This window comes from Saccharothrix isguenensis, from assembly GCF_052936305.1.
Map to the genome: position 1 here is coordinate 6,691,434 of NZ_CP193626.1, position 56,398 is coordinate 6,747,831.

Annotated in this window: 57 protein-coding genes and 2 tRNA genes (1 of these 59 running past the window's edge); 20 read left to right on the forward strand and 39 right to left on the reverse strand. The window is 71.3% G+C overall.

Translation table 11 applies throughout. The features are described 5' to 3' along the window. The first annotated feature begins 1 nt into the window (after window position 1). Both ACRAKI_RS29985 and ACRAKI_RS29990 read left to right on the forward strand, forming a co-directional pair. A complete protein-coding gene (locus ACRAKI_RS29985) occupies window positions 2–1,042 on the forward strand; it encodes a sensor histidine kinase (protein ID WP_447003842.1) in 1,041 nt (346 codons plus the stop codon). Beyond that, a complete protein-coding gene (locus ACRAKI_RS29990) occupies window positions 1,039–1,686 on the forward strand; it encodes a response regulator (RefSeq protein WP_447003843.1) in 648 nt (215 codons plus the stop codon). Before ACRAKI_RS29985 ends, ACRAKI_RS29990 begins: the two co-directional genes overlap by 4 nt. Here ACRAKI_RS29990 and smc read toward each other — a convergent pair. The 4 genes from smc to ACRAKI_RS30010 are packed head-to-tail and all read right to left on the reverse strand — an operon-like array spanning window position 1,683 to window position 6,971. Next, a complete protein-coding gene (gene smc / locus ACRAKI_RS29995; protein ID WP_447003844.1) occupies window positions 1,683–5,435 on the reverse strand; it encodes a chromosome segregation protein SMC in 3,753 nt (1,250 codons plus the stop codon). The genes ACRAKI_RS29990 and smc overlap by 4 nt on opposite strands. A gap of 58 nt (window positions 5,436–5,493) precedes the next feature. Further along, window positions 5,494–6,138 carry an anti-sigma factor family protein gene (locus ACRAKI_RS30000; protein WP_447003845.1) on the reverse strand — a complete coding sequence of 215 codons (645 nt, stop codon included), beginning with the start codon at window positions 6,136–6,138 and terminating at the stop codon, window positions 5,494–5,496. Further along, entirely contained in the window at window positions 6,135–6,641 is a 507-nt protein-coding gene (locus ACRAKI_RS30005) for a sigma-70 family RNA polymerase sigma factor (RefSeq protein WP_447003846.1), read from the reverse strand. The genes ACRAKI_RS30000 and ACRAKI_RS30005 overlap by 4 nt, the downstream gene beginning before the upstream one ends. Window positions 6,642–6,674: 33 nt before the next feature. Beyond that, on the reverse strand, window positions 6,675–6,971 hold the full coding sequence (locus ACRAKI_RS30010) for an acylphosphatase (protein WP_447003847.1): 297 nt from the start codon (window positions 6,969–6,971) through the stop codon (window positions 6,675–6,677). 37 nt (window positions 6,972–7,008) lie between these two features. On the opposite strand from ACRAKI_RS30010, the gene ACRAKI_RS30015 reads away from it, so the two are divergent. From ACRAKI_RS30015 to ACRAKI_RS30025, 3 genes are all read left to right on the forward strand, one after another. Beyond that, complete coding sequence (locus ACRAKI_RS30015; RefSeq protein WP_447003848.1) at window positions 7,009–7,740, forward strand: CAP domain-containing protein; 732 nt, start codon at window positions 7,009–7,011, stop codon at window positions 7,738–7,740. 25 nt (window positions 7,741–7,765) lie between these two features. Further along, complete coding sequence (locus tag ACRAKI_RS30020) at window positions 7,766–8,284, forward strand: hypothetical protein (protein WP_447003849.1); 519 nt, start codon at window positions 7,766–7,768, stop codon at window positions 8,282–8,284. A gap of 135 nt (window positions 8,285–8,419) precedes the next feature. After that, complete coding sequence (locus ACRAKI_RS30025; protein ID WP_447003850.1) at window positions 8,420–8,917, forward strand: hypothetical protein; 498 nt, start codon at window positions 8,420–8,422, stop codon at window positions 8,915–8,917. 11 nt (window positions 8,918–8,928) lie between these two features. Here ACRAKI_RS30025 and ACRAKI_RS30030 read toward each other — a convergent pair whose 3' ends face one another. Next, window positions 8,929–9,444 (reverse strand): GNAT family N-acetyltransferase, encoded by a 516-nt coding sequence (locus ACRAKI_RS30030; RefSeq protein ID WP_447008560.1) that lies wholly within the window; start codon window positions 9,442–9,444, stop codon window positions 8,929–8,931. 86 nt (window positions 9,445–9,530) lie between these two features. Between ACRAKI_RS30030 and ACRAKI_RS30035 the strand changes: the two genes are divergently transcribed. Continuing rightward, entirely contained in the window at window positions 9,531–10,634 is a 1,104-nt protein-coding gene (locus ACRAKI_RS30035) for an NAD(P)/FAD-dependent oxidoreductase (RefSeq protein ID WP_447003851.1), read from the forward strand. A 7-nt stretch (window positions 10,635–10,641) separates the two neighbouring features. On the opposite strand, the gene ACRAKI_RS30040 is transcribed toward ACRAKI_RS30035, so the two are convergent. Then, window positions 10,642–11,319 (reverse strand): response regulator, encoded by a 678-nt coding sequence (locus tag ACRAKI_RS30040; protein ID WP_447003852.1) that lies wholly within the window; start codon window positions 11,317–11,319, stop codon window positions 10,642–10,644. A 253-nt stretch (window positions 11,320–11,572) separates the two neighbouring features. Here ACRAKI_RS30040 and ACRAKI_RS30045 point away from each other — a divergent pair, with 253 nt between their 5' ends. Further along, a complete protein-coding gene (locus ACRAKI_RS30045; protein ID WP_447003853.1) occupies window positions 11,573–12,010 on the forward strand; it encodes a MarR family winged helix-turn-helix transcriptional regulator in 438 nt (145 codons plus the stop codon). Between the two features lie 17 nt (window positions 12,011–12,027). Here ACRAKI_RS30045 and mutM read toward each other — a convergent pair whose 3' ends face one another. The 11 genes from mutM to ACRAKI_RS30100 form a co-directional block, all read right to left on the reverse strand. Further along, window positions 12,028–12,915 (reverse strand): bifunctional DNA-formamidopyrimidine glycosylase/DNA-(apurinic or apyrimidinic site) lyase, encoded by an 888-nt coding sequence (gene mutM / locus ACRAKI_RS30050; protein WP_447003854.1) that lies wholly within the window; start codon window positions 12,913–12,915, stop codon window positions 12,028–12,030. 10 nt (window positions 12,916–12,925) lie between these two features. Next, window positions 12,926–13,156 carry a hypothetical protein gene (locus tag ACRAKI_RS30055; RefSeq protein WP_447003855.1) on the reverse strand — a complete coding sequence of 77 codons (231 nt, stop codon included), beginning with the start codon at window positions 13,154–13,156 and terminating at the stop codon, window positions 12,926–12,928. Window positions 13,157–13,163: 7 nt separating this feature from the next. Then, window positions 13,164–13,991: a ribonuclease III gene (rnc, locus tag ACRAKI_RS30060; RefSeq protein WP_447003856.1), complete on the reverse strand. Its 828-nt coding sequence runs from the start codon at window positions 13,989–13,991 to the stop codon at window positions 13,164–13,166. 30 nt (window positions 13,992–14,021) lie between these two features. Continuing rightward, a complete protein-coding gene (rpmF, locus tag ACRAKI_RS30065) occupies window positions 14,022–14,204 on the reverse strand; it encodes a 50S ribosomal protein L32 (RefSeq protein ID WP_053720453.1) in 183 nt (60 codons plus the stop codon). A 2-nt stretch (window positions 14,205–14,206) separates the two neighbouring features. Continuing rightward, window positions 14,207–14,794: a YceD family protein gene (locus ACRAKI_RS30070; protein ID WP_447003857.1), complete on the reverse strand. Its 588-nt coding sequence runs from the start codon at window positions 14,792–14,794 to the stop codon at window positions 14,207–14,209. Between the two features lie 115 nt (window positions 14,795–14,909). Continuing rightward, complete coding sequence (locus tag ACRAKI_RS30075) at window positions 14,910–15,626, reverse strand: DivIVA domain-containing protein (RefSeq protein ID WP_447003858.1); 717 nt, start codon at window positions 15,624–15,626, stop codon at window positions 14,910–14,912. Between the two features lie 87 nt (window positions 15,627–15,713). After that, on the reverse strand, window positions 15,714–16,133 hold the full coding sequence (locus ACRAKI_RS30080) for a ribonuclease domain-containing protein (RefSeq protein ID WP_447003859.1): 420 nt from the start codon (window positions 16,131–16,133) through the stop codon (window positions 15,714–15,716). 65 nt (window positions 16,134–16,198) lie between these two features. Further along, window positions 16,199–16,681, reverse strand: a complete 483-nt coding sequence (gene coaD / locus ACRAKI_RS30085) for a pantetheine-phosphate adenylyltransferase (protein ID WP_447003860.1) — start codon at window positions 16,679–16,681, stop codon at window positions 16,199–16,201. A gap of 54 nt (window positions 16,682–16,735) precedes the next feature. Then, window positions 16,736–17,302: a 16S rRNA (guanine(966)-N(2))-methyltransferase RsmD gene (rsmD, locus tag ACRAKI_RS30090; protein ID WP_447003861.1), complete on the reverse strand. Its 567-nt coding sequence runs from the start codon at window positions 17,300–17,302 to the stop codon at window positions 16,736–16,738. A 31-nt stretch (window positions 17,303–17,333) separates the two neighbouring features. Then, a complete protein-coding gene (locus ACRAKI_RS30095; RefSeq protein WP_447003862.1) occupies window positions 17,334–18,413 on the reverse strand; it encodes an MBL fold metallo-hydrolase in 1,080 nt (359 codons plus the stop codon). 280 nt (window positions 18,414–18,693) lie between these two features. After that, complete coding sequence (locus tag ACRAKI_RS30100; protein ID WP_447003863.1) at window positions 18,694–22,071, reverse strand: pyruvate carboxylase; 3,378 nt, start codon at window positions 22,069–22,071, stop codon at window positions 18,694–18,696. A gap of 461 nt (window positions 22,072–22,532) precedes the next feature. On the opposite strand from ACRAKI_RS30100, the gene ACRAKI_RS30105 reads away from it, so the two are divergent. Then, the gene (locus tag ACRAKI_RS30105; RefSeq protein WP_447003864.1) at window positions 22,533–23,831 is read left to right on the forward strand and encodes a hypothetical protein; all 1,299 of its coding nucleotides are present in this window, start codon (window positions 22,533–22,535) and stop codon (window positions 23,829–23,831) included. Window positions 23,832–23,886: 55 nt separating this feature from the next. Here the strand turns inward: ACRAKI_RS30105 and ACRAKI_RS30110 are convergent, their stop codons facing one another. The 3 genes from ACRAKI_RS30110 to ACRAKI_RS30120 are packed head-to-tail and all read right to left on the reverse strand — an operon-like array spanning window position 23,887 to window position 28,539. Continuing rightward, on the reverse strand, window positions 23,887–24,687 hold the full coding sequence (locus tag ACRAKI_RS30110; RefSeq protein WP_447003865.1) for a hypothetical protein: 801 nt from the start codon (window positions 24,685–24,687) through the stop codon (window positions 23,887–23,889). A 22-nt stretch (window positions 24,688–24,709) separates the two neighbouring features. After that, a complete protein-coding gene (recG, locus tag ACRAKI_RS30115; protein WP_447003866.1) occupies window positions 24,710–26,905 on the reverse strand; it encodes an ATP-dependent DNA helicase RecG in 2,196 nt (731 codons plus the stop codon). A 14-nt stretch (window positions 26,906–26,919) separates the two neighbouring features. Beyond that, the gene (locus tag ACRAKI_RS30120) at window positions 26,920–28,539 is read right to left on the reverse strand and encodes a DAK2 domain-containing protein (RefSeq protein WP_447003867.1); all 1,620 of its coding nucleotides are present in this window, start codon (window positions 28,537–28,539) and stop codon (window positions 26,920–26,922) included. A 145-nt stretch (window positions 28,540–28,684) separates the two neighbouring features. Here ACRAKI_RS30120 and rpmB point away from each other — a divergent pair, with 145 nt between their 5' ends. Continuing rightward, on the forward strand, window positions 28,685–28,876 hold the full coding sequence (gene rpmB, locus ACRAKI_RS30125) for a 50S ribosomal protein L28 (RefSeq protein WP_033437952.1): 192 nt from the start codon (window positions 28,685–28,687) through the stop codon (window positions 28,874–28,876). A gap of 139 nt (window positions 28,877–29,015) precedes the next feature. On the opposite strand, the gene ACRAKI_RS30130 is transcribed toward rpmB, so the two are convergent. From ACRAKI_RS30130 to ACRAKI_RS30145, 4 genes are read right to left on the reverse strand one after another with little or no spacing between them, the layout of a single operon-like run. Next, window positions 29,016–29,690: a uracil-DNA glycosylase gene (locus tag ACRAKI_RS30130; RefSeq protein WP_447003868.1), complete on the reverse strand. Its 675-nt coding sequence runs from the start codon at window positions 29,688–29,690 to the stop codon at window positions 29,016–29,018. Between the two features lie 14 nt (window positions 29,691–29,704). Further along, the gene (locus tag ACRAKI_RS30135; protein WP_447003869.1) at window positions 29,705–30,226 is read right to left on the reverse strand and encodes a gamma carbonic anhydrase family protein; all 522 of its coding nucleotides are present in this window, start codon (window positions 30,224–30,226) and stop codon (window positions 29,705–29,707) included. An 18-nt stretch (window positions 30,227–30,244) separates the two neighbouring features. Beyond that, window positions 30,245–30,676 carry a GNAT family N-acetyltransferase gene (locus ACRAKI_RS30140; RefSeq protein WP_447003870.1) on the reverse strand — a complete coding sequence of 144 codons (432 nt, stop codon included), beginning with the start codon at window positions 30,674–30,676 and terminating at the stop codon, window positions 30,245–30,247. A 53-nt stretch (window positions 30,677–30,729) separates the two neighbouring features. Then, a complete protein-coding gene (locus ACRAKI_RS30145) occupies window positions 30,730–31,695 on the reverse strand; it encodes a thiamine-phosphate kinase (RefSeq protein ID WP_447003871.1) in 966 nt (321 codons plus the stop codon). Between the two features lie 97 nt (window positions 31,696–31,792). Between ACRAKI_RS30145 and ACRAKI_RS30150 the strand changes: the two genes are divergently transcribed. Further along, the gene (locus ACRAKI_RS30150; protein WP_015104517.1) at window positions 31,793–32,026 is read left to right on the forward strand and encodes an Lrp/AsnC family transcriptional regulator; all 234 of its coding nucleotides are present in this window, start codon (window positions 31,793–31,795) and stop codon (window positions 32,024–32,026) included. Window positions 32,027–32,046: 20 nt separating this feature from the next. Continuing rightward, entirely contained in the window at window positions 32,047–32,625 is a 579-nt protein-coding gene (locus tag ACRAKI_RS30155; RefSeq protein WP_447003872.1) for a DUF3515 domain-containing protein, read from the forward strand. On the opposite strand, the gene ACRAKI_RS30160 is transcribed toward ACRAKI_RS30155, so the two are convergent. Both ACRAKI_RS30160 and pdxR read right to left on the reverse strand, forming a co-directional pair. Further along, complete coding sequence (locus tag ACRAKI_RS30160) at window positions 32,626–33,693, reverse strand: D-alanine--D-alanine ligase family protein (RefSeq protein ID WP_447003873.1); 1,068 nt, start codon at window positions 33,691–33,693, stop codon at window positions 32,626–32,628. Window positions 33,694–33,871: 178 nt separating this feature from the next. Further along, a complete protein-coding gene (pdxR, locus tag ACRAKI_RS30165; protein ID WP_447003874.1) occupies window positions 33,872–35,266 on the reverse strand; it encodes a MocR-like pyridoxine biosynthesis transcription factor PdxR in 1,395 nt (464 codons plus the stop codon). Between the two features lie 67 nt (window positions 35,267–35,333). Between pdxR and ACRAKI_RS30170 the strand changes: the two genes are divergently transcribed. After that, entirely contained in the window at window positions 35,334–35,981 is a 648-nt protein-coding gene (locus tag ACRAKI_RS30170; RefSeq protein WP_447003875.1) for a pyridoxamine 5'-phosphate oxidase family protein, read from the forward strand. On the opposite strand, the gene ACRAKI_RS30175 is transcribed toward ACRAKI_RS30170, so the two are convergent. The 4 genes from ACRAKI_RS30175 to ACRAKI_RS30190 form a co-directional block, all read right to left on the reverse strand. Further along, the gene (locus ACRAKI_RS30175) at window positions 35,965–36,432 is read right to left on the reverse strand and encodes a cysteine dioxygenase (protein WP_447003876.1); all 468 of its coding nucleotides are present in this window, start codon (window positions 36,430–36,432) and stop codon (window positions 35,965–35,967) included. The genes ACRAKI_RS30170 and ACRAKI_RS30175 overlap by 17 nt on opposite strands. A 239-nt stretch (window positions 36,433–36,671) precedes the next feature. Continuing rightward, window positions 36,672–37,733, reverse strand: coding sequence for a cystathionine gamma-lyase (locus ACRAKI_RS30180; RefSeq protein ID WP_447003877.1), 1,062 nt, complete (start codon window positions 37,731–37,733; stop codon window positions 36,672–36,674). Then, the gene (locus ACRAKI_RS30185) at window positions 37,730–38,740 is read right to left on the reverse strand and encodes an NAD(P)H-dependent glycerol-3-phosphate dehydrogenase (RefSeq protein ID WP_447003878.1); all 1,011 of its coding nucleotides are present in this window, start codon (window positions 38,738–38,740) and stop codon (window positions 37,730–37,732) included. The genes ACRAKI_RS30180 and ACRAKI_RS30185 overlap by 4 nt, the downstream gene beginning before the upstream one ends. Further along, window positions 38,737–39,438 carry a lysophospholipid acyltransferase family protein gene (locus ACRAKI_RS30190; RefSeq protein WP_447003879.1) on the reverse strand — a complete coding sequence of 234 codons (702 nt, stop codon included), beginning with the start codon at window positions 39,436–39,438 and terminating at the stop codon, window positions 38,737–38,739. Before ACRAKI_RS30190 ends, ACRAKI_RS30185 begins: the two co-directional genes overlap by 4 nt. 83 nt (window positions 39,439–39,521) lie before the next feature. On the opposite strand from ACRAKI_RS30190, the gene cofC reads away from it, so the two are divergent. From cofC to ACRAKI_RS30215, 5 genes are all read left to right on the forward strand, one after another. Beyond that, window positions 39,522–40,130 (forward strand): 2-phospho-L-lactate guanylyltransferase, encoded by a 609-nt coding sequence (gene cofC, locus ACRAKI_RS30195; protein WP_447003880.1) that lies wholly within the window; start codon window positions 39,522–39,524, stop codon window positions 40,128–40,130. Window positions 40,131–40,238: 108 nt separating this feature from the next. After that, the gene (locus ACRAKI_RS30200) at window positions 40,239–42,260 is read left to right on the forward strand and encodes a cellulose binding domain-containing protein (RefSeq protein ID WP_447003881.1); all 2,022 of its coding nucleotides are present in this window, start codon (window positions 40,239–40,241) and stop codon (window positions 42,258–42,260) included. A gap of 146 nt (window positions 42,261–42,406) precedes the next feature. Beyond that, the gene (locus ACRAKI_RS30205; RefSeq protein WP_447003882.1) at window positions 42,407–42,613 is read left to right on the forward strand and encodes a hypothetical protein; all 207 of its coding nucleotides are present in this window, start codon (window positions 42,407–42,409) and stop codon (window positions 42,611–42,613) included. A 59-nt stretch (window positions 42,614–42,672) separates the two neighbouring features. Beyond that, on the forward strand, window positions 42,673–44,955 hold the full coding sequence (locus ACRAKI_RS30210; RefSeq protein WP_447003883.1) for an RNA degradosome polyphosphate kinase: 2,283 nt from the start codon (window positions 42,673–42,675) through the stop codon (window positions 44,953–44,955). A gap of 46 nt (window positions 44,956–45,001) precedes the next feature. Further along, window positions 45,002–45,874 carry an NUDIX hydrolase gene (locus ACRAKI_RS30215; RefSeq protein ID WP_447003884.1) on the forward strand — a complete coding sequence of 291 codons (873 nt, stop codon included), beginning with the start codon at window positions 45,002–45,004 and terminating at the stop codon, window positions 45,872–45,874. A gap of 788 nt (window positions 45,875–46,662) precedes the next feature. On the opposite strand, the gene ACRAKI_RS30220 is transcribed toward ACRAKI_RS30215, so the two are convergent. The 3 genes from ACRAKI_RS30220 to leuC all read right to left on the reverse strand — a co-directional run bounded on the left by ACRAKI_RS30220 (window position 46,663) and on the right by leuC (window position 49,577). Continuing rightward, entirely contained in the window at window positions 46,663–47,346 is a 684-nt protein-coding gene (locus tag ACRAKI_RS30220; protein WP_447003885.1) for an HU family DNA-binding protein, read from the reverse strand. Between the two features lie 209 nt (window positions 47,347–47,555). Continuing rightward, entirely contained in the window at window positions 47,556–48,158 is a 603-nt protein-coding gene (gene leuD, locus ACRAKI_RS30225) for a 3-isopropylmalate dehydratase small subunit (RefSeq protein WP_447003886.1), read from the reverse strand. Between the two features lie 15 nt (window positions 48,159–48,173). Then, window positions 48,174–49,577 carry a 3-isopropylmalate dehydratase large subunit gene (leuC, locus tag ACRAKI_RS30230; protein ID WP_447003887.1) on the reverse strand — a complete coding sequence of 468 codons (1,404 nt, stop codon included), beginning with the start codon at window positions 49,575–49,577 and terminating at the stop codon, window positions 48,174–48,176. A gap of 71 nt (window positions 49,578–49,648) precedes the next feature. On the opposite strand from leuC, the gene ACRAKI_RS30235 reads away from it, so the two are divergent. Beyond that, window positions 49,649–50,350, forward strand: a complete 702-nt coding sequence (locus ACRAKI_RS30235) for an IclR family transcriptional regulator (protein ID WP_051772024.1) — start codon at window positions 49,649–49,651, stop codon at window positions 50,348–50,350. A 109-nt stretch (window positions 50,351–50,459) separates the two neighbouring features. Here ACRAKI_RS30235 and ACRAKI_RS30240 read toward each other — a convergent pair. The 4 genes from ACRAKI_RS30240 to gltX form a co-directional block, all read right to left on the reverse strand. Then, a tRNA-Glu gene (locus ACRAKI_RS30240) sits at window positions 50,460–50,532 on the reverse strand. 81 nt (window positions 50,533–50,613) lie between these two features. After that, window positions 50,614–50,685 (reverse strand) — tRNA-Gln (locus ACRAKI_RS30245). A gap of 113 nt (window positions 50,686–50,798) precedes the next feature. Next, window positions 50,799–51,536: an HAD family hydrolase gene (locus ACRAKI_RS30250; protein WP_447003888.1), complete on the reverse strand. Its 738-nt coding sequence runs from the start codon at window positions 51,534–51,536 to the stop codon at window positions 50,799–50,801. A gap of 104 nt (window positions 51,537–51,640) precedes the next feature. Next, on the reverse strand, window positions 51,641–53,131 hold the full coding sequence (gene gltX, locus ACRAKI_RS30255) for a glutamate--tRNA ligase (protein WP_447003889.1): 1,491 nt from the start codon (window positions 53,129–53,131) through the stop codon (window positions 51,641–51,643). Between the two features lie 87 nt (window positions 53,132–53,218). Between gltX and ACRAKI_RS30260 the strand changes: the two genes are divergently transcribed. Beyond that, entirely contained in the window at window positions 53,219–54,469 is a 1,251-nt protein-coding gene (locus tag ACRAKI_RS30260; RefSeq protein WP_447008561.1) for an FAD-dependent oxidoreductase, read from the forward strand. Between the two features lie 4 nt (window positions 54,470–54,473). Here ACRAKI_RS30260 and ACRAKI_RS30265 read toward each other — a convergent pair whose 3' ends face one another. Then, complete coding sequence (locus ACRAKI_RS30265; protein WP_447003890.1) at window positions 54,474–55,244, reverse strand: fumarylacetoacetate hydrolase family protein; 771 nt, start codon at window positions 55,242–55,244, stop codon at window positions 54,474–54,476. 57 nt (window positions 55,245–55,301) lie between these two features. Between ACRAKI_RS30265 and ACRAKI_RS30270 the strand changes: the two genes are divergently transcribed. After that, a complete protein-coding gene (locus ACRAKI_RS30270; protein WP_447003891.1) occupies window positions 55,302–55,919 on the forward strand; it encodes a S1 family peptidase in 618 nt (205 codons plus the stop codon). Here the strand turns inward: ACRAKI_RS30270 and cimA are convergent. Continuing rightward, window positions 55,900–56,398, reverse strand: partial view of a citramalate synthase gene (gene cimA / locus ACRAKI_RS30275; protein WP_447003892.1) — the final stretch only. Its footprint extends 1,097 nt past the window's final position; the window shows 499 of its 1,596 coding nt (coding positions 1,098–1,596); its start codon lies off the right edge, out of view — the gene reads right to left on this strand; its stop codon occupies window positions 55,900–55,902. The two genes, ACRAKI_RS30270 and cimA, sit on opposite strands and share 20 nt — an antisense overlap.

Consider the following 56,398-nt stretch of genomic DNA (forward strand, 5'->3'; position numbering starts at 1 on the left):
CGTGCCCCACCGCACCGATGTCTGGTTGGCCGCCGCGCTCGTGGTCGCGTCGGTGGTGGCGGCCGTGCTGGTGGGTGCGAACCCGCCGCACCGGCCGCTCGACGCACCGGGACTGGCGTTCACCGTGGTGTCCGCGCTGTGCCTGCTGTGGCGGCAGGCCGCGCCGATGCCGGTGCTGGTGGCCACCGGCGCGCTGGTCGTCGGCAACGCGGTGGCCGGTTACCCGCCGACCATCGTGCAGTGGCCCGCGTGGATCGCCACGTTCACCGTGTTCGCCACCTACGGCTGGGTGCGGCGTGCCGTCGGTGCGGCGGTGACGGCCCTGTCGGTCGCCGGTTACCTGGCCTTCGACTTCGGCTCCGTGGACGCGGCCGAGGTCTTCGGCCTGGGCATGATCTTCGTGATCGCCGCGGTCGCGGGTGACGCCGCCCGCAGCCGCCGGTCGTCCGCCCGGTCCGAGCAGGCCCGGCTGCTGGCCGAGGAGCGGACCCGCCTGTCCCGCGAGCTGCACGACGCCTTGGGGCACGCGGTGAACGTGATGGTGATGCAGGCCGGTGTCGGCCGGCGGGTGTTCGCGGACAACCCGGCGTTCGCGCGCGAAGCGTTGGGGCACATCGAGAACGTGGGCCGGGACGCGCTCGGCGAGTTGGACCGGCTGCTGAGGGTCGTGCACTCCGACGACCCGCCGCCGGACCTGTCCGAGCTGGCCGACCGGGTGCGCGCGGCCGGCCGGGAGCTGCGGCTGACCGGTGACGTCGAGCTGGCCCGGGGCACCGGTCGGACCGTGCGGCGGATCGTGCAGGAGGCGGTGACCAACGCGTTGCGGCACACGTCGTCCGGGCGGATCGACGTCGACCTGGCCGTGGCCGGTGGCTCGGTGGTGGTGGAGGTCGTCAACGAGGCGCACGGGCTGGCCGTGCCGACGCCGGGACGGGGGCTGGTGAACATGCGCGAGCGGGCGCGGCTGGAGGGGGGCTCGTTCGAGGCGGGACCGTTCGAAGGCGGCTTCCGGGTGCGGGCGACGTTGCCGGTGCGGCCGTGATCCGGGTGCTCCTGGTCGACGACGACGCGCTGGTGCGGGGCGGGCTGAAGGCGCTGCTCCAGGCCGAGGCCGACATCCTGGTCGTCGGTGAGGCGGCGGACGGCGCGTCGGCGGTGCGGTCCGCGGTGGCGGTGCGGCCGGACGTGGTGGTGATGGACGTCCGGATGCCGATCCGCGACGGGGTGTCCGCGACGCGCGAGCTGATGGGTCTCGCCGGGAGGCCGCGGGTCCTGGTGCTGACCACGTTCGACCTGGACGAGGTGGTGGACGACGCGATCGCGGCCGGAGCGGACGGGTTCCTGCTGAAACGGGCGTCACCGGAGGAGCTGGTGGCGGGCATCCGCGCGGTGGCGGCGGGTGACGCGGTGGTGTCGCCCTCCGTGACGCGACGGCTGTTCGAGGGGTACGCCGCCCGCACCGCTCCCGACCGCGCACGGGCCGCGCGGCTGACCGGGCGGGAGGCGGACGTGCTGCGGGCGTTGGCGCGCGGGTGGTCGAACCCGGAGATCGCGCGGGCGCTGCACCTCTCGGTCGAGACCGTGAAGACGCACGTCAAGCACGTGCTGGCCAAGCTGGACGCTCGCGACCGGACGCAGGCCGTGGTGTGGGCGTACCGGACCGGGTTCGCGCACCGGGACGACTAGGCAGGGTCGGCGGGCGGTGCCGCTTCTGCCTCCGGAGCGGGCACGGGTCCGGCGGGCGGGGCCATGTCGGCTCCTGGAGCGGACGCGGGCTCAGCGGCGGGCTCAGCAGCGGCTTCGGCGGCCGGAACGACCTTGCCCTCCGCGACGGCGGCAGCCATCCTGGCGCGTTTCGGCTTGTCCTCGCCGCGCAACCGCTGCGAGATCACCTGGCTGATGCCGTCACCGCGCATCGACACCCCGTACAGCGCGTCCGCGATCTCCATCGTCGGCTTCTGGTGCGTGATGATCAGCAGCTGCGAGTGCTCCCGAAGCTGCTCGAACAGCCCGATCAACCGGTGCAGGTTGGTGTCGTCCAGCGCCGCCTCGACCTCGTCCATCACGTAGAACGGCGACGGCCGCGCGCGGAAGATCGCCACCAGCATCGCCACCGCCGCCAGCGACTTCTCCCCACCGGACAGCAACGACAGCCGCTTGACCTTCTTCCCCGGCGGCCGGGCTTCGAGCTCGATGCCGGTGGTCAGCATGTCGCCCGGCTCGGTCAGCACCAGCCGGCCCTCGCCACCCGGGAACAGCACCTTGAACACGATCTCGAACTCGCGCGCGACGTCCTCGTAGGCCGACGAGAAGACCTCCAGGATCTTGTCGTCGACGTCCTTCACCACGGTCAGCAGGTCGCGCCGGGTCGCCTTGATGTCCTCCAGCTGGTTGGACAGGAACTTGTAGCGCTCCTCCAGCGCCGCGAACTCCTCCAGCGCCAGCGGGTTCACCTTGCCCAGCAGCGACAGGTCCCGCTCGGCCCGCTTCGCCCGCCGCACCTGGGTGTCCCGGTCGAACGGGATCGGCTGCGGCGGCGTCACGGCCTCACCGCGCTCCTTCGCCGCCTCGTACTCGGCGACTTCCTGCTGCGACGGCGGGATGAACACGTCCGGCCCGTACTCGGCGACCAGGTCGTCCAGCCCGATGCCGAACTCCTCGGCGACCTTGGTCTCCAGCTGCTCGATCCGCATCCGCTGCTCGGCCCGCAGCACCTCGTCCCGGTGCACGGCGTCGGTCAGCTTCTCCAGCTCACCGGACATCTCGCGGACCAGGTTGCGGATCTGGGCGAGGTACGTCTCGCGCTGCGTCCGGCGTTCCTGCGCGGCGTCGCGCTCGCGGGCGGCACGGGCCAGTGAGGCGGCGATCTTCTCCAGCGCGATCTCGCCGCCGCGCACCACGGCCTTCGCCACCACCGCACCGCGCGCCCGAGCGGCGTGCGCCCGCTGGGCGCGTTCCCGCGCCTCACGTTCCGCACGCGCCGCCCGCCGCAGCCCTTCCGCCTTGCCCTGCAACGCACGGGCGCGCTCCTCGGCGGTCCGCAGCGCCAACCGGGCGTCGACCTCGCCCTGACGCGCGGCGGCCAGTTCGGCGGCCATCTCGTCGCGGTGCGCGGTGTCCGGCTCGTCGTCCAGCGGCTGCTCCTGCGCCACCAGCAGCCGTTCCTCCAGCTCGGCGAGCTTGAGCAGGTTCTCCTCGCGGGCGGCCTCGACCTTCTCCCGCTGCACCCGCACGCGCTCCACCTCGGCCTCGGCCGACCGCACCGCCGACGCCAGCCGGTTCAGCCGCTCGGACGACCGGGCGCGCCGCACCTTGGCCTCGTTGAGCTGGTCCTTCACCGCGGTGACCTCGGCGCGGCGCGACTGCTGCTCGGCCCGCGCGCCCTCAAGAGCGGCAGCGGACCGCTCCAGCGCGCGCTCCGCCAGCGCCAGCTTCTCCGACGCCTCGTCCACCGCGGCCTGCACCTCGATGACGCTCTGGCTGCGCCCGGACCCGCCGACGGCCCAGTCCGCGCCCAGCACGTCACCGTCCCGCGTCACCGCCCGGACCGACGGGTGCGCGTCCACCAACGCCCGCGCGGCGGCCAGCGAGTCCACCACGGCGACCTTGTCCAGCGCCCGGTGCAACGCGGGCCGCAGCGGCTCGGGCGCCTGCACCTGCTCGACCGCCCACCGCGCCCCCTCGGGCAGCGCGGGCCGGTCCGACCGGTCGACGCTCACCGCCGCACCGCCCACCAGCACCCCGGCGCGACCGGTGTCCTGCTCCTTCAACAGCTCCAGCGCCGCCACCGCGTCCGCACCGGACGCCACCGCGACCGCGTCCGCGATCGGCCCGAGCGCCGCCGCCAACGCGACCTCCGCGCCCGGCTCCACGGTCAGCAGCGCCGCGACCGACCCCAGCAACCCCGGCAGCCGGGACGCCAGCAGCGCGCCCGCGCCGTCCTTGCGGGTCAGGCCCAGCGACAGCGCGTCCACCCGCGCCTTCCACGACGCGATGTCCCGCTCGGCCGTCCGCTCGGCCTTGACCAGCTCCTCGACCCGGCGCCGCGCCGCGTCGTCCGCCTCCACGGCCAGCCGGTGCCGCTCGTCCAGCCCGACGTCGTCCTCGTCCTCGGTCCCGGTCATCTCCCGGGCCTCGGCCAGCTCCAGCTGCACGACCTCGGACCGCTCGACCGCCTCGGCCAGGGCGGTCGACATACGCTCGATCTCCTCGGCGGTCGCGCTCGTCTTCGACCGCAGCGCCTCCACCTGCCCGGACAACCGGGCCAGGCCCTCGCGCCGGTCCGCGATCGCCCGCACGGCGGCCAGGTGCGCCTTCTCCGCCGCGGACACCATCCGCTCCAGCTCGGCCCGCGTCTCCACGGCCTCGGCCAGCCCGATCCGAGCCTCCGTCACACCGTCCTGGAGCTCCTGCTCCAGCACGGCGGTCTGCTCGGCCTCGGCCTCCAACTCGTCCGGGTCACGCCCGCCGCGCGGCGCGTCCACGGCCGCCGACAGGTGCCGTTCCCGCTCCACCGCCAACCGGACCGTGCCGCGCAGCCGCTCTTCCAGCGCCGACAGCCGGTACCAGGTGTCCTGGGCCTGCTGGAGCTTCGGCGCGTCCGCCGCGACCTGGTCCTCCAGCTCGTTCTGCTGCACCTGCGCCAGCTGGAGCGACTTCTCCACCTCGGCGCGGCGGGCGCGGGCGGCGGCCTCGTCCTGCTCCTCGCGGGCCAGCGCCTCGCGCTGCGTCACCAGGTCGTCGGCCAGCAGCCGCATCCGCGAGTCGCGCAGCTCGGACTGCACGGTCTGGGCGCGGCGGGCGATCTCGGCCTGCTTGCCCAGCGGCTTGAGCTGACGGCGCAGCTCGGCGGTGAGGTCGGTGAGGCGGGTCAGGTTCGCCTGCATCGCCTCCAGCTTCCGCAGCGCCTTCTCCTTGCGCTTGCGGTGCTTGAGGACGCCCGCGGCCTCCTCGACGAACGCCCGCCGCTCCTCGGGCTTGGACTCCAGGATCGCGGCGAGCTGGCCCTGGCCGACGATCACGTGCATCTCGCGGCCGATGCCGGAGTCGCTCAGCAGCTCCTGGATGTCCATCAGCCGGCACGAGTTGCCGTTGATCTCGTACTCGGTCGCGCCCTCGCGGAACATCCGGCGGGTGATCGACACCTCGACGTAGTCGATCGGCAGCGCGCCGTCGGAGTTGTCGATGGTCAGCGTCACCTCGGCGCGGCCGAGCGGCGCGCGACCGGACGTGCCGGCGAAGATGACGTCCTCCATCTTGCCGCCGCGCAGGTCCTTCGCGCCCTGCGTGCCCATCACCCAGCGCAGCGCGTCGAGGACGTTCGACTTGCCGGACCCGTTCGGTCCGACGACGCACGTGATGCCGGGCTCGAAGCGCAGCGTGGTAGCCGAGGCGAAGGACTTGAAGCCCTTCAGCGTCAGGCTCTTGAGGTGCACGCGGGGCAGAGTACCCGTGCGGGCGTCGGACCGGTCGTAGGCACGCTGACCAGCGGGATCACGGTCGAACCGAGACCAGCACCCGCGTGTCGACGACCAGGTCGAGCCGTTCTATCCGGTCCACCGGGAACGAGGTCGACCCCGGGATGCGCTCGTCCGGCGCGTGGTCGGTGCCCCACCAGCCGGCGATCTCGGTGCGCCCGGCGCGGTCGTGCACGATCAGCTTGCAGCGGGCCCCCTCGGGCATGTTCTCGATCTTCATCCACAGCTCGGTGCCCCAGGACTTGCCGACGAGGTCCGCGCTGGCCACCACGCCGGACGCGCCGTCGGTCGCGTGCCACGTCACGGTGGCGGGGTCGTCCCCCGTCAGCCGCGGCACCAGGACCCCGGCCAGCGCGACGAGCACGACCAACACCCCCGCGCCGACCAGCACCGGCCACCGACGCCGGCGCGGCGCGGGCGGCTCCGGTTCGGCCTCCGCGGGCAGCGGCCACAGGTCCGGCTCGGGCGCCGGCTCGTCGAACGGCAGCTCCAGGTCCGCCGGGTGGACCTGGCCGAGCAAGCCGGGCAGCGGCGCGAGCCGCACCATCTCCCGGCGGCAGGTGGAGCAGCCGCGGACGTGCCGTTCGAACGACGATCGCTCCACCGGGTCGAGGGAGCCGAGCAGGTACGCGCCGAGCGCGACGGTTTGGGCACAGGTCATGACTCTGTGACCCCCCGCTCCTCCAGTGCGTCGCGCAACGCGCGCAGGGCGTAGAAGCAACGCGACTTGACCGTGCCGGGCGGGATGCCGAGCACCACTGCCGCCTCGGCGACCGAACGCCGCCGGTAGTACAGCTCGACGACCACGTTGCGGTGGTCGGCGCTCAGCGCCCGCAGCGCCTCGGCGACCTGCCAGCTCTGCAGGACGTGGTCCACCTCGTCCGCGACCGGGGGCAGGTCACCGGGCTCGATCGGCACTTCGGAGTTCCGCCCGCCGCGCTTGCGGAAGCCGGAGATGACCAGGTTCCTGGCCACCGTGTAGAGCCACGGCCCCGCGTCGGCGGGTGTCAGCTCGTCGGCGTGCTTCCAGGCCCTCAGCAACGTCTCCTGCACCACGTCCTCGGCGTACTGGTGGTCACCGCCGACCAGACGCAGGACGTAGCCGTGCAGCGGGCCGCGCCAACGGCCGTACAGCTGCCTGACGACATCTTCGCCACGGTCCACATCGAAGTAGTACGCCACCGGGCCCTTGGACGTTCACCGTTCCACGAAACCGGTGAGCCCACCGCGGGCCTCGGACCAGCGTTCCACGACCGAGTGCACCCGACCGGGGGTATCGCCGGAACGGAGCGCGACCAGCAATTCCCGGCACGCGGACTCGGGACCTTCCGCGTTCACCTCGACGCGGCCGTCACGGAGATTGGACGCCGAACCGACAAGTCCCAGCTCAAGCGCTCTCGCGCGGGTCCACCACCGAAATCCGACGCCCTGCACCTGACCTCGCACCCACGCGGTGAGGCGCAGGGTCCGCTCTGCTTCAGCCACAACAACCATCCTGTCATTTCACCCATTAGTGGTACGGTGCGCGACCGTGACAGCACGGCGCGGTAACCGATCGGTGATCGGCGGACTCGTCGGCCTCCTGCTCGGCGCGGCCGGTGCGACCGGCGTCGCCTTCGCCAACCCGGACCAGCTCGCCCCGTTCGTCGGGGAGAGCGCAGCACGAAGCCGGGAGTCGGACAACACCGCCGTCGGCGGTGTGGGGGGTGCCGGCCGGCCCGTTCCGAGCCCTGCGCCGGAGGTCCGGCCGACCACGCAGGCGCCGCCGCCTCCCGCGCCGACCACCACCACGACCACCACCGAGTCCACCAGCACGACCACGGCGGCCGAGACGACGACCACCACGCCACCGGAGCCGACCACCACGACGACCACCACGACCCCGCCCGCCGACGTGCCGCAGGTCCAGCAGGTCATTGCCCTGGTGAACGAGGCACGCGACCTGGCCGGGTGCAAGCCGGTGAAGGTGGACGACCGGGTCACGGAGGCCGCGCAGGGCCACAGCGCCGACATGGCCGCGCGCGACTACTTCTCGCACACCACCCCCGAGGGCGTGGACTTCGCCGAGCGGATGCGCGCGGCGGGCTACCCGAGCCCCGGCGGGGAGAACATCGCCAAGGGACAGCGCTCCGCCGAGCAGGTCATGAACTCCTGGATGAACTCGGACGGGCACCGGCGCAACATCCTGAACTGCGGGTTCAGCACAATCGGCGTGGGTCTGGACACCCGCGGCTGGTACTGGACCCAGAACTTCGGCTGGTAGAGACGCCACGACGTTGGGAGAACCGTTGTACGAGACCCCGGAGCCCGAGCGCACCCGACCGCGCGTGTCACCACACGTGCTGCTGGCCGCGTCCGGTGTCGCCGTGTCGACGATCTTCGCCACCGTCGCCTCCTTCGCGGGCGCGACCACGGACGCGTCACCGGGCAACCAGGTGCCGCGGGAGGACGTCGTCTCGCGCAGCAGCCTCACCACGAGCCCGCCCTCGTCGTCGCCGTCGTCGCTCCTCCCGACCACGACGACCGAGACCACGACCACGACCGTGGCCGAGACGACCACCACGACCCCGTCGCGCCGCACCCGCGTGACCACCGTGACCAGGCCGGACGGCACCACCACGACCACCACCGTGGACGACCCCCAGCCGAACCCGGTCCCGACGACCACCACGAAGGCGACGCAGACGACGACCGCGCCGCCCGCGACCACCACGACCGCGGTCCCGCCGGTGACCACCACCCCGCCACCGGTCACGACGACCACGACGGTGCCGCCGGTGGACCCGCCGGCGGGCGAGACGCAGTAACGAGGCCGTCCGGAGCAGGTGACGATCCTCCACACCATCGGGTGGAGGACCGTCCGAACGGTTGAGAAGTCCGGCCCAACGGGCCGATAACCCGAACACGTGACCATCCATCCGGGTTTCCCACAGGGAGATGGTGTGTTCGAGAACGACCCTCAGCCTGCGCCGAAGACGAAGCTCCCGTCGCTGGTGCTGCTCGCCGCGGCCGGTGCCGCCGTCGCCACGGTGATCGCCACCCTCGCGTCGGTGCTCGCCACGGGCGGGCCGGCCGCCGGTACACCGGAGAACCAGGCAGAGGTGAAGACGGACGCGTCGGTGAGCCCCGGGCCGAACGGCCGGACCGCGACGGTGGTCGTCACGGTGTCCACCCGGGTGTCCGCCAAGCAGCGCCCGCAACCCGGCTCGCTGCCCGAGGAGCAGGCACAGCAGGCGAAGCCGGAACCTGGCGGGCAGCCGGTGGGGCAGCCCGACGAGCCGACGTCGGAGTCGACCATGACGACGACGGCCGGACCGAAGCCCACGACCCAGCCGCCCACGACCCAGCCACCGAGCAACCCACCGACCTCCTTCGAGCCGCCGGTGCCCACGTCGTCCTCGGCCACCACCACGACGACGACCACGGCGGACGCGCCCTAGTCACGGGACGACTACCAGACGTCCCCGTCCCGCCAGTCGCAGGTGAGGTCGCCGGTCAGGTCGACCGGCGTCACCGGCAGGACGAAGATTCCGTCGTCCTCCTCCTCGGTGCGCTCGACCCCGGCGGGCGTCATCACGAAGGTCCTGCCCCGCCACCGCTGCCACCCCCGCGCCGCGTAGAACTCCAGGCCGTCCTCCGACGCGCCGAGCGCGCCGAGCGAGTACGCGCCGCGCACGACGTCCTCCAGGGCCGCCATCACCAGCCCGCCGACCCCCTGGCGCCGCCGGTCCGCCCGCACCGCGACGCCTTCCACGTAACCTGCCCGCAGCGCCCGACCCGCGTGCAGCAACCGGCGCTGCACCACCGCGCCGTGGCCGACCAGCTCGTCGCCTTCCCAGACGAGGGCGTGCACACCGCCGAGGCTGTGCTCCCAGTCCTCATCGCCGAAATCGCCGTCGAACGCCTCGTCGAGGAGCTTCCGGACTGCGGTCGTCGCCGCCCCGGTCAGCTGCCACGTGTGGATCATCGATACTTGTGACACGGTTCACACCCTAATGTCGTCACCACCACGGTCTCCGCCCCGCTCCCCCTGTGGACGAAAGGACGGGAACGATGACAGAGCACGTCGTGGTGGTCGGAGCGGGGTACGCGGGCTTGGCCGCGGCCAAGCTGGCGGCGAAGTGGACCGGTTCTCGCGTCACCCTGGTCAACGCACGGGACCGGTTCGTGGAACGGGTCAGGCTCCACCAGCTCGCGACCGGGCAGTCGTTGCGCGACCTCCCGCTCGCCGACCTCGTGAAAGGCGCCGGGGTCGACCTGGTGGTGGACCGGGTGACCGGTATCGACCCCGACACCCGCAAGCTCCAGCTCACCGGCGGAACGCTGGCCTACGACCGGCTGGTCTACGCCGTGGGCAGCTACGCCGACCTGGACGGTGTTCCCGGCGCCGCCGAGCACGCGCACGCGGTGTCCACTCTGGAGGACACCCAAAAGCTGGCCGCAGCCCTGGAGAAGGCGCGCACGGTCGCCGTCACGGGCGGTGGGCTGACCGGGATCGAGACCGCCGCCGAGCTGGCCGAGGCGCGCCCGGACCTGGACGTCCTGCTGGTCACCCACGGCAGCTTCGGCCAGGCCCTCTCGGAGAAGGGCAGGCGGTACCTGCGCACGGTGTTCGACCGGCTGGGCGTCCGGGTGCGCGACCACGCGAAGGTCACCGAGGTCCGCGCCGACGGCCTGGTGCTCGACACCGGTGAACGGATCGCCGCAGACACGGTCGTGTGGACGGCCGGCTTCCGCGTACCCGACCTGGCCGCCCGAGCCGGGTTCGCGGTCGACGACCACGGCCGGGTGGTCGTGGACCGGACCCTGACCTCGGTCTCGCACCCGGACGTCGTGGCCCTCGGCGACGCCGCCGCGATGAAGCGGCCGGACGGCCAGGAACTCCGGATGGCCTGCGCGACCGGTCTGCCCACGACGCAGCAGGCCGTGCGCGGCCTGGCGAAGCGGCTCAAGGGCGAGGAGCCCGCTCCGATCGGCTTCCGGTACATCCAGCAGTGCATCAGCCTGGGCCGCCGGGACGGGCTGATCCAGTTCGTGCACGCCGACGACAGCCCGAAGGAGCGCGTGGTCACCGGGAGGGCGGCGGCGTTCTACAAGGAACTCGTGTGCCGCGGCACGATCGTGTTCGAGCGCCACCCCACCATCCCGGCGGGCTGAACCCCCGTCACGACTCGAAGCGGTAGCCCATCCCCGGCTCGGTCACCAGGTGCCGGGGATGCGCGGGTTCCGGCTCCAGCTTGCGCCGCAACTGGGCCAGGTACACCCGCAGGTAGTGGGTCTCCTTCTCGTACGCCGGACCCCACACCTCCTGGAGCAGCCGCTTCTGCGCCACCAGCCGGCCGCGGTTGCGGGCCAGGATCTCCAGCAGGCCCCACTCGGTGGGCGTCAGGTGCACCTCGGCGCCGTCCCGCCGCACCTTCTTCGCCGCCAGGTCCACCGTGAACGACGCCGTCTCCACGACCGCGTGCTCGCCCTCCACGACCGCCGAGCGGCGCACCGCGGCACGCAGCCGGGCCAGCAGCTCGTCCATCCCGAAAGGCTTGGTCACGTAGTCGTCGGCGCCCGCGTCCAGCGCCTGCACCTTGTCCGCCGAGTCGACCCGCGCGGACAGCACGATGATCGGCACCGTGGTCCAGCCGCGCAGGCCCGTGATCACGGCGGTGCCGTCCACGTCCGGCAGCCCCAGGTCCAGCACCACCACGTCCGGCTTGCCCTCGGCCGCCGCCTTGAGCGCGGTCGTGCCGTCGTGGGCGGTCAGGACCGAGTAGCCGCGGGCCGACAGGTTGATCCGCAACGCCCGCACGATCTGCGGCTCGTCGTCGACCACCAGCACCTTCGTCACGCTGAGACACTACGCCCGGAACCGGCGGCGACGCCCTGCCCGACTACGTTCGGCGAACTTCCTGACGCGCCCTTGATGCGGGGCCCGAGACTTTTATGCCGATCTGCCGGACTCGTGTCCGCATTCGTGCGGGAAGCGTGAGTACATCCGGGTGCGAATGAATCCGTTCACTGGACAGCTGTACTGCGATAGTGCGAATGTCCTGTCCGAATTCGGACACTTGCTCACTCACAGTGAGCCACCAGGAGGTCTGATGACCACCAGCCTGACTAATCAGGACGCGTTACAACTCGTGGTCGCCGTGCACCGGTTGATCCGGAGCCTGCGCCAGTCCTCGTCCGTTCGGCGGCTGCAGCCCACGCAGCTGCTGGTGCTCGCGGAACTCGCGTCGCAGGGGCCGATGCGGATCGGCGAGATCGCGGTGCGGGCGCTGTGCTCCCAACCCACGGCGACCACGGTCGTGACAGGCCTGGAATCCGGCGGGCTGGTGCGCCGCGAATCCGATCCCGCCGACGGGCGGGCCACCATCGTCGAGCTGACCGGCCTCGGCCGGGACACCATCCTGTCCCTGGCGCACGGCGAAGCGGAGTTGTTGTCGGACAGGCTTTCCCGGATGTCGGCGGAGGAGCGGGAAGCGCTCAGATGCGCGACCCCGTTGTTACGCAGACTGGCCGACCCGACAACGCGGTGACCCGTTCCCGCGGCTGATCAGCCGCGCACGACCACCCGTGCTCCACCATTGCGGCGGGGACGCGGCTGGCAGCGCGGGCACGAGTACGACGAGCGGTTCATGAACGGCTCGCGCCTGATCGGCGTCCCGCACCGCCGGCACGGCTCGTCCTCCTGGCCGTACACGGCCAGTGACCGGTCGAAGTAGCCCGACTGGCCATTCACGTTGACGTAGAGCGCGTCGAACGACGTGCCGCCCTCACCCAGCGCCTCGTGCATCACCTGCGTGGCGTGCGCCAGCACCTCGGCGGCCTTCGACCTGGTCAGCAGGTCCGCCGGGCGCAGGCCGTGCAGCCTGGCCCGCCACAGCGCCTCGTCCGCGTAGATGTTCCCGATGCCGGACACCAGCGTCTGGTCGAGCAGGGCACGCTTCACCTCGGTGCGCCGCCGCCGCAAGGCCGCCACGGCCGCGTCCGGGTCGAACGCCGGGTCCATCGGATCGCGCGCGATGTGCGCCACCGGCTGCGGCAGCCAGACGCCGTCGACCTCCACGAGGTCGGCCAACGCCAGGCCGCCGAACGTGCGCTGGTCCACGAACCGCAGCTCGGGGCCGCCGTCGTCGAACCGGATCCGCACCCGCAGGTGCTTCTCGTCCGGGGCGTCGGCGGGCTGGACCAGCATCTGGCCGCTCATGCCCAGGTGCGCGAGCATGGCGTCGCCACCCGACAGGTCGACCCACAGGTACTTGCCGCGCCGGCGTGCGGCGTCCAGTCGTTGACCGGTCAAGCGCATGGCGAAATCCGCCGCACCGGGTAGGTGGCGGCGGATCGCGCGTGCGTGCAGGACGTCGACCGAAGCGACCGTCCTCCCGGCGACGTGCTCGTGCAGACCTCGGCGGACTACTTCTACCTCGGGCAACTCGGGCACGGGCGGGAGATCAGTCCTCGGTCTCGTGCTCGGCGGCCTCGGCCTCGGCACGCTCCAGCTCTTCGAGCATCTCGTAAGCGGCGGCCTGGGGCTTGGTCGGCTTGAGCATCCAGCCGCCCGCCTGGGCGGTGTCGCGCACGAGGACCAGACCCTGGATGCCGCCGTTGCGGCTGGCGTTCAGCGGGCGGATCGAACGCGCGTGGTGCGCGCGCCGGTTCGTCCGGACGTTCGTGGCATACATTTCGGCGTCAGTCTTCCTGAGTAGGTGAAGCCTGAGGTAAAGCCTGGGGTGAAGTCTGGTTGCCCGCCGAGCCTGGTGCGTGGCCGTTCCCGGATGCGCCGGCCTCTTGCTCGCCGCGGACCCGTTCGTGCAACACGCGGTAGGCGGCCTCGGCCGCCTTCTGCTCGGCTTCCTTCTTCGTCTTCCCATCGCCGCTGCCGTAGGCCTGACCACCGACGTGCACCGTTGCGGTGAACTCCTTGCGGTGGTCGGGGCCCTGGTCGTCCACCCGGTACTCGGGCACGCCCAGGCCAGCGGAGGCGGTCAGCTCTTGCAGACTGGTCTTCCAGTCCAGCCCGGCGCCGCGCAGTGGCGCTTCCGCCAACAGCGGGTCGAACAGGTGGTGGACCAGTTGACGCGCGGTCTCTATGCCGAATTGCAGGTACACCGCGCCGATGACGGCTTCGAGGCCGTCCGCGAGGATGCTCGCCTTGTCCCTGCCGCCGGTCAGCTCCTCGCCGCGACCGAGCAGGAGATGCCCGCCCAACCCGTCCTCGCCCAAGCCCCGGGCCACACCTGCCAGGGCGTGCATGTTGACCACGCTCGCGCGGAGCTTGGCCAACTGCCCCTCGGGCAGGTCCGGGTGGGTCTGGTACAGGTGGTCGGTGACGACGAGGCCGAGCACCGCGTCGCCGAGGAATTCCAGTCGCTCGTTCGGCGGCAGACCGCCGTTCTCGTACGCGTACGACCGGTGTGTGAGCGCGAGCGTCAGCAGCTCGGCGTCCAACGGGACGCCGAGCGCTTCGATCAACGGGGCGCGGTCGGCGGACCGACCGCGCGACGACCTACCCCCCACGATTCGCCGCTACCTTCGCCAGAGGGGTGATCAGGCCGGCTGGACGACCTGGCGGCCGTCGTACTGGCCACAGGCCGGGCAGGCGATGTGCTGCGGCTTCGGCTGGCGGCAGGCCCGGTTCTGGCAAGCCACCAGGTGCACAGCACTGGTCTTCCACTGAGCGCGGCGCGAGCGCGTGTTCGAGCGCGACATCTTCCGCTTCGGGACGGCCACGACTAGTTCTCCTCTGGATTGTCACGATTCCCGCCGAACCGCTCTTGGAGGGCGGCCCATCGGGGGTCAATCGTCTCATGCCCGTGGTCAGGGCCGAGATCAGCCAGCTTGCCGCCGCAGTCGACGCACAGCCCGAGGCAGTCCGGCGAGCAGAGCGGCACCTGTGGCAGCGCGAGCACGAGGGCGTCGCGCACCACGGGTTCGAGGTCGAGCAGGTCGTCGTGCAGACGGCTGACCTCGTCCTCTTCGGTGGTCTCGTCGGTGGCGCTGTCCGGGTACGCGTACAACTCGGTCAGCTCCACCTGGACCTGAGCGGACAGCGGTTCCAGGCAGCGCGAGCACTCCCCTTCGACCTCCGTCGTGGCCGTGCCCGTCACGAGCACGCCTTCGACCACCGACTCCAGCAGGAGGTCGAGTTCGACGTTGCCCCCCGCCGGCACCGCGATCACGCCCGCGAGGCCGAGGCCTTCGGCGGGCACCGTCCTGCGCAAACCTCGGCTGGAGCCCGCACGACGCCCGAGGTCCCTGGTGTCGATGACCCAGGGCCCGGTCGCTGTGGGACGCGCGGAGGCGTGACGATGCTCAGACATGATGTTTGGTGTGCGATCGGGGACTTACCACGACCAGCCGGTCAAGGGTACGGGACAACCGGCGTCGGCGTGAAATCGGCAGGTCGGACGTAGTTCGGTCGGGTGTCACTTGGTCCTAATCGCGGTAGTCGAACGGTGCGGCCGCGCTCGCGACGGCCGGGCCTCGCAGGTGCGAACGGCCCTTCCCGACGCTGCGCAGGGTGTGGGCGAGCAGGTCCTCGAAGTCGGCCAGCTTGCCGTCCACGTACGCGTCGCACTCGCCGCGCAGCCGGATGGCCTCCGTCTGGGCGGCCTCCAGCACGCGGGCGGACTCGGCGTGCGCGGCCTGCACGACCTCGGTCTGGTCGACCAGGCGCATCTGCTCCGCCCGGCCTTCCTCGATGGCGCGCTCGTAGTTGGCCCGGCCGGCCTGGACCATGCGGTCCGCCTCGGTGTGCGCGCGGCCCACCAGGTCCTCGTACTCCTGCCGGCCCGCGGAGACCGTGCGCTGCGCCTGGTCCTCGGCCTCGGCCACCATCCGCTCGGCGCGCGCACGCGCCTCGGACAGCATCCGCTCGGCCTCGTGCTGCGCCTCGGAGACCATCCGCTCGGCGTCGGAACGGGCCTTGCTCAGGGTTTGGTCCGCGTCGTGCTGGGCCTTGCCGACCAGCTCGTCGCGGTGGTCCAGCACGTCCTGGGCGTCGTCCAGCTCCGCCGGGATGGCGTCGCGCACGTCGTCCAGGAGTTCGAGCACGTCACCGCGCGGCACGACGCACCCGGAGGTCATCGGCACGCCACGCGCTTCCTCGACGATCGTGACCAGCTCGTCGAGGGCCTCGAACACCCGGTACACGTCTCACTCCTCGCGCCCACAGCAGTACCGGTCCCAGTGTGCCCTGCCGATCTCGTCGCCGCCGGGAGATCGGCAGGGCGTGTCCGACTACCGGGTGATGTCCACCAGGACGAAACTCGCGTAGTGGTCCGGCGTGTAGAAGTACAGCTTCGGGGTCGCGTTGCCGGTGACGATCCGCCGCGCGCCGCGCGTGGAGCTGCTCGGGGTCTTGACCGTGTACTCCTTGTAGTAGCCGGTGTAGCAGGCCGGGAGGATGCCCTCGCGGTTGTAGAAGGTCTGGTTGTCCTGCGGATACGGGTACGGCCCGCCGCGCTGGACGAGGCGGACGGTGTCGGTGGCCTGGGTGGGCAGGCTCGACAGGGCGACTCGGCGGAAGCCTGACGTGTCGCCGCAGGACGCCTGCGCCACCCCGGTCGCGAACGCCGCACCGGACGTCGCGGAAGCGCCCGCGAGGACCAGCAGCAGGGAGAGCAGCACCCTGACGGTGCGCGATGTGATCTCGCTCATGATCGTGAACGGTAACCACACCGGGTGACAGCAGGGCGGGATCGAAGTTAACCGAGCGTGACCGGTCAGCGACTCTCGGCGAGCCGCGCGGTGAGCCGGTCCTTGATGGTGGGCGGCAGCAGGCTGGTGACGTCGCCGCCGTACGTGGCCACGTCCTTGACCAGGGAGCTGGCCAGGAAGCTGTAGATGGGGTTGGTCGGCATGAACAGCGTCTCGACGCCGGTGAGCTGGTGGTTCATCTGCGCCATCTGCAGCTCGTAGTCGTAGTCGCTGACCGCGCGCAGGCCCTTCACGATGGCCTTGATGTCGTTTTCGAGGCAGTAGTCGACCAGCAGTCCGTGCCAGGCGTCGACGCGGACGTTGGGCCACTGGGCCGTGACCTCGCGCAGCATTTCGGTGCGCTCCTCGACCGAGAACAAAGTCTTCTTGTTCTTGTTGATGAGCACAGCGACGACGACTTCGTCGAAGAGCTTCGCGGCTCTGCCGATGATGTCCAGGTGTCCGTTGGTGGCCGGGTCGTAGGAGCCGGGGCACACGGCACGCGTCATGGTTTCGGACGGTAGCACCCGATCGGACGCATCCACTCAGGTGCGTGGTCCGCATCACCCGGAGGCGTCACCGTGTTCCGCCCAATGCAGCGCCGTGTCGCCATATCGCTTGCTGCGCAAGGATTCCACCGGACTTGGCCACTTCGGTTCGGGACTCCGCGCACCGCGTTCCACGATGATCAGCGAGCCCGGTTTCGTCCAACCGTTGGTGACCAGCGCTTCGAGGACCCGGTCGAGCTGCTCGTCGGTCACCGCGTAGGGCGGATCGGCGAACACCACGTCGCACGGCGCCTCCGCCACCACCGCCACCACGGCCTCCGCCGTGCGGTTGACGACCGTCGCGCCGGGCAACGCGACCGCCCGGACGTTGGCCTTCAAGACTTCGGAAGCCCGCTTGTCCGATTCCACGAACGTGGCCCGAGCCGCGCCGCGGGAGAGTGCTTCGAACCCCAGCGCCCCCGAGCCCGCGTACAGGTCCAGGACGGTCACGCCGTCCAGGTCGACCAGCGCTTCGAGCGAGCTGAACAACGCCTCCCGAACGCGGTCGGAAGTGGGACGGGTGCCCCGCGGCGGCACCTGCAGTCTCCGGCCACCCGCGGCGCCCGCGACGATCCTGGTCACCCGGTCATCGTCTCACCCACGACACCCCGCACTACCCGAGCGCCTGCCACCACCCGTCGACCGCCGGGGGCTGGTCGACGTCGATCCGCTCACCCGGCCGAGGGACGGCGAGCGGGACCTCGTTCGCCTTGGCCTCCCGCCACACCCGGTCCACCGGCTCGGACCAGTCGTGGAAGGCCAGGTTGAAGGTCGCCCAGTGCACCGGGATCAGCAGACCGCCTCGAACGTCCCGGTGCGCGGCCACGCCCTCCTCGGGCGTCATGTGGATGTCCGGCCACCCGGGCCCGTAAGCGCCGATCTGGATCAGGGAGGCGTCGAACGGCCCGTGCTCCTCACCGATCCGCTTGTAGCCGTCGAAGTATCCCGTGTCACCGCTGTAGTACACGCGGTGCCGAGGCCCCTTGACGACCCACGACGCCCACAGGGTGTCGTCCCGCCTGAAGCCGCGTCCCGAGAAGTGCTGCGCCGCCGTCGCGACCAGCGTGACCCCCGCCACCTCGTGCGACTCGTCCCAGTCCAACTCCACGATCCGGTGCTCCGGCACCTTCCACCGCCGCAAGTGCGCCCCGATGCCCAGCGGAACCACGAAGACCGCGTCCTGGTCCCGGGTCAACGCCCGCACGGTCGGCAGGTCCAGGTGGTCGTAGTGGTCATGCGAGATGAGGACCGCGTCCACCTGCCCCACCTCGTCCAGCTGGTGCGGCACGGGGTGCAACCGACGCGGACCGACCACTGGGGACGGTGAGCACCGATCGCTCCACACCGGATCGACGAGGATCCGCGCACCGTCGATCTCGATCAGCGCGGAGGCGTGCCCGTACCAGGTGATGTGCAGCCCGTCCGGTGTCCCCGCGACCGGCGGCACCAACGGCACCGCCCCCACCGGATGCCGCTGCTGACCCCCGAACAACAACTCCCGCAACGTCCCGGCCGCGCCATCCGGCATCGTCCGCACCTCGGCGGCGTTGTGGAACTTCCCGTCCCGGTACCGGGGCGACCGCAGAACCCGATCGCCGCCCGGCTTCCCACCCATCGCCGAGGGCACGTCCCGCGCCGCCCAGGCGACGGCCCCGGCCGTCAGGGCAAGCAGTGCAGCGGTCACCTTGTTCATGAAGCGTCCAACGACCGGCAGAACACCCCTGTTCCCACCCACCCGGAGGCAGCCGCCACACCGCACCGCACCACACCGGCAGTGGCCGGCGAGGCTCGATGTGACATGGGTTCGGGTGCCACGGGCTGATCGAAGCCGGGCAGGCTCGGCGGACGCACTTCCCGCCATGCCTGCCCGGCTCGGGCCTGCTTGGGGTGCCCGTAAAGGGCCCCTGTCACATCGAGCCGGAGCTGATCACCTCAGGCCGATCGACCCGGCCCGGACCACCTCTGGCCGAACCTCACTCCAGCACCACCAGCAGGTCCCCACCCTCGACCTGCGCCACACCCCGCACAGCCAGTCGCTTGACCCGCCCGGCCCGAGGCGCGGTGATGGCGGCCTCCATCTTCATGGCCTCGATGGTCGCGATCGTCTGACCGACCTCCACCACGTCGTCCTCGGCCACGCTGGGCGTGACCACCCCGGCGAACGGCGCCGCGACGTGACCCGGGTTGGTCCGGTCCGCCTTCTCCGCCACCGGCACCTCGGCCGCGATCGACCGGTCCCGCACCTGGATGGGCCGCAGCTGACCGTTCAACGTGGCCATCACCGTCCGGATGCCACGCTCGTCCGCCTCGCCGATCGCCTCCAGCCCGATCAGCAGCCGAACGCCGGGCTCCAGGTCGACCTGGTACTCCTCCCCGGGCTTCAACCCGTAGAAGAAGTCCTTGCTGCCGAGCACGCTCGTGTCCCCGTACGCATCCCGATGCGCCAGGAACTCCTTCGTCGGCGCCGGGAACAACAGCCGGTTCAACGTGCCCCGCCTGTCCTCCTCCAACCCCTTCACGTCCTCATCGGTCAACTCCGCGACGCCCTTGGGCGCGGCACGCCCCTGCAACGCCTTGCTCCGGAACGGCTCCGGCCACCCACCGGGCGGGTCGCCCAGCTCGCCGTGCAGGAACCCGATCACCGAAGCCGGGATGTCGAACCGCCCGGGGTCGGCCTCGAACTCGACCGGCGAGACCCCCGCACCCACCAGGTGCAGCGCCAGGTCCCCGACCACCTTGGACGAGGGCGTCACCTTCACCAGCCGCCCGAGCATCCGGTCGGCCGCCGCGTACATCGCCTCGATCTCCTCGAACTTCTGCCCGAGGCCCAGCGCGACCGCCTGGGTGCGCAGGTTCGACAGCTGCCCACCGGGGATCTCGTGCGAGTACACCCGCCCGGTCGGACCGGGGATCCCGGACTCGAACGGCGCGTACACCTTCCGCACCGACTCCCAGTACGGCTCCAGGTCGCACACCGCCCGCAGGTCCAGCCCGGTGGCCCGCTCGGTGTAGTCGGTGGCCGCCACGATCGCCGACAACGGCGGCTGCGACGTGGTGCCCGCCATCGACGCCACCGCGCCGTCCACCGCGTCCACACCGGCCTGGATCGCCGCCAGGTACGTCGCGAGCTGCCCACCCGCCGTGTCGTGCGTGTGCAGGTGCACGGGCAGGTCGAACTCCTTGCGCAACGCGGTCACCAACCGCGCCGCCGCCGGAGGCCGGAGCAGGCCGGCCATGTCCTTCACCGCGAGCACGTGCGCGCCGGCGCCCACGATCTGCTCGGCCAGCTTCAGGTAGTAGTCGAGCGTGTAGAGCCGCTCATCCGGGTTGGACAGGTCCGACGTGTAGCAGAGGCAGACCTCCGCCACCGCCGTCCCGGTCTCCCGGACGGCCTCGATCGCCGGACGCATCTGCTCGACGTCGTTCAGCGCGTCGAAGATCCGGAAGATGTCGATCCCGGTCTTCGTCGCCTCTTCGACGAACGCGCTGGTCACGGCCTCGGGGTAGGGCGTGTACCCGACCGTGTTCCGGCCGCGCAGCAACATCTGGAGCGTGATGTTGGGAACCGCCTCGCGCAACGCCGCAAGCCGCTCCCACGGGTCCTCGGCGAGGAAGCGCAGGGCCACGTCGTACGTAGCACCGCCCCAAGCCTCCAACGACAGCAACTGGGGCGCCATACGAGCCACGTGCGGGGCGATGGCGAGCAGGTCCTTGGTGCGCACCCGCGTAGCGAGCAACGACTGGTGCGCGTCGCGGAACGTCGTGTCCGTGACGGCCAGCGCCTTGCTCTCCCGCAGCCACCGGGCAAAGCCCTCCGGCCCCAGCTCGACCAGCTTCTGCCTGGACCCGGCCGGCGCCTCGGCGTTCACGTCCACCGCCGGCAGCTTCACCTTCGGGTCCACGACGGACGGACGCGGCCCGTTGGGCTTGTTCACCGTCACGTCGGCCAGGTAGGTGAGCATGCGCGTGCCGCGGTCGGCGGAGTGCCGGGCGGTCAGCAGGTGCGGTCGCTTCTCGATGAACGACGTGGTGACGCGGCCCTCGTAGAAGTCCGGGTCGTCCAGCACCGCCTGGAGGAACGGGATGTTCGTGGACACGCCCCGGATGCGGAACTCGGCCACCGCACGCCGCGCGCGGGCCACCGCGGCGGAGAACGTCCGGCCCCGGCACGTGAGCTTGACCAGCATCGAGTCGAAGTGGGCGCCGATGGCCGTGCCCGCGCCGGTGGTGCCGCCGTCCAGCCGGATGCCGGAGCCGCCGGGCGAGCGGTAGGCGCTGATCATGCCGGTGTCGGGGCGGAACCCGTTCGCCGGGTCCTCGGTGGTGATGCGGCACTGGAGGGCCGCGCCGCGCAGCTGCACGGTGTCCTGGCTCAAGCCGAGGTCCTCCAGGGACTCGCCGCCGGCGATGCGCATCTGCGACTGCACGAGGTCCACGTCCGTCACCTCTTCGGTGACCGTGTGCTCGACCTGGATGCGCGGGTTCATCTCGATGAAGACGTAGTTGCCGCGCGGGTCGAGCAGGAACTCGACCGTGCCCGCGTTGCGGTAGCCGATGTGCCGGGCGAACCTGACCGCGTCGGCGCACATCCGCTCGCGCAGCTCGGGGGCGAGGTTCGGCGCGGGCGCGATCTCGATGACCTTCTGGTGCCGGCGCTGCACCGAGCAGTCCCGCTCGAACAGGTGCATCACGTTGCCCTCGCCGTCGGCGAGGATCTGCACCTCGATGTGCCTCGGCTCGATCACGGCCTGTTCGAGGAACACCGTCGGGTCGCCGAACGCGGACTCCGCCTCGCGGGACGCGGCTTCCAGCGCCTCGCGCAGCCCGCTCCGCTCCTCGACGCGCCGCATACCGCGACCACCGCCGCCCGCGACGGCCTTCACGAAGACGGGGAACGTGATGTCCTCGGCCGCCTGGAGCAGGGCTTCGATGTCGCTGGACGGCGCGCTGGACTTGAGCACCGGGAGGCCGGCCTCACGGGCCGCGGCGATGGCGCGGGCCTTGTTGCCGGTCAGCTCCAGCACGTCCGAGGGAGGGCCGACGAACGTGATGCCCGCTTCGGCGCAGGCCTTGGCCAGCTCGGGGTTCTCCGACAGGAACCCGTAGCCGGGGTAGACCGCGTCGACGCCCGCCTTCCGGGCCGCCTTGATGATCTCCGTCACGGACAGGTAGGCCCGGACGGGGTGGCCGGGGTCACCGATCTCGTACGACTCGTCGGCCTTCAGCCGGTGCAGGGAGTTGCGGTCCTCGTGGGGGAAGACGGCAACCGTGCCGGCGCCCAGTTCGTAGGCGGCGCGAAAGGCCCGGATCGCGATCTCGCCGCGGTTGGCGACAAGAACCTTGCGGAACATGCGGCGTTCCCTCCCGGTTACTCGGCGAGCCCCGCCCCACAGCGCCTTTGTGGCGCCGCTGCGGCGGGACTCGAGGAATCAAGGCACGTTACCGTGCGCTTCCCGCCACTCGGGAGTTCCATCTCACGTGACGGACGTCATCGTGATCGGTCACTCTCCCGGCGAGGCAGGCGCGACCGGGGACCATGCCACGGGATTGTCCCTTGCCCGGTCGACCTGCGCAGCCCCCGACACGGGCGGTCGATCGACACCCGATACCTCACAGTTGCCCGATCGCCGTTCACCCCACACGTTGGATGACCGACTCGTTACGGTGTGTTCGCCGCATCGGGTGACTACCGCAGGCGACTTCTCGGTAGGGTTGGCCCATGGCCGGGGCTGAAGGGACTGGGCAGCCTGCTGCCCGCACCCATTTCGACGTCGTTCTGCGCGGGTACAACCAGCGCCAGGTGAACGAGCGGGTGACGCGACTCGAATTCGACCTCAAGCACTCGAACCGGGCGCGGGAGGCGGCGTCGGCCCAAGTCGCGGAACTGAGCAAGCTCCTCGGCACCACCCGCGCCGAACTGGACAAGGTGAAGTCGCAGCTGAGCAAGCTGGCCACCAGCCCGACCAGCGCCTCGAACGTCACCGACCGCGTCCGCGTGATGATGACGCTGGCCGAGGAGGAGATCGCCGACATCCGCAAGGGCGCTTTGGACCAGGCGAACGCCACCCGCGCCGAGGCCGCGCGCGAGGCGGCCGAGGGCAAGGCGATGCACCAGCGGGCGATGGGCGACCTCGAAGAGCGGCGCCGGCAGCTGGAAGCGTCCCACCAGCAGCGGGCGAAGGACCTGGACCGGCAGCACGAGGAGCGCCGAGCCGAGCTGGAGAAGGCCCACGAGGATCTGCGGGCCACGCTGACCGCCGAGCACCAGGCGCTGCTGGCCGAGGTCCGCGCCGACCGGGAGCGGATGACCGCGGACTTCGAGGCGAAGACGGCGGCGCTGGAGGCGAGGCGCGTCGAGCTGGAGCAGAAGTACAAGGGCTACCACGACGACCTCGACAAGGAGTACGACGAGCTGCGCACGAAGCTCCGCAAGGAGCACGAGGCGCACGTCGTGGAGGCCAAGGCGGAGGCCGTCAAGCTGCTCGAAGCCGCCCGCGCCGAGACTTCGGAGTTGCGCGCCGAGACGGACAAGCAGATCGCCGAGCTGGAGGCCGAGGCGCTGGCCAAGGCCGAGCAGGCGGTGGCCGAGGCCAACGCACGGGCCGAGCGGACGATCACCGAGGCGGACGCCCACGCCGACCGGCGCACCACGGCGGCGGACGCGAAGCTGGCCGAGCTGCGGCGCGTGCACCGGGCGTTGAGCGAGCAGTTCACGGCGGCCCAGGAGGCTGTGTCGCAGGCGGTCGCCAAGCTCAGTCCGCTGGACGAGGAGAGCGACTTCGAATCCGGTGAGCCCGCGGAGGCAGGCCCTTCGACCTCCACCCGGCCTGAACCTGGGTCCAGCGAGCCCGGGTCCAGCGAGCCGCCGACCGGCACCGAGGGTGGGCGAGCAGAGCGGCCGACCCCCGAACCGGACGACACCGAGCCGAACGACACCGAGCCGGACGGCACCGAGCCGAACGACGCCGAGCCGCCGACCGTGAAAACCGCCAAGGTGGACACCGGCAAGCCCTCGTCCGGCAAGCCCGAACCCGAGGCCGAGACCGAGGACCGGTCCGAGCAGACGACCACCCAGCTGCCGATCCCGAAGTCGACCAAGCGACCGAAGTAGCCGGGAGCGGGCCTGCGGCCCACGGGGGCAGCCGATCCCTACTGGCAGCCGATCCCTACTGCGGCAGCTGATCCGCAGGCACGACCTCGCCCTGGTCCGGCACGGTGATCTCGACCGGCTCGCCCCAGTCGCGGAACCGGGTGGACGACTGCTTGACGACCTTGCCGTCCAGCTCGAACCGGTACTCGGCCCGCACCGGCGCGCTGGTGTCGTCCACCCACACCGACGCGGCGATCTTCACCCCGAACTCGGCCAGCTGCGTGTGCTGCAACTGCGTGTCCTGGTCCTCGATGACCTTCGCCATCTTCAGCGGGTCCACCACCAGGTCGAACCGGGTCACCGGCACGCCGTCCAGCTGCTCGGACCCCTTCGCCACGATCAACGCCGCGCGCGGCTGCACGTAGTCCAGCTCGGCGCCCACCATGGCGCTCGGCCCGAAGCCCCGCAGCAACGCGGCCACCTCGCCGCCGTCCGCCGTCGGGTAGAAGCCCCACTTCTTGCCCGCCGGCATCGGCGCGCCCTCGACCTGCACGTACGTGCCGTCCCGGACCACCACGAGCGCGATCTTCTTCGGCTCCCCGCCGGTCGACACGTCCATCGTCATCGAGCCGGTGAGCCCGTCGGCGTCCTGCCGCAACGCGCCGTCGACCACGTTGCGCACCTCGGTGGCCTGTCCATCGGACGCGAACCCCTCGGTGTGGAACGTCGCGGTGCCCAGTTCGGCCCGCCGCTGCTCGATCCGCTCGGCGAGCACCGCCAGGTCACCCTTGGGCGGCGGCGACGTGGTGGGAGCCGGATCACCGGCCATGCAGGCGACCAGCGCCAGCGGGACCAGGGCGAGCAGGAAACGGCGCACAAGGCAGGCTACCCAGACAGCCCTACGCCTTCTCCAGGTACTCCGCCCGCTCCTCGTCCAACAACCCGGCGACCAACCCCGCAAACCCGGGGTGCGCGGCCAGCTCCGGATCGGCCTCCACGACCTCCTGCGCCACCACCCGGGCCTCCGCGATCACGTCCTCGTCCCGCAGCAGCGACAGCATCTTCAACCCCGACCGCCGCCCGGACTGCGCCGCGCCGAGGATGTCGCCCTCGCGCCGCAGCTCCAGGTCCAGCTGGGCCAGCTCGAACCCATCCACAGTGGACTCCACCGCCCGCAGCCGCTCCATCGTGGACGTGCCGTCCGACACCTCTGTCACGAGCAGGCACAGCCCCGGCGCGCTGCCCCGACCCACCCGACCGCGCAGCTGGTGCAGCTGGCTCACCCCGAACCGGTCCGCGTCCATGATCACCATCACGGTGGCGTTCGGCACGTTCACGCCGACCTCCACCACCGTCGTGGCGACCAGCACCTGCACCTCGTTCCCCGCGAACGCCCGCATCACGGCGTCCTTGTCCTCGGGTGGCATCCGCCCGTGCAGGATGTCGATCCGCAGCCCCCGCAACGGCCCTTCCGCCAGCCGGTTCGCCACGTCCACCACCGCCAGCGGGGGCCGGCGATCCGCAGCGCCCTCCTTGCCCGCGTCCTCCTTCGGCGGCGCTTCCGCGTCGTCCTCGGACTCGCCGTCACCGATGCGCGGGCACACCACGTACACCTGGTGGCCCTTGCGCACCTCTTCGTGGATCCGCTGCCAGGCCCGGTCCAGCCAGCCGGGCTTCGACGCCACCGGCACCACGGACGTGCTGATCGGCGACCGGCCCTGCGGCAGCTCGCGCAGCGCGGACACCTCCAGGTCGCCGTACACCGTCATCGCCACCGTGCGCGGGATCGGCGTGGCCGTCATCACCAGCACGTGCGGTGTGGACCCGCCGGCACGCCCGCTCAGCGCGGCCCGCTGCTCCACGCCGAACCGGTGCTGCTCGTCCACCACGACGAACCCCAGGTCCGCGAACTCCACCTTGTCCTGGATCAACGCGTGCGTGCCGACCACGATCCCGGCCTCACCGGACACGATCTCCAGCATCGCCCGCTTCCGGGCCGCCGCGCCCATGGACCCGGTCAGCAGCGTCACCCGCGTCGCGTGCTCGGCCCCGCCCAGCTCACCGGCCTGCCCGAGGTCCCCCAGCAGCTCCCGCAACGACCGCGCGTGCTGAGCGGCCAGCACCTCCGTCGGCGCGAGCATCGCCGCCTGCCGCCCGGCGTCGACGACCTGCAACATCGCCCGCAACGCCACGATCGTCTTGCCCGACCCGACCTCGCCTTGCAGCAGCCGGTTCATCGGGTGCTCGCCGGACAGGTCCCGGACGATCTGCTCGCCCACCTCGCGCTGCCCCGCCGTCAGCTCGAACGGCAACCGGGCTTCGAACGCGTCCCGCACCAGACCGGCCCGAGGAGGGCACGCGGGCGCGGGGCGGGCCGTGGCCGACCGGCGGCGCTGCGCCAGCGCCAGCTGCACGGCCATCGCCTCGTCCCACTTCAACCGCTGCTGCGCGACCGTGATCGCGGCCCAGCCGTCCGGCCGGTGGATGTCCCGCAGCGCCTTCTCCAGCGGGACCAGCCCACGCGCGGCGCGCAGCGACTCCGGCAACGGGTCCTCGTCCACGCCGTCCCACACCGCGAGCACCTGCTCCACGCAGTTGGAGATGTTCCACGACTGGATGCCCTGCGCCGCCGGGTAGACCGGGATGAAGGCGCCCGCGAAGTCCGCCGCCGCCGCGTCCGCGCCGTCGAGCACCTGGTAGTCGGGGTGGGCGAGCTGGAGCTTGCCGTTGAACATCCCGACCTTGCCCGCGAACATCGCCTCGCGCCCCGGCAGCAGCTCCCGCTCGACCTTCCGCGAGCCGCGCCCGAAGAACACCAGGTGCAGGTCGCTGGTGCCATCGGTGATCGTGGCCTCCAGCAGCTCGCCGCTGCGCGACTTCATCCGCCGCTGCCGGGAGCTCTTCACCCGCGCCTGCACGGTCACGTGCTCGCCCAGCTCCAGCCCGGCGATCTCGGTCAGCTTGCCGCGCTCGTCGTACCGGCGCGGGTAGTGGCGCAGCAGCTCACCGACCGTGGTCAGGCCGAGGCCGGCCTCCAGCGCGTCGGCGCTCTTCTTGCCGAGCACCGACACCAGCTTGTCGTCGAAGGTCGTCATCCCGGCCCATCCAACTACTCGACACCGACAACCAGCAGCGCGTCCCGCTGCCCGCCCTCGTAGGCAGCCAGTTCCACCTCCGGGTGGGCGACGCGGAGGTGATCTTCCAGCACCCGCTCGACGCCGTCCGGGGCGGCCCGACCCAGCAGCACGGTGACCAGTTCACCGCCGCTGGCGAGCATCCGGTCGACCAGCCGGCACGCCAGCACGCCGACGTCGGCCGCGCCGGGTTCGATCAGCACGACCTCGCCGTCGACCATGCCGAGCAGGTCACCGGGCTCGCACCGGCCGACCCAGGTGATCGCCTCCCGCTCGGACACCGCGACCTCGCCGCGCCGGGTCGCCGCCGCGGCCTCCGCCATGGCGACCGCGTCGTCGCCGGCGCGCCGGGACGGCGAGTGCACGGCCAACGCCGCCAACGCCTGCACCGGCGAGAACGTCGGCACCACCACGACATCCTGACCCGCGGCGACGGCCTGCGCGACGGCCTCGTCCAGTGGTTCGCGCAACGACGGGTCGCCGGGCAGCACGGTCACCTGCCGGGCCCGCGTGCTCACCACCACGGCCAGCAGGTCGGCCGCCGTCACGTCGTCACCGGGGTCGAGCACCACCGCGCCCTCGGACCGGAACAGCTCGGCCGCGCCCTCGCCGTCGACCAGCGCCACGATCGCCCGGTCGCGGACGAACCGGGGCGCCTGGGCGGCGATCTGGTCGGCGAACCGGGCCACCGTGATGCGGTGCGGCCGACCGGCCCGGACACCCGCCTCGACGGCCGCGCCGATGTCGTTGCAGTGCACGTGCACGGTCCACAGGCCGGCGCCGTCGCCGACCACGGCCACGCAGTCGCCGACCGCCTGCAGCTCGCCCTTCAGCCGCTCCACCTCTGACGACCCTTCCGGCAGGTCGTCCAGCAGGTACATGACCTCGTACTCGAACTCCGAGGACCCGGCCTCACGCGCGGTGGTGAGGGCGTCGCGCGGCACCGGGACGTGCCCAGGAGGATCGTACGAGGGCGGGTCGTCGACCACCCGTCCGGTGATCACCGCCGCCAACGCGTCCAGCAGCACCACGAGCCCACGACCACCCGCGTCGACCACGCCGGCGCGTGCCAGCACGGCCAGCTGCCGGGGCGTGTTCGCCAACGCCTCCGCGCCGGCCTTCGCCGCGACCGTCACCACGTCGTCCAGCTCGTCGGACGCGCAGTCCCTGGCCGCCTCCGCCGCCGCGTGCAGCACGGACAGCACGGTGCCCGCGACCGGCTCGGACACGGCGGCGGTGGCCAGTTCGTCGGCCCTCTGCAGCGCGCGCCGCAACGAGGTGCCGGACGCCGTGGAGGCGCCCTGAGCGGCCTCCGCCAGCCCGCGCAGGACCTGCGACAGGATCACCCCGGAATTGCCCCGCGCTCCCGCCAGCGCTCCACGGGCGAGCGCGGCCAGCGCGGCTCCCACGGTGTCCACGGGCGTCCTCAACAACGCGTCCAACGCCGACCTCATGGTCTGGAGCAGGTTCGTCCCGGTGTCGCCGTCCGGCACGGGGAACACGTTGATGCGGTCCAGGTCCTCCCGATTGGCGTCCAGGGACCGCACACAGGCGTCCGCCCACTTGCGCACCGCGACCGCATCGAGAGCCCGCATGCCGGCGAGCGTATTCGACCCGATTTTGAGGCAGAACGGCCCACCGGCTACCCTGTCGGGGTTGCCATGCCCGGCTGAGGCTTGTGCACGCTTGCGCGCCCGCCGGGGCGTGAGTACCGATCAGGAACCTTAAGGAGTGGCTGACGTGGCTGCCGTGTGCGACGTCTGTGGCAAGGGGCCGGGCTTCGGCCATTCTGTCTCGCACTCCCACCGGAAGACGAACCGCCGGTGGAACCCGAACATTCAGACCGTGCGCGCGAAGGTTTCCTCTTCGACGCGGCAGCGGCTGAACGTGTGCACCTCGTGCCTGAAGGCGGGCAAGGTGGTGCGCGGCTGAGACCCGCGCCGAGAGCTTGGTGAAAGGCCCCCGGGATTCGTCCCGGGGGCCTTTCGTCGTCCTCAGTCGTTCTCGGCGGTGTCAGCCGCTTCCAGGGTTCACGCGCTTCAGGGCTCACGCGCTTCAGGGCTCACGCGCTTCAGGGCAGCTTCCAGTCCACCGGCTCCGCGCCCTGCCGCACGAGCAGCTCGTTCGCCTTGCTGAACGGCCGCGAACCGAAGAACCCACCCGCCGCCGACAACGGGCTCGGGTGGACCGACTCGACGCACCGGTCCGCGCCCAGCAACGGCTTGAGCGCACGGGCCTGGCTGCCCCACAGGATCGCGACCAGCGGGGAGTCCCGCTCGGCGAGCGCCTTGATGGCCTGCTCGGTCACCGGCTCCCACCCCTTGTTCCGGTGCGAGTTGGACTTGCCCGGCTGCACCGTCAACGCCCTGTTCAACAGCAGCACGCCCTGCTCGGCCCACGGCGTCAGGTCGCCGGTGGACGGCTTCGGGTGCCCCAGGTCGGACGTGTACTCGGTGTAGATGTTGACCAGGCTCTTGGGGATCGGCCGGGTCTCCGGCGACACCGAGAAGCTCAGCCCCACCGCGTGCCCCGGCGTCGGGTACGGGTCCTGGCCGACGATCAGCACGCGCACGGCGTGGAACGGCTGCTGGAACGCCCGCAGCACGTTCTCCCCGGCCGGCAGGTAGGTCCGCCCGGCGGCTACCTCCGCCCGCAGGAACTCGCCCATCGCGGCGATCCGATCGGCGACGGGCGCGAGTGCCGCGGCCCAGCCGGCTTCCATGATCTCCTCAAGCGGACGTGCCACGGCGGAAACCTACCTCAGTCGAGGCGCCGCAATTCCTTGCGGTACAGCAAGATGTTGGCCACGTACTTGTCGACCGCGAACTGCCAGGCGCCGTCCGGCACGACGTAGCCCTCGCGCACGCGGGCGGGCACGCCGAGCGCCATCGACCGGGCCGGGACGTGGCCTTCGAACGACACCACCGCGCCCGCGCCGACGATCGCGCCCGTCTCCACCACGGCGCCGTTGAGCACCACCGACCCGGACGCGATCAGGCACTTGTCGGCGATGGTCGCGCCCTCGATGTGCACGTTGTGGCCGATGACGCACTCGGAGCCGATCAAGGTCGGGTGGACGTCGGTGCAGTGCAGCACCGTGCCGTCCTGGATGGACGTCCGCGCGCCGACCTCGATGCGCCCGTAGTCGCCGCGCAGCACCGCCTGCGGCCACACGGACGCGTGCGCGCCGATCCGCACGTCGCCGATCACCGTCGCGTCGGGGTGCACGTAGGCGTCCGGGTGGATCACCGGCTCGTAGTCGCCCAGCGCGTAGATCGCCATCGACGTCCCTTCCGGGCCTCAGAGGTCCTTCGCGAAGCAAAGGCTTTCCGGATGATGCCGGTAGACGCCGAAGTTGTCGATGCGCGCGTATCCACTGGTTTCGTACAGCCCGATCGCCTCGGGCTGCCGCAGCCCGGTCTCCAGCACCATCCGCTTGCGCCCGGCCGCCCGCGCCGCCGTCTCCAGCGACGCCAGCACGACCCGTGACAGCCCGCGCCCGCGCATGGCCTCCACCACGTACATGCGCTTGATCTCGGCGTCGCCGGGGCGCAGCGAGTCGTACGCCTCCTCGTTGGCGCGCCACCCGCCGCAGGCCACGGGGACGCCGTCCGCGTACCCGACCGCGAAGTGCCCCAGGGGCGGGGCGAACTCGGCCGGGTCGACCGGCGTGACGTCACCGTCGCCGTAGCGGGTCACGTACACCTGCTGGAGGTCGGCGATCAGCTTCACCGAGTCTGGATGGTCATACGCGAGCGTGAATAGTTCCACACTCGCCAGGCTACCTACCGCCAGTGCTCCCAGCCAGGGGGTTTCTCGTACGCCCGGCCGTCCACCGTGACGCCGCTGCCGTGCCGGACGGTGCCGATGGTGCGCCACCCCTCGGGCACCGCCGCCGGCTCCGGGAACGTCGCCGCCAGCGCGTGGTCCTCGCCACCGGTCAACGCCCAGTGCCGGGCGTCCGCGCCGAGCGCCGCCGCCACGTCGATCAGCCGGGGGTGCACCTCCAGCAGCTCGGTCCGGATGTCGATGCCGATGCCCGATTCATCCGCGATGTGCCCCAGATCGGCCAGCAGGCCGTCCGACACGTCGATCATCGCCGTCGCGCCGGCCGCCGCGGCCTGCGGTCCGGCGGCGTACGGCGGTTCGGGGTTCCGCTGGGCGCCGACGACCGCGACCGGCGACCGGAACCCGCGCTGGAGGACGGCCAGCCCGCCGGCCGCCCAGCCGAGCCGTCCGCACACCGCCACGACATCACCCACTTGCGCGCCTGATCGGGTGACGGGCTCCAGACCGCCCATGTCGCCCATGGCGGTAACGGAGATCACCAGTGTCGCGGACGACACCATGTCACCGCCCACCACACCGGCGCCCGCGACCACCGCCTCCTGCCACAAGCCGGCCGTGATGCCCTCGATCACGGCGGACTGCGTGTCCGCCGGGCAGGCCAGGCCGATCAGCAGCGCGGTCGGCATCGCCCCCATGGCAACGACATCCGCCAGGTTCACGGCCGCCGCCTTGCGCCCCACCTGCTCAGGTGAGGACCAGTCCAGCCTGAAGTGGACACCTTCGACGAGCACGTCGGTGGACACCACGACCCGGCCGTCCGGCGCCGCGACCACGGCCGCGTCGTCACCCGGCCCGAGCAGCGTCGTGGGCGGTTGCGTCCGACCTGCCGTCACCCGGCGGATGAGACCGAACTCACCCACCTCAGCGACCGTGTCCGCGTTCCGCGGCGGCTCCGGACGCACGGTTGCCTCCCATTCTGAGCATTCGGAACCCCAACTGGGGTACGTTGCTGTGCACGTTCCTACCCCGACCTAACCTGTCGCGACGAAGGGGCACGCCGTGGTGCACGCATACATCCTCATCCAGACCGAGGTCGGGAAGGCAGCCGCCGTTGCGGCTGAGATCTCCGGCATCCCCGGGGTGGCCACCGCGGAAGACGTCACCGGACCGTACGACGTCATCGTCCGCGCCGAGGCCGACACCGTGGACCAGTTGGGACAGCTCGTGGTCGCCCGTATCCAGAACGTGGAGGGCATCACGCGAACCCTGACCTGCCCTGTCGTGCACTTGTAGGCACGTGCTGTCATAACCGGGTGGCACAGGAACCGGAACCCGCCTCGCTGCTCCCCCGTCCGCTGCTCGCCGTGGCCCTCGGCCTGCCGGCGCTGCTCGCGGCGGGCGTCGCGGCCGTGGGCCTCTTCCTGGGCGCGGGTGGCAAGGAAGAGGCAGCGGACCCGTCCGCCGACCACTCCGGGCCGGTCGCGCTGGTGCCCGTGCCGGCCCCCGAGGCCGAGTCGGACGAGTGCAAGGCGCTGGTGAGCGCCCTGCCCATGCAACTGGTGTCGAACGGCGCCACGTTGCCGCGCCGCGAGCTGGCGTCGCCCGCTCCGGCCGCCGCGTTGGCGTGGGGCGACAAGAAGCACGAGCCGGTCGTGCTGCGGTGCGGCCTGGACCGGCCCGTCGCGCTCACGCCCACCTCCGAGCTGCGGACGATCTCCGACGTGGCGTGGCTGGTGGTGTCCGAGGGCTCCGCGTCCACCTGGTACGTGGTGGACCGGCCGGTGTACGTGGCGCTGACCGTGCCGTCGGACGCGGGCACGGGGCCCTTGCAGGACATCTCGACCACGATCCGAGACACCCTCGCCAAGGGCCCCGTGGACACCAGGGGCTAGCTAGCGCAGGCCGGTGCCGCGGGCGATCGCGGTGTCGACCAGCGTGGTCAGCAGCGTCGGGTAGTCGATGCCGGTCTCGGCCCACATCCGCGGGTACATCGAGATGGGCGTGAAGCCGGGCATCGTGTTGACCTCGTTGACGACCAGCTCGTCGTAGTCGGTGACGAAGAAGTCGACGCGGGCCAGGCCCTGGCAGTCCAGCGCGCGGAACGCGGTGACGGCCATCTCGCGGAGGTCGCGGGCGATGTGCTCGTCGAGCTTCGCCGGGATGTCGAACTCGCAGACGTCGTCCAGGTACTTGGCGTCGAAGTCGTACCAGTCGACCTCGCCGCCGACGATGCGCAGCTCGGCGGGCAGCGACGCCTCGACCCGGCCGTCCGGGAACTCCAGCACGCCGCACTCGACCTCGCGGCCGGAGACGGCGGCCTCGATGATCACCTTCGGGTCGGTCTTGCGGGCCAGGGCGATCGCGCTGTCCAGGTGTGCCCAGTCCACGACCTTGGAGATGCCCACCGACGACCCGGCGCGCGCGGGCTTCACGAAGACCGGCAGCCCCAACCGCTCCCGGTCGGCCCCGGTCAGCGTGGCCTGGTCGCGCTGCAGCACCGCGAACTCGCCGACGGGCAGGCCCACTCCCTTGAGCAGGCGCTTGGTGAACTCCTTGTCCATGGCGACCGCGCTGGCGAGCACGCCCGGTCCCACGTACGGGATGTCCGCCAACTCCATCAGGCCCTGGATGGTGCCGTCCTCGCCCCACGCGCCGTGCAGGACGGGGAACACCACGTCCACGCCGGCCAGCACGTCGTTCGGCGCCACCGGAACCAGCTCGCTGCCGGACACGGGGACCAGCGCGTTGACGGTGGGCAGCTGCCGGTCCCGGACCTCCAGCGCCTTGGTGTCGTCTGCGCCGATCACCCACGCGCCCGCTTCGGTGATGCCCACCGGCACGACGTCGAACCGGTCCCGGTCCAGGTGCGGCAGGACACTGCCGGCGGACAGGCAGGAGACCATGTGCTCACTGCTGCGCCCGCCGAACACCACGGCGACCTTGGTCTTGCGCTGCGTCATGGCCCGGACCCTACCCGGATGGCCTAACCCCTCCCCGCCCCCGAACACCAATCCACCCACCCACACGCACAACTCGCAGGTGAGAGCGCTCCCACCTCCGCGAGTCCTCCACTCCCGCACCTCGAACCCACCACTCGGACACCGCGAGTCCTACGTCCCGAACACCCGAGTTCAACGCTCACGACGGGCGGGTGGCGGCGGCCAGGACGCGGATCAGGTCGGGCAACGCGGCGGTCAACTGGTCACGGGCGCAAGCGCTGTAGCCGATCAGGGCACCGTGGACCTTCGGCCGCGCGGCGTGGTGACGGGCCAGGCCGTCGAGCCGCAGCCCGCGGTCCTGGGCCTCGGCGAGCGCGTCCCGCTCCGCCTGCGCCGACGGCAGCGGCACGACGATGTGCGCGCCGGCGTCGTCACCCAGCACCGGGATACCCGCGTCGGAGAAGGCCGCCGACAGCAAGGCACGGCGTTCGGACAGTTCACGGCGGAGCTTGCGGAGGTGCCGACCGAGGTCTCCGTTGCGGGCCAGCTCGACCAGGACGCGTTGACCCGCCGCGGACGGGCTGGTGCCGGTCCGGTCGCGGTACGCCAGCACCTCGGCGGTGATCGACTCGGGCGCGACCATCCACCCGGCGCCCAGAGTGGGCGTCAGGATCTTGCTGGTGGTGCCGAGGTGCACCACGACGTCCGGCGCGAGGGCCGCCAACAACGGCAACGGCGCGACGTCGTAACGCAGCTCGCCGTCGTAGTCGTCCTCGACGACCAGCCACCCCTCCGCCCGCGCACGCTCCACCAACGCCACCCGCCGCGCCGCCGACATCCGCCCGCCCATCGGGTACTGGTGCGCGGGCGAGCAGTACACGCCCCGCACCCCCGGCGGCACGGCCTCCACCAACAGCCCTTCCGCGTCCACGGGCGCCTGCACGACCCGCACTCCCGCGGCCCGCAACGCCCACACCGCCCGCTGGTACCCCGGTTCCTCCACCGCCACGGCGTCACCGGGCCGCAGCACCGCCGCTCCCAGCTCCACCAACGCCGCCGTCGTCCCCCCGGTCGCCAGCACCAGCTCCTCCCGCAACCCGCCCCGCACCGCCAACCCCCGGTGCCGCAACAGGTGTTCGGCCACCACCGCCCGGTACTCCGGCAGCCCACCGCGAGCCGGCCGGAACAACGGCTGCACGTCCGCCGCCGCACGCCAGGCCCGCCGCCACGCCGCCCGGTCCAACCCCTCGGCCCAAGGCGCACCCGGAGCCAGGTCGACCACGTCGACCGGCACGGACGGCGGCGCGGCACGCCGGGTCCGCGACTTCAGCGCACCCGGCGGCGTGGTGGTCACGTAGGTCCCGGACCCGTGCCGTCCGGCGATCCAGCCCTCGGCGTGCAGCTGCTCGTACGCCGCCGCCGTCACGGTCCGGCTCACACCGAGCCGCTCGGCCAACGCCCGCGTCGAAGGCAGCCGGTCGCCGCTGCGCAGCCGCCCGTCGGCCGCCGCCGCGCGCAGGGCGTCCGCGAGCTGCACGGCCAGCGGTTCGGCCGAGGTGCGGTCCAACACCACCGCCAGCGCCGTCTCCGACAAAGTGGCCTCCTCAGAACGCCAAGAATTGGCACTTGCAGAGTGCCACTTTACCGGCGATGGTCAACGCATGACGTTGTCACCGACGGACCGCAGCACTGTCAAGCGCGGGAGCAAGCGTGCCGTGACCGAACGAGAGGCGCTGCACGCGATCCTCGACGCCGCCCTCGTCTGCCACCTGGCCGTCGTCGTGGACGACGCGCCCATCGTGCTGCCCACCGGTTACGGCCGCGACGGCGACACCCTCTACGTCCACGGCTCGACCGGCGCCCGCAGCCTCCGCCAGGCCGCGACCGGGGTGCCGGTGTGCGTCAGCGTGACCCTCGTGGACGGTGTCGTCTACTCCCGCTCGGTGTTCAACCACTCGATGAACTACCGCGCGGCCATCGTCCACGGCACCGCCGTCCCGGTCACCGACGAGGACGCCAAGCGGCACGGCGTGCGCGTCATCACCGAGCACATCGCGCCCGGCTCGTGGGACTACGCCCGCCCGCCGACGCCCAAGGAACTCGCCGCGACCGCCGTGCTGTCCCTGGACCTGGCCGAGGCGTCGGTGAAGGTCCGCAGCGGCCCGCCCGGCGACGGGCCGGAAGAGGTCGCCGCCAACGAGAAGTGGGCGGGCGTGCTGCCGCTGCGCACGGTGTGGGGCGAGCCCGAGCCGGACCCGGACCTGGTCGGCGGCTGGGACGTGCCGCCGCACGTCACCGCGCGGAGGTAGTCCCGGACACCGGGTCGAACCGGACCGGCCGGATGGTGCGCCCGCCGTCGCGGTACACGTGGATCGTGACGGCCGGGTCAACGCCGTCGTTGCGCACCTGGTGCGCGTACGACGGGCCGAACGCCCGCGACTGACCGGCCACCAGGTGGTGCAGCACCTGCGTCGGTCCGGGCGTGACGACCTCCGTCAGCGAGCCGCTGACCACGGTGAACGCGCCGCTCGTCGCGCCGTGGTCGTGCAGGTCGGCGCGCTGGCCGGGCAACCAGCTCATCAGCCACACCTCCTGCTCGTCGGTCTTCTCCACCAGCGCGGCGAAGCGGGTGTCGGGGTCGTAGCGGAGCAGGTGTGCCCAGCGCTCGCGCCGTGCCGCCGTGTCGAGCGCGATCCGCACGGGGTGCAGCGCGGCGTGCGACTGGGGCAGGGCGATGGTGTTCTCCGGAACGGCGAACATGGTTCCTTCTCGGGCTCGGCTGAGTGCGAGCCTCAAGGGCTCGCGGGACGCGAGGCGATCACCGAGGGAGACAGAGCGCGCTGGCGACGAGGCTGAGGTCGATGTGACCCCGCCCGTCGATCATGGCGCGAAAAGACATGGTGACGAGACTGTCAGCACCCTCGCCACCACGCAACCGAGTCCCAGGAAGTGGACCCGATCAGGGGGCCACCCCCATCAGCGGGACACCCGGCACCAGCTCACCGGAGGGCGCCGAGCACGTCGTCGACCAGGTCGGCGGTGTCCTCGCACCCCGCGGACAGCCGGACCAGGCCCTCGGGCACCGGGTCGCCCCACTGCGCCCGCCGGTCCAGGCTGGTGTGCAGGCCGCCGAAGCTGGTGCTCGCGAACACCAGCCGGGACCGCTCCAGGAACGCCGCCACCGCGTCCGCGTCCGCCAGCTCGAACGTCAGCACCCCGCCGAACCGCCGCATCTGCTTCGCCGCCACCACGTGCGCCGGGTCCTCGGGCGCGCCCGGCCAGCGCAGGCCGGTGACCGCCGGGTGCGCCTTGAGCACGTCGTGCAGGGCCGCCGCGTTCGCCGCCTGCCGGCTCAGCCGCAGGTCCAGCGTGCCGAGCCCGCGGTGCGCCAGCCACGCCTCGAACGGGCCGGGGATCGCGCCACCGGTCGTCCGCGCCGCGCGCACCCGTTCCGCCAGGTCCGGGTCCGAAGTGGACACGTGACCGAGCAGCACGTCGCTGTGACCGGCGACGGCCTTCGTGTCGCTGCTCACCACCGCGTCCGCGCCCAGCAGCAACGGCTGCTGCCCGAGCGGTGTCGCGGTCGTGTTGTCCACGGCCACCAGCGTGCCCGCCGCGTGCGCGGCCTCGACCAGCGCCGCGATGTCGCACACGTCCAGCCCGGGGTTGGACGGCGATTCCAGCAGCACCAGCCGCACGCCGTCGAACGACGGGTACGGCCCGGCGGTCGGCACCTCGACCACCTCCACCGGCATCTCGGCGACCAGCGTGCGGGTCAGGTAGTAGCCGTCCCCGGGCACCATCACCACGTCACCGGGCTGGAGGACCACGCGCAGGAACGTCGAGATCGCCGCCATGCCGGACGGGAACAGCACGGCCGTGCCGCCGTCCAAGCCGCCCAGAGCGGTCTCCAACGCGCGCCACGTCGGGTTGTGCGCCCGGCCGTACGTGTCCTCGCCGCCCAGGTGGTAGGCCGACGCGAACACCGGCCCGGCGAGGAACGGCTCCCCCGGCGCGGACGGTGTCGAGTGCACGACCCGCGTGCCGTCACCCCAGGTCACTGGCGTTCTGCCTTTCGTTCACGGCCGAGCAGCGCGGCGGTGAGGACGCGCGGGTCCAGCCCTTCGTGGCACACCTGGTGCACGCCGTCGGTGATCGGCATGTCGACCCCGACCCGCGCGGCCAGCGCCTGGATCGACGAACAGGACTTCACGCCCTCGGCGACCTGCCCGTGCGCGGCCTCCTGCGCCTGCGCCGGCGAGTCGCCGCGCCCCAGCCGTTCGCCGAACGTCCGGTTGCGCGACAGCGGTGACGCGCACGTCGCCACCAGGTCGCCCAGACCGGCCAATCCGGCGAACGTCAGCGGGTCCGCGCCCAGCGCCGCGCCCAGCCGGGACGTCTCGGCGAGCCCGCGGGTGATGATCGAGGCCATCGTGTTGTCGCCGAACCCCATGCCCGCCGCCATGCCGCAGGCCAGCGCGATGACGTTCTTGCACGCGCCGCCCAGCTCGCAGCCCACCACGTCGACGTTGGTGTAGGGGCGGAAGTAGGAGTTGGAGCACGCGTGCTGCAACTCGACCGCGCGGTCGTGGTCGGTGCACGCGATGACCGTGGCGGTCGGCTGCTCGGCCGCGATCTCCTTGGCCAGGTTCGGCCCGGACACCACCGCGACCTGGTCCTCCGGCACGCCGGCGACGTCGCGGATCACCTCGCTCATCCGCTTCAACGTGCCCAGCTCCACGCCCTTGGCGAGGCTCACGAGCGTGGCGTCCCTGGGCAGCGACGACCGCCAGCCGGTCAGGTTCACCCGCAACGTCTGGCTCGGCACCGCCAGCACCACCGCCCGCGCGCCGGCCAACGCCTTGTCCGCGTCGGACGTGGCGTCCAGGTTCGCGGGCAGCGTCACGCCCGGCAGGTAGTCGGCGTTGACCCGGTCCTCCCGGATGGCGTCGGCGACCTCCGCCCGCCGCGCCCACAGCACCACGTCCGTGCCGGAGTCGGCGAGCACCTTGGCGAAGGCGGTGCCCCACGATCCGGCGCCCAGCACCGCGACCCGGTCCACGATCACGCCTTCTTGGGGTAGAAGCCGTCGGGCGCCTGCTCTTCGCGGATGTCCGCGAGCAGGCCCTTGACCTCGTTCATCAGCACGTCCGTGACCTCGCGCAGCAGCGCGATGTCCTGCGGCTGGGACCGGTAGGCGGACAGGTCGACCGGCGGGCCGACCTTCGTCACCACGGTCTTGCGCGGGAACGGGCGGAACTTCTTGTGGTAGTGGTCGTAGAGCTCGCGGGTGCCCCAGCGGGCGACGGGCAGGACGGGCACGTCGTGCTCCAAGGCGAGTCTGGCCACGCCGGTGCGGGACGCCATCGGCCAGCCGTCCGGGTCGCGGGTGATGGTGCCCTCCGGGTAGATGATCACGACCAGGCCTTCCTCCAGCGCGTCGTGCGCGGCGCGGAGGCTCTGCTGGGCGTCGGCGGAACCGCGGTAGACCGGGATCTGCCGGGCGCCGCGGAGCACGGAGCCGAGGACCGGGACGTTCCACAGGCTGTGCTTGGCGAGGAAGCGCGGCACGCGGCCCTGGTCGCGGGTGAAGACGGCGTCGTAGACCGGGTCCAGGTGGGACACGTGGTTCATCACGATGAGCGCCCCACCGGTCCTGGGGAAACGCTCCGCGCCCTCATCGCGCCGACGCGCCATCAACGCGCAGGCGGGGTAGAAGATCGCTGCCGCGAATCCGACCCAGAAGCCGCCCTTCTCCTTGGCCACGTGCACTCCCTCTTCGTCGTGGACCTGGGAGTCTTCCTCGGAAGACCCGGCCAGGTCCAGCCGGCATCGGGGAGTATGGCGGTGTGGCAGCTGAAGTGGACCTCGTGGTGCCGGTCAAGACCCTGGACCGGGCCAAATCGCGGCTGGTGGGCGCCCGGCTGGACCGTCCGGCGCTGGCGCTCGCGTTCGCGTTGGACACGATTTCGGCTGCCCTGCCGGTGGTGCGCGGTGTGTTGGCGGTCACGTCGGACCCGGCGGTGGTCGTGGAGCTGCGGGCGTTGGGGGTCGAGTCGGTGGCCGGGCCGGAGGGCTTGAACGAGGCGCTGCGCTTCGGGTTCGGCGTGCTGCGGTCGCGGGACGCGGGGTCGGTGGTGGGTGCTCTGCAGGCGGACTTGCCGGCTCTGCGGACCGGGGAGCTGGCGGCGGCGTTGGCGACGGCTCTGGGACGTGCGTTCTGCCCGGACCGGGCGGGCACCGGAACGACGTTGCTCCTGTCGGAGCCCGGCGGTGATCTGGCTCCCACTTTCGGCGTCGCCTCCGCGGTCGCCCACGCGGCCTCGGGTGCGACGGCGCTCGTCGGCCCCTGGCCGTCGCTGCGGCACGACGTCGACACGCCGGAGGACCTCCGGCTGGCGGCAGACCTGGGCCTCGGGCCCCACACGGCCGCGGCCCTGATCCCGGTGGGCAGCTGAGTCCACCTCCCGGCCGACCCGCCGGCCGAAGCTGGTGGTTGACAGCCCTCCGGCGCGGCCTCAATCTGGGAGCGCTCCCAGACACCGTCGTCGCAGAGGACACCGCCGATGAGATCGCGCACCGCCGCCATGCTCGTTCTCGCCCTGGCCGCCTCCCAGCTCGGCAGCACCCCGATCACCCGGGCACAGGAAGACCCCACCGTCCGCGTCACGGTCAACGCCCGCGCCGGCCTGGAAGCGGTCGGCGACGCCGCGATCGGCGTCAACCACGCCATCTGGGACGCCCAGCTCGGCACCCCCGAGGTCGCCGACCTCCTCCGCGACGCCGGTGTCCAGGCGATGCGCTACCCCGGCGGCTCCTACTCCGACATCTACCACTGGCGAGACCACACGGCCCCCGGCGGCTACGTCGCCCCCAACACCGACTTCGACCACTTCATGGCCGGCGTCCAACGGGCGGGTGGCCAGGCGATCGTCACCGCCAACTACGGCACCGGCACGCCGGAGGAGGCAGCCGACTGGGTCAGGTACGCCAACGTCGAGAAGGGCTACGGCGTCAAGTACTGGGAGATCGGCAACGAGAACTACGGCAACGGCCACTACGGCTCCGGCTGGGAGGCCGACGACCACCCCGACAAGAGTCCGGCCGGCTACGCGACCCTCGTCGCCGAGTACGCCCGCGCGATGAAGGCGGTCGACCCGACGATCCAGGTCGGCGCGGTGCTGACCACGCCGGGCGACTGGCCGGACGGCCTCGTGACGAGCGGTGACGCGGGCACGTGGAACCAGGTGGTGCTCTCGATCGCCGGTCCGGAGGTCGACTTCGTCGTCCTGCACTGGTACCCGACCGGCGGGACCGGCGCGGAGGTGCTGGCCAAGACCGACCGGGTGCCGGACATGATCCGGTTGGCACGTCAGCAGATCGCCCGCCACGCGGGCAAGGAGTTGGGCATCGCGCTGACCGAGATCAACACCTCGTACGGCCGCAATACCCAGCCCGGCGCGCTCTTCGCGGCCGACGCGTACGCCACCCTGCTCCAGAACGGCGTGTTCACCGTCGACTGGTGGAACGTCCACAACGGACCCGAACGCGCGTCCACGATCGCCGGCCACCCGGACTTCCACGACTACGGCCTGCTCTCCAGCGCCGGTTGCCCGTCCGACGGGACGATCTGCGAACCACCGCTGAACACCCCGTTCGCGACGTACCACGCGTTGGCGATGATGTCGGAGTTCGTCCGCGCCGGCGACCGGTTCGTCGTGGCCGGCGCCTCCGACCCGCTGGTCAAGGCCCACGCGGCCCGTCGCGCGGACGGCGGTCTGGCCGTCCTGCTGGTCAACCAGGACCCGGACGCGGCCAAGCCGGTCGCCGTCGACTACGCCGGCTACGCGCCCGCCGCCGACGCCCGGGTGCTCACGTTCACCAACGGCGACACCGCCATCGCGACCACCACCGGCAACGCCGCGTCGCTCACCCTCCCGCCGTACTCGCTCACCACGCTGGTCCTGCGTCCGACCGCCCCGTCCACCGCGCCGGCCGCGCCCGTCCGCCCCACCGCCACCACGGTCACCGACAGTGCGGCGACGCTCACGTGGCCCGCTCCCGCCCAGGGCGTCAAGTACGAAGTCCACCGCCAGAACGGCACCCGCAGCGAGCAGTGGGGCGAGACCACCGGCTCCTCGTTCACCGTGCGCAACCTCACCCCGAGCACCCGCTACACGGTCAACCTCATCGCCCGTGACGGCGCGGGCCGCGTCTCGTGGTCCTCGCCGCCCCTGACGTTCAGCACCGCCACTCCGGCCTCGTCCACGTGCGCGGTGAAGCTGACCAACGCGAACGACTGGGGCAACGGCTTCGTCGGCAGCGTCGACGTCACCAACACCGGCACCACGGCGGTCGACGGCTGGGCGCTCGCCTTCGACTGGCCGACCGGCTGGCAGCAGGTGAACAGCGGCTGGAACGCCACGTGGGCGCAGGACGGGGCGACGGTGCGGGTGGAGGGCGCCGAGCACAACCGGTCGCTCGCGCCGGGAGCCACCGTGAACGTCGGCTTCGTCGGGGCGTACCAAGGCCCGAACGTGCCACCGGCCGTCTTCAAGCTCAACGGGGTCCACTGCACCACCCGGTGACCCCCAGAGCCGACACACCCAGAGCCGACACACCCAGAGCCGACGCACCCAGAGCCGACAAACCCAGAGCCGACAAACCCAGAACCGACGACCACGGGTCGCAGCGCTGTTCCGGTCGGTGCTGTCCGGTCGGCTAGCTTGGGGACGTGACCAAGCAGCCGACCGAACAGGCCACGGTGAGCGCGCACCACCCGGACGGCTCGGCGACCGTGCTGCGTGACGACGGCGTGCTGGTGGACGTGTCGGCCGACGCCGTCGCCGCCGGCGGGTGGCGCTCACTGCGCGCCGGGCAGAGGGTCACCCTTTTGAGGGACGCCGCCGGTCATGTCCAGGGCGTACAGCGGCCAGTGTGACGCGGAGTTCACCACGTCGTCGGCTCCGATCAGCGCAAAGTAGCTCTTTCTGGGGAACAATGATTTCTGTGAGCACGGAAAACACCCCCGAGCAGCCCGCGCCGAAGCGACGGACGAGGACGCCACGGGCCACGCCCGCCGCGGGCGCCCCCCGGCCGCAACCGCGCTCGGCAGTCCGCCGCAGCGGCACGCGCAACGGCACGACGGCGGCGTCCCAGCCCACCGAAGCGCCGTCCCGGTCGTTCCCGAGTTCACCGCCCGCCGCCACGGCCACCGAGGCGCAGGCCGACCTGCCCGACGACCGGTACTTCAACCGGGAACTGTCTTGGTTGGACTTCAACGCCCGCGTGCTCGCGCTGGCCGAGGACGCGTCGCAGCCCTTGCTGGAGCGGGCGAAGTTCCTGGCCATCTTCGCCTCGAACCTGGACGAGTTCTACATGGTCCGGGTCGCCGGCCTGAAGCGCCGCGACGAGACCGGCCTGTCGGTGCGCAGCGCGGACGGGCTCACCCCGCGCGAGCAGCTGTCCAGCATCTCCAAGCGCACCCAGGAGCTGGTCGAGCAGCACGCCAGGGCGTTCATCGACCACGTGCAGCCGGAGCTGGAGAAGCACGCCATCAGCATCGTCAACTGGGCGCAGTTGACCGACTTCGAGAAGTTGCGGCTGTCCAACTACTTCACCGACCAGGTGTTCCCGGTGCTCACACCGCTGGCCGTGGACGCCGCGCACCCGTTCCCCTACATCTCCGGCCTGTCGCTGAACCTCGCCGTGACGGTGCGCGACCCGGAGGGCGGCGCGGAGCGGTTCGCCCGCATCAAGGTGCCGGACAACGTGCCGCGCCTGGTCCGCGTGGAGAACGACCGGAGCAGCCCCACGGCGACGTTCCTGCCGTTGGAAGACCTCATCACGGCGCACATGGGCGAGCTGTTCGCGGGCATGCAGGTGATCGAGTGCCACGCGTTCAGGGTGACCCGCAATGCCGATTTGGAGGTCGAGGAGGACCAGGACGAGGACCTCCTCAAGTCGTTGGAGCGGGAGCTGGCGCGGCGCCGGTTCGGGCCTCCGGTGCGGCTCGAGATCGCCGACGACATGACCGAGCACATGCTGGAACGGCTGCTGCGGGAGCTGGAGGTCGACCCGAACGACGTCGTCCAGGTGCCCGGCCTGCTCGACCTGTCGTGCCTGTGGCAGCTCCACAGCGTGGACCGCAAGCAGCTGAAGGACGCCCCGTTCGTGCCCGCGACGCACTCGGCGTTCGGCGAGCGGGAGACACCGAAGAGCATCTTCGCCACCCTGCGCGAGGGTGACGTGCTGGTGCACCACCCGTACGACTCGTTCTCCACGTCCGTGCAGCGGTTCATCGAGCAGGCCGCGGCGGATCCGCGGGTGCTGGCCATCAAGCAGACGCTGTACCGCACCTCGGGTGACTCCCCGATCGTGGATGCGCTGATCGACGCGGCCGAGGCGGGCAAGCAGGTCGTGGCGCTGGTGGAGATCAAGGCGCGGTTCGACGAGCAGGCGAACATCAAGTGGGCGCGGCAGCTGGAGAAGGCGGGCGTGCACGTCGTCTACGGCCTGATGGGGTTGAAGACGCACTGCAAGACGTCCCTGGTGGTGCGGCAGGAGGGCTCGCGGATCCAGCGGTACTGCCACATCGGCACCGGCAACTACAACCCGAAGACGGCGCGGCTGTACGAGGACATCGGCATCCTCACCGCCGAGCCGACCATCGGCGCGGACCTCACCGACCTGTTCAACGTGCTGACCGGGTACGCCCGGCAGGACCACTACCGCAGCCTGCTGGTCGCGCCTTACGGGGTGCGGCGCGGGATCGTGGAGCGCATCGAGCGGGAGATCGAGCACGCGCGGGCCGGTGAGCCCGCCGGTGTCCGCATCAAGGTGAACTCGCTGGTGGACGAGCAGGTCATCGACTCGCTGTACCGGGCGTCGCAGGCGGGCGTCCGGGTGGACGTGGTGGTGCGCGGGGTGTGCGCGTTGAAGCCGGGCATCAAGGGGCTGTCGGAGAACATCCACGTCCGGTCGATCCTGGGGCGGTACCTGGAGCACTCGCGGGTGTTCCACTTCGTCGGCTGCGGCGAGCACTGGATCGGCAGCGCGGACATGATGCACCGCAACCTCGACCGGCGGGTGGAGGTGCAGGTGCGGGTGACGGACCCGAAGCTGACCCGGCAGTTGGACGCGATGATGGATTCGGCGCTGGAGCCCACGACGCGGTGCTGGGTCCTGCAGTCCGACGGCGAGTGGGAGGCGTCACCGGCGGACGGCACCAGAGTGCGCGACCACCAGACCGAGATGCTGCGCAACCACCGCGCGTTGGGGTGAGTCGTTGATCCGGGCGGCCGGCGCCGTGTTGTGGCGCGATGGAACCGTGGCGGTGGTGCACCGGCCGCGCTACGACGACTGGTCCCTGCCCAAGGGGAAGGTCGACGCGGGCGAGACCGTGCCCGCCGCGGCGGTGCGGGAGGTGTGGGAGGAGACCGGCTTCCACGCCGCGCTGGGGCGGTACCTGTGCCAGGTGTCGTACCGGGCTTTCGGCAGGCCGAAGGTGGTGGACTACTTCAGCGCGCGGGTCGGCTCGGGGGCGTTCGTGCCGTCCGAGGAGGTGGACGAGCTGCGCTGGGTTCCGTTCGCCGAGGCGGGTTCCGTGGTGACGCGGGACGAGGACCGGACGGTGCTGTCGGCGTTCCTGGCGGAGCCCGCGGATCTGGCTCCGGTGTTGCTGGTGCGGCACGCGAAGGCGGGGAAGCGGGACAACTGGGAGGGTGACGACGACCTGCGGCCGTTGAGCTCGGCGGGGTGGCGGCAGGCGGCGGGGTTGCGCTCGATGCTGCCGTTGTGGGAGCCCGCGCGGGTGCACTCCGCGCCGCGGGTCCGGTGCGTGGAGACCGTTCAGGGGGTCGCGGAGGACTTGGGCGCGGGCGTGCTGCTCGAGCCGCGGTTGTCCGAGGAGGGGTACTGGCCGGATCGTGAGGCCGGGTTGGTGCGGCTGCTGGAAATCGCGGACGGGGTGGGGACGCCGGTCGTGTGCAGCCAGGGCGGGGTCATCCCGGACATCGTCTCTACCCTTGCGGACCTGGGCGGTCTGTCGTTGAGCGGGACGCCGTGCAAGAAGGGCAGCACGTGGCTGCTGGCGTTCCGCCGGCCCGAGCCGGGGTGGTCCACTTCGGACTCGCACACGTCCTGGCCACGCCTTGTCTCAGCCCACTACTTCCCCACCGCCCTCCCCGCCCCCACCCCCTAGCTCCCGCGAGTCGTCCGTTCCGGCACGCCGAGTCGTCCACTCGGACATCACGAATCGGCCGCTCGGGCACCGTCAATCGGCCGCTGGGACGCAACACTCGGCCGGTCGGGTCACGGTAGGAGTCCGAGTGAGCACGGTGCGTTCTCCACAGGGAGGTGGGTTCTCCACAGGCGGCGACTCACACGCCAGAAATGTCAGACTTCACCGGCAGTATGAAAACTGGGGGACCCCTGGCGGGGACCCTTGCGAAGCATCACCATCACGCGGGAACGGCGGGTTCCCGCGTGGGAGCGGTTCGAGTCCGAGCGGTCCGAGTGACCGGGCCTGTTCGCCGATCCCGTGTGCGACTCGGGGCGTCCCGGTGGCGGCGTCCGAAGCGAATCGGGGTACCTGGATCGCGGTACCTGGATTGCGGCACTTGGATGCGAGGTCCGCGAAGAGCTGATTGCTCGGCTTCCGAGGCGACTGGACACCGGACATGTTCTGGGCGTTGAACTCAGGGGTCCTGAAGGTAGGACACGCCTGTTCTGAACGTAGGACTCACGGTGCCCTAGTGGTCGACTCGCGGTGTCCGAATGGTCGGTTCGCGGTGTCTGAGTGGTCGGTTCGCGGTGCCTGAGTGGTCGACTCGCGTGGTTTGGGGAGCGTGGGACTTGCGTGAGGGCTGAGGTGGGTTGTGCGGGGGTGGAGCGGGGTGGGGTGGGTGGATGCGCTCAGGGCCCGGTGCGCGTCCGCATCGGGCCCTGAGCATGTGTTGCGCGCCTGGCCGGTGATCACCCGGCCCGGTTTCACTTCTTCTTGGCCGGGGCCTTCTTCGCCGCGGGCTTCGCGGCTGCGGCCGTGGTGGCCTTCGCCGGTGCGGCCGCCTTGGCCGTGGTGGCCTTCTTGGCCGCCGGCTTCGCCGCCGTCGCCGTCGCCTTCGCCGCGGTCGTCTTCGCGGCGGTGGCCTTGGTCGCGGTGGTCTTCGCAGGCGCGGCCTTGGTGGCGGTGGCGGGCTTCGCAGCCGCGGCGGTCCGGCGGGTCGCCGGTGCCTTCGTGGCTGCCGCAGCGGCGCGCGTGGCCGTACCGGTGCTGCGCGTCGCGCGCGCAGTGGTGGCACGCGCGGTCGTGCCGCGGGTCGCCGGGGCCTTCGTGGCAGCGGCCGGCTTGGCCGCCGCTCCGGCCGCGGACTTCGCGGCCGTGACGCGCGGCAGCTTCTTCGTGCCGCTGATGACGTCCTTGAACGTCGAACCCGCGCGGAACGCGGGAACGTTGGTCTTCTTCACCTTCACGGTCTCACCGGTGCGCGGGTTGCGAGCGGTACGGGCCGCACGGGCCCGCTTCTCGAAGACACCGAAACCGGTGATGTTGACCTTCTCGCCCTTGTGGACGCTGCGAACGATGACGTCAACGATGCCGTCTACAGCGGCAGCGGCGTTCTTCTTGTCGCCAAGGCGCTCGGCGAGCGCCTCGATGAGTTGGGCCTTGTTCACCGTCAGTCCCTCCCAGGACGCTCACGGCCCTAGTCGGGCCGACTTGATTGCCCACGGTAAGCCCATATGCAAGGAAATACCAATCGCCACGCCAGATTTTCCGTTGTGGCGTGGGCAATTACGACCTGTCGAGGGACACCCGGGCGGCCCTGGAGGCTTCGAAGGGGCCGGATTACCGCTGTTCGGAGGGGAATCCGGCCCCTTCGGCCTCAGCTCGCGGGCAGCGGTTCGGTAGTGGGCAACCAACCCGGCCGGCGCTGCTCGAACTCGGTGATGTCGTCGGCGTGCCGGAGGGTCAGCGCGATGTCGTCCAATCCCTCCAGCAGCCGCCAACGGGTGTACTCGTCGACCGTGAAGGGCGCGGTGAAGTCCTTGGCCACAACGGTGTTCTTCGTCAGGTCGACGGTGACCTCGGTGCCGGGCTCGTTCTCCAGCAGCTTCCACAGCATTTCGACATCGGACTGCGCGCACTCGGCGGCCACGAGGCCCTGCTTGCCGGAGTTGCCCCGGAAGATGTCGGCGAAGCGGGACGAGATGACCACCCGGAAGCCGTAATCCATGAGCGCCCACACGGCGTGCTCACGGGACGACCCGGTGCCGAAGTCCGGCCCGGCGACGAGCACGCTGCCGGCGCGGAACGCTTCCTGGTTGAGCACGAACTGCTCGTCGCCGCGCCAGGCGGCGAACAGGCCGTCCTCGAAGCCCGTGCGGGTGACGCGCTTGAGGTAGACGGCCGGGATGATCTGGTCGGTGTCCACGTTGGACCTGCGCAGCGGAACACCGACCCCGGTGTGCGTGGTGAACGCTTCCATGTTCGGAGAACTCCCTCAGACCAGGTCGGCGGGCGACGACAGCGTGCCCCGCACGGCGGTGGCGGCGGCCACGAGTGGCGAGACGAGGTGGGTGCGTCCACCCTTGCCCTGCCTGCCCTCGAAGTTTCGGTTGGAGGTCGACGCGCTGCGCTCCCCCGGCTTCAGCTGGTCCGGGTTCATGCCGAGGCACATCGAGCAGCCGGCTTGCCGCCACTCGGCGCCGGCCTCCAGGAACACCTCGTGCAGCCCCTCGGACTCGGCCTGCGCGCGCACCCGCATGGAACCGGGCACCACGAGCATCCGGACGCTCTCGGCGACCTTGTGGCCGCGCAGGACGGCCGCAGCGGCACGCAGGTCTTCGATGCGGCCGTTGGTGCACGAGCCGAGGAACACGGTGTCGACGCTGATGTCGCGCAGCGGGGTCCCCGCCTCCAGCCCCATGTACGTCAGGGCCTTCTCGGCGGCCACGCGCTCGTTCTCGTCGACGATCGCCTCGGGGTCCGGCACGCTGGCGCTCAGCGGCAGGCCCTGACCGGGGTTGGTGCCCCAGGTGACGAACGGGGTCAGCTCGTCGGCGTCGAGGCGGACCTCGGCGTCGAACTCCGCGTCGTCCTCGGTGCGCAGCGTCTTCCAGTACTCGACGGCCGCGTCCCAGTCCGCGCCGGACGGTGCGTGCGGACGGCCCTTGATGTAGTCGAACGTGGTCTGGTCCGGTGCGATCATCCCCGCACGGGCGCCGGCCTCGATCGACATGTTGCACACGGTCATGCGGGCTTCCATGGACAGCGCCTCGATCGCCGCGCCCCGGTACTCCAGGACGTAGCCCTGGCCGCCGCCGGTGCCGATCTTCGCGATCACCGCGAGGATGACGTCCTTGGCCGTGACGCCCGGCTTCAGCTCGCCGTCCACGGTCACGGCCATGGTCTTGAACGGCCGCAGCGGCAGCGTCTGGGTGGCCATCACGTGTTCCACCTCGGACGTGCCGATGCCGAACGCCAACGCGCCGAACGCGCCGTGCGTGGACGTGTGGCTGTCACCGCAGACGACCGTCATGCCCGGCTGGGTCAGGCCCAGCTGCGGCCCGACGACGTGGACGATGCCCTGCTCGACGTCGCCCATCGGGTGCAGCCGGACGCCGAACTCCGCGCAGTTCTTGCGCAGCGTCTCCACCTGGAGGCGCGAGACCGGGTCGGCGATGGGGAGGTCGATGTCGATCGTCGGGACGTTGTGGTCCTCGGTGGCGATGGTGAGGTCGGGGCGTCGGATCGGACGACCGGCCAAGCGCAGGCCGTCGAAGGCCTGCGGACTGGTCACTTCATGCAGCAGGTGGAGGTCGATGTAGAGCAGGTCCGGCTCCGCGCCACTGCCGTGGCGCACGACGTGTGCTTCCCACACCTTCTCCGCGAGCGTGCGGCTCATCGCAACTCTCCCAAGATCTGGACAGTCGATAGATCTGGACTTCCCAGACAGTGGGAAGTTAGTATCGGCTTGTGGGACAGCATAGCGGGATCGGCGTGCTCGACAAGGCAGTGGCCGTCTTGAACGCCGTCGCGAAGGATCCGTGTGGGCTCGCCGAGTTGTGCAACCGGACGGGCTTGCCGAGGGCTACCGCGCACCGGTTGGCGGTCGGGCTCGAGGTGCACCGGTTGCTGCGACGGGGTTCGGACGGGCGCTGGCGTCCAGGCGCGGCACTGGCGGAGTTGGCGGGCGGGGCCACCGACCCGCTGCTCGACGCGGCGTCCTCGGTGTTGCCGCGGTTGCGGGACATCACGGGCGAGAGCGTCCAGTTGTACCGGCGGGACGGGATGCAGCGGATCTGCGTGTCCTCGGCGGAACCACCGAGTGGTTTGCGCGACACCGTTCCCATCGGCGCGCGATTGCCGATGACGGCCGGCTCGGGCGCCAAGGTATTGGCGGCGTGGTCCGATCCCGGAACCCAGCGTTCCGTTCTCGCCGATGCGGTTTACGGCGAACGCACTTTGTTGGAGGTGCGCCGTCGCGGTTGGGCGCAGTCGGTAGCGGAACGGGAGCCGGGAGTGGCGAGCGTTTCCGCGCCGGTAAGGGACAGCTCCGGCTCCGTTGTCGCCGCGGTATCCGTTTCCGGCCCCATTGACCGCATGGGGCGCCGTCCGGGCGCCCGGTGGGCCGCAGACCTGCTGGCAGCCGCTGAGGCCCTCCAGTCGCGGCTCTGAGACACGACGAAGGCCCGCCACCGTCGGACGGTGGCGGGCCTTTCGCTTCGTGCGCCTGCCGGAAAAACAAGAAGAACCGCACCTGGGATGCAGATGCGGTTCTCCTGAGTAGCCCCGATGGGATTCGAACCCACGCTACCGCCTTGAGAGGGCGGCGTCCTAGGCCGCTAGACGACGGGGCCAGGATCTTTGTTATTCACTTTGTTGTCTTGCTGTCCTGCGTTGGGAGGTAGCTTACCACACTTGGTTTTCTACCGCCGCAGCTGGGGTACCAGGACTCGAACCTAGACTAACTGAACCAGAATCAGTCGTGCTGCCAATTACACCATACCCCATTGGGTTCCCGATCAACTTACCCGACCGCCTTGGTCTGCACCGAGGCTTTGGGGGCTGTCCGTTCCGCCGGGAGGAATACTAGACCACGGGCCCGGCGGAACGGAAATCGGGGTCACGCCGAGGCGGCCGACAGCTCGCAGACCAGCAGTTCGGGCAGCTCAGCGAGGCTGGTGATGGCGGAGATGCCCGTGGGCAGCGCGCCCTCGCGCGGGCCCTGGCGGTTCAGCCACACGCCCTTCATCCCCGCGTCGCGCGCGCCGATCGCGTCGGCGTGCAGGCGGTCGCCGACGTGCACCGTGTCGCTCAACTCCACGCCGAGGTCGGCGCACGCGGTGTCGAAGATCACCCGGTCCGGTTTGGCGGCGCCCACTTCGCCCGCGATGAGCACCGTGTCGAAGTACTGGGCGAGCCCCAGGGTGGCGATCTTCACCCGCTGGTGCCGCCCTGAGGCGTTGCTCACCGCGGCCATGGGCAGACCGGTGGCCCGAAGCCACTCCAGGCACGGGACGACGTCGGGGAACAGCCGCCAACCGGACGCCAGGACGTCCTGCCGGTGCAGTTCCCGGCGGGTCGCCTCCTCCTGGTCCAGCTCCTCACCCAGGGCCGCGAAGAACGCGCGCGTGCGGATGTTGCGCATCGTCTCGTACTCGAGTTCGCCCGCGAGGAGTCGCTCGCAGTGCTCGTCGGTGATGCGCTGCCACAGCGGCCAGGCGTCGGCGTTGCCGACCATCGCGGCCAGGGCGGCCCGGGACGATGTGCTGTAGTCGACAAGGGTGTCGTCGACGTCGAGGCACACGGCCCGGATCTCGCCGGTTCTCCGAGGTGTGTAAGTCGGGGCTGCGGTTGTCACCCCGTGAGGCTAGGTGCGGTCACCCCTCGTCCGACTCGACCAGAGAGGTGATATCTGACGGTTCTTGCACGGTCAAGGACCGCTTGAGCACCCGAACGAACCAGTCAGATTGCCCCGAGAGCGCGGCGCAAGCGCCCGATCGAGCGACTTCGACCGACCAGTTCCATCGATTCGTACAGCGGAGGCGAGACGGTACGGCCCGTCACGGCAACCCGCACCGGGGCGTACGCCTTGCGCGGTTTGAGGCCCAACCCGTCCACAAGGGACACCTTCAGGGCTTCCTCGATCGCGGCGGCCGTCCACTCCGGAAGGGCTTCCAGCGCGCTGATGCTCGCCTCCAGCACCGGCTTGGCGTCCGCGCCGAGCGCCTTGGCCGCCGAGTCGGGCTCCGGCGTGAAGTCCTCGTCCGGGACGAACAGGAACCGGACCATCCCGGACGCCTCGGACAGCACGACGAGCCGTTCCTGGACGAGCGGTGCGACGCCGGAGAGCAGGGCCACCTGCTCCTCGGTCGGCTCGGGCGGCAGCACCCCGTCCTCGACCAGGTACGGCAGCACTCGGCTGACGAAGTCCTCGACGGGCAGCGCGCGCAGGTGCGTGGCGTTGATCGCCTCGGCCTTCTTCAGGTCGAAGCGGGCCGGGTTGGCGCTCACCTTCGCCAGGTCGAACGCCGCGACCAGCTCGTCGACCGAGAAGATGTCGCGGTCGTCCGCGATGGACCAGCCTAGCAGCGCGAGGTAGTTCAGCAGGCCTTCGGGCACGAACCCGCGGTCCCGGTACAGGAACAGGTTGGACTGCGGGTCGCGCTTGGACAGCTTCTTGTTGCCCTCGCCCATCACGTAGGGCAGGTGCCCGAACTCGGGCGTGAACGACGTGACACCGATTCGCGTCAACGCCTGGTACAGCGCGATCTGGCGGGGCGTGGACGGGAGCAGGTCCTCACCGCGCAGCACGTGCGTGATGCCCATCAGGGCGTCGTCCACCGGGTTCACGAACGGGTACAGCGGGTCGCCGTTGGCGCGCACCATCACCGGGTCGGGGGTGCTGCCCGCCTTGAACGTGATCTCGCCGCGCACCAGGTCGACCCACGTGATGTCCTCGTCGGGCATCTTCAGCCGAAGCACGGGTTCGCGGCCGGCGGCGCGGAACGCGGCCTTCTGCTCGTCGGTCAGACCGCGGTCGTGGCCGTCGTAGCCGAGCTTCGGGTCCTGGCCGGCGGCCTTGCGGCGGGCCTCGATCTCCTCGGCGTTGGAGTACGACTCGTACAGCTCGCCCGCCTCGAACAGGCGCTTCGCGATGTCCTCGTAGAGGTCGCGGCGCCGGCTCTGCCGGTACGGCGCGTGCGGTCCGCCGACCTCGGGGCCCTCGTCCCAGTCCAGGCCGAGCCACCGCATGGCTTCCAGCAGTGAGAGGTACGACTCCTCGGAGTCGCGGGCCGCGTCGGTGTCCTCGATCCGGAACACCACGGCGCCACCGGTGTGGCGGGCGTAGGCCCAGTTGAAGAGGGCGGTGCGGATGAGCCCCACGTGGGGCGTGCCGGTCGGCGACGGGCAGAACCGGACGCGGACCTCTGATCTTGCAGCTGATGCGCTCATGACCCGATCAGCCTATCCGGCTTGACCGCGCCGGTTCCGAGGAGCATCCTGAAGTTATTCAACCGGTGTTGAAAAGAGGAGGGGTTGATCGTGGAACGAACCGGGGTCGTGGTCGTCGGCGGCGGACCGGCCGGCATGGTGGCCGGGTTGCTGCTGGCCAGGGCCGGTGTCGAGGTGACGGTGCTGGAGAAGCACGGCGACTTCCTGCGCGACTTCCGCGGTGACACGGTGCACGCGTCCACGCTGACGCTGCTGGACGAGCTGGGGCTCGGGCCGTCGTTCGCCGAGGTGCCGCAGCAGCGCGTGGAGAAGGTCCAGGTCCTGCTGGACGACGGCCCGCAGACGATGGCGGACCTGTCCCGGCTGCCGGGGCCGCACAAGCACATCGCGCTCGTGCCGCAGTGGGACTTCCTGGACCTGCTGGCCGACGCGGGCAAGCGTGAACGGACTTTCACGTTGCGGATGAACACCGAGGTCACCGGCCTGGTCATGGAGAGGGGCAAGGTGACGGGTGTCCGCTACCGCACGGCGGGGGGCGGGACCGACGAGCTGGCGGCCGACCTCGTGATCGCGGCCGACGGGCGGCACTCGCTGGTGCGCGAGCAGGCCGGGCTCCCGGTGCGCGCGTTCGGCGCGCCGATGGACGTGTGGTGGTTCCGGCTGCCGCGCGACGCGGACGAGACGAGCGGCGGCATGGGCCGGTTCAGCCAGGGCAACGGACTGGTGCTGATCAACCGCGGCGACTACTTCCAGACCGCGTTCCTGATCCGCAAGGGCACCGACCGGATGCTGCGGGCCGAGGGCGTCGCGGCGTTCCGCAAGCGGGTGGCCGCGCTCATCCCGTGGCTGGAGGAGCGGATGGAGACGGTCGAGTCGCTGGACGACGTGAAGCTGCTGGACGTGAAGCTCGACCGGTTGCGGCGCTGGCACGGCGACGGCGTGCTGTGCATCGGCGACGCCGCGCACGCCATGTCGCCGATCGGCGGTGTGGGCATCAACCTGGCGGTGCAGGACGCGGTGGCCGCCGCGCGGATCGTGGCCGCTCCGCTGCGGCGGGGTGAGCTGTCGCCGAAGGTGCTGGCGAAGGTGCGGCGCAGGCGGTGGTTCCCGACCGCGGCGACGCAGGCGTTCCAGCGGCGCATCCAGGACTCGTTCCTGAAGCCCGCGCTGGCGGGCACGTCGACCATCGCGCGGGGGAAGGTGCCGCTGCCGGTCAGGCTGATCCGGCGGTTCCCGCGGCTGCAGGTCGTGCCGGGCTACCTGGTGGCGATCGGGCTGCGGCCCGAGCACGCGCCGACGTTCGCCCGGCGCGCGCCCGAACGCATCGAGCGCGGCTGAGGCCTCAGCGCTTCGAGACGGGGTTGGCCAGCGTGCCCAGGCCTTCGACGGTCACCGACACGGTCTGCCCCGGAGCCAGCGGACCGACGCCGGCGGGCGTGCCGGTGAGGATCACGTCCAGCGGGCGCAGGGTCATCACCGCGGAGATGTACTCGATCAGCTCCGGGATGTCGTGCAGCAGCAGCGAGGTCCGCGAGTCCTGCTTGACCTCGCCGTCCACCTCGGTGCGGATGACCACGTCGGACGGGTCGAACTCGGTCTCCACCCACGGCCCCAGCGGGCAGAACGTGTCGAAGCCCTTGGCCCGCGTCCACTGCCCGTCGGCCTTCTGGAGGTCGCGCGCGGTGACGTCGTTGGCGATCGTGTAGCCGAGGATCGACTGGCGGGCGCGGGAGGCGGGGATGTCCCGACCGCCCATGCCGATCACCACCGCGAGTTCGCCCTCGAAGTCGACCCGCTCGGACACCGCCGGCAGCTTGATGTCGACGTTGGGCCCGATCACCGTGGTGTTGGGCTTGAGGAACATCAACGGGTTGTCCGGCACCTCGTTGCCCAGCTCGGCGGCGTGCTCGGCGTAGTTGCGGCCGATGGCCACGATCTTGGGCGGCAGGAACGGCGCCAGCAGGCGCACGTCGGCCAGCGGCCAGCGGCGACCGGTGAACGTGGGGTTGGCGAAGGGGTCCTCGGCGATCTCGACCGCGGTGAGGTCGTCGCCTTCGCCTTCGATCGCGGCGAAGGCGAGGCCGTCGGGCTGGGCGATACGGGCAATGCGCACGGAGATCACCCTAACCGGCGGCTTGAAACCGCACCGTTCGTCCCTAGCGTCGAAGGGATGCGAACCCTGCTGATCGTCCTCACCCTGCTGGTCGCCACGGCGACCCCCGCTTCGGCGGCGACCCCGCTGGAAGCCGGCACGATGCTCACCACGTCCACCGGCATGCGCTGCACGAACGGCTTCAACGTGCGCGGCCACCTGGTCGTCTCGCCGTCGTGCGGCTCCGTCGGCACGACCGTGCGCGGTCCCGGCGGCGTCGACATCGGTCCCGTCATCGCGGTCCGGCCCGCCTACGCCGTCGTCCGGATCACCAACCCCTACGCCTGGGTCCAGCGGCCCACCGTCGTCGGCAACACCCGCTCCATCACCGGCTCGTTCGAGACGCCGGTCGGCGGGCAGGTGTGCGCGGTGAGCCAGACCACCGGCTTGTGGTGCGGCACCGTGGTGGCCAAGAACGTCACCGTCTCCTACCCCACCGGCGCCGTCCACGGGCTGACCCGGACGAACCTGTGCGCGGAACCGGGTGACCGCGAGTGGGCGCCCGTCTTCACCGGCACCCAGGCGCAGGGCCACGTGCTCGGCGGCAGCGGGAACTGCACCACCGGCGGCGCGTCCTTCTTCTACCCGGTCAACCGGATCCTGTCCGCGGAGGGGTTCACGCTCGTGACGGGCTGACCCGGGCCGCCTTGTGCACCAGCGCGTCGCACAGGGCGAGCCAGCTGGCCTCGACGATGTTCCCGTGCACGCCCACGGTGGTCCACTCGCGCTCGCCGTCGGTGGACTCCACCAGCACGCGGGTGACGGCGTCGGTGCCGTGCTGATCCGTCAGGATGCGGACCTTGTAGTCGTTCAGCTGCACCGCGTCCAGCCAGGACAGGTGGGGCAGCAACGCCTTCCGCAACGCGGCGTCCAGCGCGTGCACCGGCCCGTTGCCCTCGGCGGTGGCGATGACCCGCTCACCGGCGACGTGCACCTTCACCGTGGCCTCGGACACGATCGCGCCGTCCTGGTGGTGGTCGAGCACGACGCGGTACGACTCCAGCACGAACGGTGGCGTGTCCAGCTCGGACAGCTCGTTCTTGATGAGCAGTTCGAGGGAGGCGTCGGCGGCTTCGAAGGACCAGCCGCCCGACTCCAGTTCCTTCACCTTGCGC

Bases quoted from the DNA above. Each gene is read 5' to 3' on its own strand.
- ACRAKI_RS30000 (WP_447003845.1), bottom strand. From the start codon at position 6,138: ATGACCTGTGCCCAAACCGTCGCGCTCGGCGCGTACCTGCTCGGCTCC.
- recG (WP_447003866.1), bottom strand. From the start codon at position 26,905: ATGACGACCTTCGACGACAAGCTGGTGTCGGTGCTCGGCAAGAAGAGC.
- ACRAKI_RS30100 (WP_447003863.1), bottom strand. From the start codon at position 22,071: ATGTTCCGCAAGGTTCTTGTCGCCAACCGCGGCGAGATCGCGATCCGG.
- ACRAKI_RS30270 (WP_447003891.1), top strand. From the start codon at position 55,302: ATGCGAACCCTGCTGATCGTCCTCACCCTGCTGGTCGCCACGGCGACC.
- ACRAKI_RS30160 (WP_447003873.1), bottom strand. From the start codon at position 33,693: ATGACGCAGCGCAAGACCAAGGTCGCCGTGGTGTTCGGCGGGCGCAGC.
- ACRAKI_RS30045 (WP_447003853.1), top strand. From the start codon at position 11,573: ATGACCACCAGCCTGACTAATCAGGACGCGTTACAACTCGTGGTCGCC.
- leuC (WP_447003887.1), bottom strand. From the start codon at position 49,577: ATGAGCCGCACGCTCGCGGAGAAGGTGTGGGAAGCACACGTCGTGCGC.
- ACRAKI_RS30120 (WP_447003867.1), bottom strand. From the start codon at position 28,539: ATGCGGGCTCTCGATGCGGTCGCGGTGCGCAAGTGGGCGGACGCCTGT.
- ACRAKI_RS30030 (WP_447008560.1), bottom strand. From the start codon at position 9,444: ATGATCCACACGTGGCAGCTGACCGGGGCGGCGACGACCGCAGTCCGG.
- ACRAKI_RS30210 (WP_447003883.1), top strand. From the start codon at position 42,673: ATGATTTCTGTGAGCACGGAAAACACCCCCGAGCAGCCCGCGCCGAAG.
- ACRAKI_RS30135 (WP_447003869.1), bottom strand. From the start codon at position 30,226: ATGGCGATCTACGCGCTGGGCGACTACGAGCCGGTGATCCACCCGGAC.
- ACRAKI_RS30070 (WP_447003857.1), bottom strand. From the start codon at position 14,794: ATGTCTGAGCATCGTCACGCCTCCGCGCGTCCCACAGCGACCGGGCCC.
- leuD (WP_447003886.1), bottom strand. From the start codon at position 48,158: ATGGAAGCGTTCACCACGCACACCGGGGTCGGTGTTCCGCTGCGCAGG.
- gltX (WP_447003889.1), bottom strand. From the start codon at position 53,131: ATGAGCGCATCAGCTGCAAGATCAGAGGTCCGCGTCCGGTTCTGCCCG.
- ACRAKI_RS30200 (WP_447003881.1), top strand. From the start codon at position 40,239: ATGAGATCGCGCACCGCCGCCATGCTCGTTCTCGCCCTGGCCGCCTCC.
- ACRAKI_RS30095 (WP_447003862.1), bottom strand. From the start codon at position 18,413: ATGAACAAGGTGACCGCTGCACTGCTTGCCCTGACGGCCGGGGCCGTC.
- ACRAKI_RS30055 (WP_447003855.1), bottom strand. From the start codon at position 13,156: ATGTATGCCACGAACGTCCGGACGAACCGGCGCGCGCACCACGCGCGT.
- coaD (WP_447003860.1), bottom strand. From the start codon at position 16,681: ATGACGCGTGCCGTGTGCCCCGGCTCCTACGACCCGGCCACCAACGGA.
- ACRAKI_RS30175 (WP_447003876.1), bottom strand. From the start codon at position 36,432: ATGTTCGCCGTTCCGGAGAACACCATCGCCCTGCCCCAGTCGCACGCC.
- ACRAKI_RS30010 (WP_447003847.1), bottom strand. From the start codon at position 6,971: ATGGTTGTTGTGGCTGAAGCAGAGCGGACCCTGCGCCTCACCGCGTGG.
- ACRAKI_RS30170 (WP_447003875.1), top strand. From the start codon at position 35,334: ATGACGTTGTCACCGACGGACCGCAGCACTGTCAAGCGCGGGAGCAAG.
- ACRAKI_RS30035 (WP_447003851.1), top strand. From the start codon at position 9,531: ATGACAGAGCACGTCGTGGTGGTCGGAGCGGGGTACGCGGGCTTGGCC.
- ACRAKI_RS30080 (WP_447003859.1), bottom strand. From the start codon at position 16,133: ATGAGCGAGATCACATCGCGCACCGTCAGGGTGCTGCTCTCCCTGCTG.